This window comes from Franzmannia pantelleriensis (genome assembly GCF_900102875.1).
GTDB lineage: Bacteria > Pseudomonadota > Gammaproteobacteria > Pseudomonadales > Halomonadaceae > Franzmannia > Franzmannia pantelleriensis.
In genome coordinates this window covers 1-56,713 of the sequence record NZ_FNGH01000003.1, presented here as the reverse complement: position 1 = coordinate 56,713, position 56,713 = coordinate 1, and the positions used below count along the sequence as shown (strand labels likewise).

Annotated in this window: 53 protein-coding genes and 1 pseudogene; 16 read left to right on the top strand and 38 right to left on the bottom strand. The window is 64.5% G+C overall.

All coding sequences use genetic code 11. The features are described 5' to 3' along the window. The first annotated feature begins 13 nt into the window (after positions 1-13). Positions 14-925, top strand: coding sequence for a universal stress protein (locus tag BLT16_RS04520; RefSeq protein ID WP_089657344.1), 912 nt, complete (start codon positions 14-16; stop codon positions 923-925). 4 nt (positions 926-929) lie between these two features. Here BLT16_RS04520 and BLT16_RS04515 read toward each other — a convergent pair whose 3' ends face one another. The 4 genes from BLT16_RS04515 to copM form a co-directional block, all read right to left on the bottom strand. Beyond that, positions 930-1,646 (bottom strand): DUF3581 domain-containing protein, encoded by a 717-nt coding sequence (locus BLT16_RS04515; protein WP_089657343.1) that lies wholly within the window; start codon positions 1,644-1,646, stop codon positions 930-932. Between the two features lie 3,362 nt (positions 1,647-5,008). Beyond that, positions 5,009-6,274: a DUF3541 domain-containing protein gene (locus tag BLT16_RS04510; RefSeq protein ID WP_089657575.1), complete on the bottom strand. Its 1,266-nt coding sequence runs from the start codon at positions 6,272-6,274 to the stop codon at positions 5,009-5,011. Positions 6,275-6,340: 66 nt separating this feature from the next. Then, complete coding sequence (locus BLT16_RS04505) at positions 6,341-7,087, bottom strand: trimeric intracellular cation channel family protein (RefSeq protein ID WP_089657342.1); 747 nt, start codon at positions 7,085-7,087, stop codon at positions 6,341-6,343. A 120-nt stretch (positions 7,088-7,207) separates the two neighbouring features. Then, a complete protein-coding gene (copM, locus tag BLT16_RS04500) occupies positions 7,208-7,675 on the bottom strand; it encodes a CopM family metallochaperone (RefSeq protein ID WP_089657341.1) in 468 nt (155 codons plus the stop codon). Positions 7,676-7,844: 169 nt separating this feature from the next. Here copM and BLT16_RS04495 point away from each other — a divergent pair, with 169 nt between their 5' ends. Then, a complete protein-coding gene (locus tag BLT16_RS04495) occupies positions 7,845-8,060 on the top strand; it encodes a hypothetical protein (RefSeq protein WP_089657340.1) in 216 nt (71 codons plus the stop codon). Between the two features lie 11 nt (positions 8,061-8,071). On the opposite strand, the gene zapE is transcribed toward BLT16_RS04495, so the two are convergent. Beyond that, on the bottom strand, positions 8,072-9,208 hold the full coding sequence (gene zapE / locus BLT16_RS04490) for a cell division protein ZapE (protein ID WP_089657339.1): 1,137 nt from the start codon (positions 9,206-9,208) through the stop codon (positions 8,072-8,074). A 118-nt stretch (positions 9,209-9,326) separates the two neighbouring features. Here zapE and BLT16_RS04485 point away from each other — a divergent pair, with 118 nt between their 5' ends. Next, on the top strand, positions 9,327-9,785 hold the full coding sequence (locus BLT16_RS04485; RefSeq protein ID WP_089657338.1) for an NfeD family protein: 459 nt from the start codon (positions 9,327-9,329) through the stop codon (positions 9,783-9,785). Positions 9,786-9,787: 2 nt separating this feature from the next. Then, positions 9,788-10,837 (top strand): SPFH domain-containing protein, encoded by a 1,050-nt coding sequence (locus tag BLT16_RS04480; protein ID WP_089657337.1) that lies wholly within the window; start codon positions 9,788-9,790, stop codon positions 10,835-10,837. 61 nt (positions 10,838-10,898) lie between these two features. Here the strand turns inward: BLT16_RS04480 and BLT16_RS04475 are convergent, their stop codons facing one another. From BLT16_RS04475 to BLT16_RS04430, 10 genes are all read right to left on the bottom strand, one after another. Further along, the gene (locus BLT16_RS04475) at positions 10,899-12,422 is read right to left on the bottom strand and encodes a sodium:solute symporter family protein (RefSeq protein WP_089657336.1); all 1,524 of its coding nucleotides are present in this window, start codon (positions 12,420-12,422) and stop codon (positions 10,899-10,901) included. After that, a complete protein-coding gene (locus tag BLT16_RS04470; RefSeq protein ID WP_089657335.1) occupies positions 12,415-12,648 on the bottom strand; it encodes a hypothetical protein in 234 nt (77 codons plus the stop codon). The genes BLT16_RS04475 and BLT16_RS04470 overlap by 8 nt, the downstream gene beginning before the upstream one ends. Before the next feature lie 60 nt (positions 12,649-12,708). After that, a complete protein-coding gene (locus BLT16_RS04465) occupies positions 12,709-14,106 on the bottom strand; it encodes an amidase (RefSeq protein WP_089657334.1) in 1,398 nt (465 codons plus the stop codon). Between the two features lie 113 nt (positions 14,107-14,219). Further along, the gene (locus BLT16_RS04460; protein WP_245701452.1) at positions 14,220-15,131 is read right to left on the bottom strand and encodes a LysR family transcriptional regulator; all 912 of its coding nucleotides are present in this window, start codon (positions 15,129-15,131) and stop codon (positions 14,220-14,222) included. Between the two features lie 9 nt (positions 15,132-15,140). Beyond that, positions 15,141-15,626, bottom strand: coding sequence for a GNAT family N-acetyltransferase (locus BLT16_RS04455; RefSeq protein ID WP_089657333.1), 486 nt, complete (start codon positions 15,624-15,626; stop codon positions 15,141-15,143). A gap of 100 nt (positions 15,627-15,726) precedes the next feature. Then, positions 15,727-17,088, bottom strand: a complete 1,362-nt coding sequence (astB, locus tag BLT16_RS04450; protein WP_089657332.1) for an N-succinylarginine dihydrolase — start codon at positions 17,086-17,088, stop codon at positions 15,727-15,729. Then, positions 17,085-18,554: a succinylglutamate-semialdehyde dehydrogenase gene (gene astD, locus BLT16_RS04445; RefSeq protein ID WP_089657331.1), complete on the bottom strand. Its 1,470-nt coding sequence runs from the start codon at positions 18,552-18,554 to the stop codon at positions 17,085-17,087. Before astD ends, astB begins: the two co-directional genes overlap by 4 nt. A gap of 9 nt (positions 18,555-18,563) precedes the next feature. Then, entirely contained in the window at positions 18,564-19,580 is a 1,017-nt protein-coding gene (gene astA / locus BLT16_RS04440) for an arginine N-succinyltransferase (protein ID WP_089657330.1), read from the bottom strand. Beyond that, the gene (locus BLT16_RS04435) at positions 19,580-20,644 is read right to left on the bottom strand and encodes an arginine N-succinyltransferase (protein ID WP_089657329.1); all 1,065 of its coding nucleotides are present in this window, start codon (positions 20,642-20,644) and stop codon (positions 19,580-19,582) included. Before BLT16_RS04435 ends, astA begins: the two co-directional genes overlap by 1 nt. Positions 20,645-20,694: 50 nt before the next feature. After that, on the bottom strand, positions 20,695-21,909 hold the full coding sequence (locus tag BLT16_RS04430; RefSeq protein ID WP_089657328.1) for an aspartate aminotransferase family protein: 1,215 nt from the start codon (positions 21,907-21,909) through the stop codon (positions 20,695-20,697). Between the two features lie 139 nt (positions 21,910-22,048). On the opposite strand from BLT16_RS04430, the gene BLT16_RS04425 reads away from it, so the two are divergent. Continuing rightward, the gene (locus tag BLT16_RS04425) at positions 22,049-22,666 is read left to right on the top strand and encodes a class I SAM-dependent methyltransferase (protein ID WP_089657573.1); all 618 of its coding nucleotides are present in this window, start codon (positions 22,049-22,051) and stop codon (positions 22,664-22,666) included. Positions 22,667-22,687: 21 nt separating this feature from the next. On the opposite strand, the gene BLT16_RS04420 is transcribed toward BLT16_RS04425, so the two are convergent. The 4 genes from BLT16_RS04420 to fabV form a co-directional block, all read right to left on the bottom strand. After that, positions 22,688-23,548: an EamA family transporter gene (locus tag BLT16_RS04420; RefSeq protein ID WP_089657327.1), complete on the bottom strand. Its 861-nt coding sequence runs from the start codon at positions 23,546-23,548 to the stop codon at positions 22,688-22,690. 69 nt (positions 23,549-23,617) lie between these two features. Further along, the gene (locus BLT16_RS04415) at positions 23,618-24,595 is read right to left on the bottom strand and encodes a GlxA family transcriptional regulator (protein WP_176817157.1); all 978 of its coding nucleotides are present in this window, start codon (positions 24,593-24,595) and stop codon (positions 23,618-23,620) included. A gap of 158 nt (positions 24,596-24,753) precedes the next feature. Continuing rightward, positions 24,754-24,954 carry a hypothetical protein gene (locus BLT16_RS04410; protein WP_089657326.1) on the bottom strand — a complete coding sequence of 67 codons (201 nt, stop codon included), beginning with the start codon at positions 24,952-24,954 and terminating at the stop codon, positions 24,754-24,756. A 91-nt stretch (positions 24,955-25,045) separates the two neighbouring features. Continuing rightward, positions 25,046-26,257 (bottom strand): enoyl-ACP reductase FabV, encoded by a 1,212-nt coding sequence (fabV, locus tag BLT16_RS04405; RefSeq protein WP_089657325.1) that lies wholly within the window; start codon positions 26,255-26,257, stop codon positions 25,046-25,048. 134 nt (positions 26,258-26,391) lie between these two features. On the opposite strand from fabV, the gene BLT16_RS04400 reads away from it, so the two are divergent. Next, entirely contained in the window at positions 26,392-26,778 is a 387-nt protein-coding gene (locus BLT16_RS04400; RefSeq protein ID WP_089657324.1) for a DUF7079 family protein, read from the top strand. 2 nt (positions 26,779-26,780) lie between these two features. On the opposite strand, the gene BLT16_RS04395 is transcribed toward BLT16_RS04400, so the two are convergent. The 5 genes from BLT16_RS04395 to BLT16_RS04375 form a co-directional block, all read right to left on the bottom strand. Continuing rightward, positions 26,781-27,293 (bottom strand): glutathione peroxidase, encoded by a 513-nt coding sequence (locus BLT16_RS04395; protein WP_089657323.1) that lies wholly within the window; start codon positions 27,291-27,293, stop codon positions 26,781-26,783. 83 nt (positions 27,294-27,376) lie between these two features. Further along, positions 27,377-29,440, bottom strand: coding sequence for a transglutaminase TgpA family protein (locus BLT16_RS04390; RefSeq protein WP_089657322.1), 2,064 nt, complete (start codon positions 29,438-29,440; stop codon positions 27,377-27,379). Then, positions 29,437-30,387, bottom strand: coding sequence for a DUF58 domain-containing protein (locus tag BLT16_RS04385; protein WP_089657321.1), 951 nt, complete (start codon positions 30,385-30,387; stop codon positions 29,437-29,439). Before BLT16_RS04385 ends, BLT16_RS04390 begins: the two co-directional genes overlap by 4 nt. 3 nt (positions 30,388-30,390) lie before the next feature. Further along, a complete protein-coding gene (locus tag BLT16_RS04380; protein ID WP_089657320.1) occupies positions 30,391-31,323 on the bottom strand; it encodes an AAA family ATPase in 933 nt (310 codons plus the stop codon). Next, the gene (locus BLT16_RS04375) at positions 31,320-31,856 is read right to left on the bottom strand and encodes an NUDIX hydrolase (RefSeq protein ID WP_089657571.1); all 537 of its coding nucleotides are present in this window, start codon (positions 31,854-31,856) and stop codon (positions 31,320-31,322) included. The genes BLT16_RS04380 and BLT16_RS04375 overlap by 4 nt, the downstream gene beginning before the upstream one ends. Positions 31,857-31,988: 132 nt before the next feature. Here BLT16_RS04375 and BLT16_RS04370 point away from each other — a divergent pair, with 132 nt between their 5' ends. Together BLT16_RS04370 and BLT16_RS04365 are read left to right on the top strand one after the other, a co-directional pair. Continuing rightward, the gene (locus BLT16_RS04370; RefSeq protein ID WP_089657319.1) at positions 31,989-33,638 is read left to right on the top strand and encodes an isovaleryl-CoA dehydrogenase; all 1,650 of its coding nucleotides are present in this window, start codon (positions 31,989-31,991) and stop codon (positions 33,636-33,638) included. Positions 33,639-33,743: 105 nt separating this feature from the next. Further along, entirely contained in the window at positions 33,744-34,241 is a 498-nt protein-coding gene (locus tag BLT16_RS04365) for a copper chaperone PCu(A)C (RefSeq protein WP_089657318.1), read from the top strand. Between the two features lie 3 nt (positions 34,242-34,244). On the opposite strand, the gene BLT16_RS04360 is transcribed toward BLT16_RS04365, so the two are convergent. The 4 genes from BLT16_RS04360 to BLT16_RS04345 all read right to left on the bottom strand — a co-directional run bounded on the left by BLT16_RS04360 (position 34,245) and on the right by BLT16_RS04345 (position 36,571). Next, positions 34,245-34,853, bottom strand: coding sequence for a LysE family translocator (locus tag BLT16_RS04360; protein ID WP_089657317.1), 609 nt, complete (start codon positions 34,851-34,853; stop codon positions 34,245-34,247). Positions 34,854-34,899: 46 nt separating this feature from the next. Continuing rightward, the gene (gene rnk, locus BLT16_RS04355) at positions 34,900-35,313 is read right to left on the bottom strand and encodes a nucleoside diphosphate kinase regulator (protein ID WP_089657316.1); all 414 of its coding nucleotides are present in this window, start codon (positions 35,311-35,313) and stop codon (positions 34,900-34,902) included. A gap of 131 nt (positions 35,314-35,444) precedes the next feature. Beyond that, a complete protein-coding gene (locus BLT16_RS04350; RefSeq protein WP_089657315.1) occupies positions 35,445-35,945 on the bottom strand; it encodes a thioredoxin domain-containing protein in 501 nt (166 codons plus the stop codon). A gap of 86 nt (positions 35,946-36,031) precedes the next feature. Then, positions 36,032-36,571: a cytochrome b gene (locus BLT16_RS04345; protein WP_089657314.1), complete on the bottom strand. Its 540-nt coding sequence runs from the start codon at positions 36,569-36,571 to the stop codon at positions 36,032-36,034. A gap of 92 nt (positions 36,572-36,663) precedes the next feature. Between BLT16_RS04345 and BLT16_RS20515 the strand changes: the two are divergent. The 3 genes and pseudogenes from BLT16_RS20515 to BLT16_RS04335 all read left to right on the top strand — a co-directional run. Then, a pseudogene (locus BLT16_RS20515) lies at positions 36,664-36,891 on the top strand (DDE-type integrase/transposase/recombinase); the annotation flags it as partial. A gap of 196 nt (positions 36,892-37,087) precedes the next feature. Beyond that, on the top strand, positions 37,088-38,221 hold the full coding sequence (locus tag BLT16_RS04340) for a TauD/TfdA family dioxygenase (protein WP_281243291.1): 1,134 nt from the start codon (positions 37,088-37,090) through the stop codon (positions 38,219-38,221). Position 38,222: 1 nt separating this feature from the next. After that, positions 38,223-38,810, top strand: coding sequence for an HD domain-containing protein (locus BLT16_RS04335; RefSeq protein ID WP_089657312.1), 588 nt, complete (start codon positions 38,223-38,225; stop codon positions 38,808-38,810). Positions 38,811-38,956: 146 nt separating this feature from the next. Here the strand turns inward: BLT16_RS04335 and BLT16_RS04330 are convergent, their stop codons facing one another. The 9 genes from BLT16_RS04330 to BLT16_RS04290 form a co-directional block, all read right to left on the bottom strand. Further along, a complete protein-coding gene (locus BLT16_RS04330) occupies positions 38,957-39,856 on the bottom strand; it encodes a LysR substrate-binding domain-containing protein (protein ID WP_143025038.1) in 900 nt (299 codons plus the stop codon). 62 nt (positions 39,857-39,918) lie between these two features. Beyond that, the gene (locus BLT16_RS04325; protein WP_089657310.1) at positions 39,919-40,839 is read right to left on the bottom strand and encodes a GntR family transcriptional regulator; all 921 of its coding nucleotides are present in this window, start codon (positions 40,837-40,839) and stop codon (positions 39,919-39,921) included. A gap of 130 nt (positions 40,840-40,969) precedes the next feature. Continuing rightward, a complete protein-coding gene (locus BLT16_RS04320) occupies positions 40,970-42,493 on the bottom strand; it encodes a tripartite tricarboxylate transporter permease (protein ID WP_089657309.1) in 1,524 nt (507 codons plus the stop codon). A gap of 25 nt (positions 42,494-42,518) precedes the next feature. Further along, on the bottom strand, positions 42,519-43,052 hold the full coding sequence (locus BLT16_RS04315) for a tripartite tricarboxylate transporter TctB family protein (protein ID WP_089657308.1): 534 nt from the start codon (positions 43,050-43,052) through the stop codon (positions 42,519-42,521). A gap of 51 nt (positions 43,053-43,103) precedes the next feature. Then, positions 43,104-44,081, bottom strand: a complete 978-nt coding sequence (locus BLT16_RS04310) for a Bug family tripartite tricarboxylate transporter substrate binding protein (RefSeq protein ID WP_089657307.1) — start codon at positions 44,079-44,081, stop codon at positions 43,104-43,106. A gap of 86 nt (positions 44,082-44,167) precedes the next feature. Further along, positions 44,168-45,301, bottom strand: a complete 1,134-nt coding sequence (locus tag BLT16_RS04305; RefSeq protein WP_218124405.1) for an isocitrate/isopropylmalate dehydrogenase family protein — start codon at positions 45,299-45,301, stop codon at positions 44,168-44,170. Beyond that, positions 45,276-45,950 carry an aspartate/glutamate racemase family protein gene (locus tag BLT16_RS04300; protein WP_089657305.1) on the bottom strand — a complete coding sequence of 225 codons (675 nt, stop codon included), beginning with the start codon at positions 45,948-45,950 and terminating at the stop codon, positions 45,276-45,278. The genes BLT16_RS04305 and BLT16_RS04300 overlap by 26 nt, the downstream gene beginning before the upstream one ends. A gap of 359 nt (positions 45,951-46,309) precedes the next feature. After that, on the bottom strand, positions 46,310-48,940 hold the full coding sequence (gene acnA, locus BLT16_RS04295; RefSeq protein ID WP_089657304.1) for an aconitate hydratase AcnA: 2,631 nt from the start codon (positions 48,938-48,940) through the stop codon (positions 46,310-46,312). A 406-nt stretch (positions 48,941-49,346) separates the two neighbouring features. After that, on the bottom strand, positions 49,347-49,652 hold the full coding sequence (locus tag BLT16_RS04290; RefSeq protein WP_089657303.1) for an addiction module antidote protein: 306 nt from the start codon (positions 49,650-49,652) through the stop codon (positions 49,347-49,349). Between the two features lie 507 nt (positions 49,653-50,159). Between BLT16_RS04290 and BLT16_RS04280 the strand changes: the two genes are divergently transcribed. The 5 genes from BLT16_RS04280 to darG all read left to right on the top strand — a co-directional run bounded on the left by BLT16_RS04280 (position 50,160) and on the right by darG (position 55,965). Beyond that, positions 50,160-52,583, top strand: a complete 2,424-nt coding sequence (locus BLT16_RS04280) for a type I restriction-modification system subunit M (protein WP_089657302.1) — start codon at positions 50,160-50,162, stop codon at positions 52,581-52,583. Next, entirely contained in the window at positions 52,576-53,883 is a 1,308-nt protein-coding gene (locus BLT16_RS04275) for a restriction endonuclease subunit S (RefSeq protein WP_089657301.1), read from the top strand. Before BLT16_RS04280 ends, BLT16_RS04275 begins: the two co-directional genes overlap by 8 nt. Positions 53,884-53,940: 57 nt before the next feature. After that, complete coding sequence (locus BLT16_RS04270; RefSeq protein WP_218124404.1) at positions 53,941-54,129, top strand: DUF262 domain-containing protein; 189 nt, start codon at positions 53,941-53,943, stop codon at positions 54,127-54,129. Positions 54,130-54,217: 88 nt separating this feature from the next. Further along, positions 54,218-54,874, top strand: coding sequence for a type II toxin-antitoxin system toxin DNA ADP-ribosyl transferase DarT (gene darT, locus BLT16_RS04265; protein ID WP_089657300.1), 657 nt, complete (start codon positions 54,218-54,220; stop codon positions 54,872-54,874). Then, the gene (gene darG, locus BLT16_RS04260) at positions 54,871-55,965 is read left to right on the top strand and encodes a type II toxin-antitoxin system antitoxin DNA ADP-ribosyl glycohydrolase DarG (RefSeq protein ID WP_089657299.1); all 1,095 of its coding nucleotides are present in this window, start codon (positions 54,871-54,873) and stop codon (positions 55,963-55,965) included. The genes darT and darG overlap by 4 nt, the downstream gene beginning before the upstream one ends. 416 nt (positions 55,966-56,381) lie before the next feature. Here darG and BLT16_RS04255 read toward each other — a convergent pair. Then, positions 56,382-56,713: transposase (locus BLT16_RS04255; protein WP_143025036.1), on the bottom strand; the 332-nt coding region annotated here is incomplete at its 5' end.

Sequence of the window (56,713 nt, the reverse complement as noted above, 5' to 3'; positions counted from 1 at the left end):
GAGCGCTAGATAGATGAGCAGGCCAATCTCACAGGTCGTGGTGCCGGTGGACGGTTCGCGGGCCACCCTGGCAGCAGTACGCCACGCCGCCCAGCTGGCGCGGCTGTGGCAGGCGCCGCTGGAGTTGCTGCACGTACAGCCGCTGTACCCCGCCGAGCTCAGCGATATACCCGCCAACCGCCTCGATGAGGTCGACCACGATCATGAGGTGATTCAGGGCTCGGTCACCCGCGCCTTTTCCCAGGCGCGTCAGGCGCTGGGCGCCGACCCGGGTGTCGAAGTGGAGGAGGTCACCCTGCGCGAGCACGACTTCGTGCGCCACCTGGCCCGCGAGATCATCGACCATGCGAGTGAAATTCCCGACAGCATGCTGGTGATGGGCGCTCAGGGGCTCGACCGACTCGGCAAGCTGCTGCGCGGCAACCTCAGCAATGCCGTGATCCACAAGGCGCGCTGCCCGGTGTGCGTGGTTCACGACCAGATGTCGATCGACGACGCCGAGCATATCGACCGCATCCTGCTGCCGGTGGACGGCTCATCCCACAGCGCCGCCGCCGCCGAACTGGCCGCCGGCCTGGCGATCTCGGGCCAGCTACCGGTAGAACTAATGTACTGCGTGCCCCGTGACCCCGACGACCCGGCCACCCCGGCGCGCCAGCGCGACACCGAGCGGCGTGAGTGTGACTGGATCTTCTCGCATGCCAAGAAGCACCTGGCGGGGGTCGAGTCGCCGATCATCGAGCAGTGTCTGATCGGTCGCGCGCCGGCGGAAGCGATACTCGATCATGCCCGGCAAGCCGACGGCAAACCGATGTTGATCATGGGCCGACGCGGCATGAGCCAGTGGCGCGAGCAGCTACTCGGCGGGGTCAGTCACAAGGTGATCGACCGCTCGCCGTGCCCGATCATCGTGGTCACCCGCTGAGCCCTCAGGCGGTCGAGGACTCGTAGGCATGCTTGAGCCGATAGAACTCGTCGACGATGGCGTCCATGGCGCTGGCGTCATAGTCGCGCAGGCCGCTGACGACGAGCTTCTTGGAGCCGTGTCCAATGGGCTCACCGCCGCTGGTCATGTCGAACTCGAGCAGCGCATCGCCGCGCTTGCCGGCCACCTCGAGGGACGAGCCGGACAGTTCCAGGCCCGGCGCCACCGCATCCAGGCGGGTCAGCGAGAAGCCCATGCTGTCGTAGATCACCAGCGGCCGCTGGGGGTTGAACATCACCCCCTCGGCTTCCATCAGCGGCTTCAAATAGTGAGGAAAATTCTTGCCCGAGAAGGCCACATAGCGTCGCGCAAAGGCCTCGACCACCGACTCGTCGCGGGTTACCTCGCCGCGCCGTTCGACCTCGAGATAGACCTTGCCAGCTTGGTCGGTGACGCGAATGCGGCCATCATCATGCTCAAGGAAGTCCAGCGGCACGTCGGCGCTCACCATGCTCAGGAAACGAAAGTTCATGTGCTGCGACAGACCGAAACGCATCAGCACCAGCGAGAACAGCAGGTCGCCGGGGACGCAGAAGCGGCGCGCATCGGGATTGTGGATCGGGTTGTAGTCCCCCGCCACGCGCTTGGCGAAGTGACTAGCCTGATCCGCGGAGATGCCGATGCGGCCGTCCCTGACCGAATGAAAATCATCGAGAAACATGCGTTATGTGCCTGCGCATAAGGGTGTATCAAGGGATGATGCCATATTACACACGGCAAAGGAGGCCGCAGATTGACCCATAGTGTCATGCCTTGTCCACCTTACTCCCTGCGACAGCCCTGATGGCGTGGCGTTCGTCGGGTGTTCCGCGCCGCATCGCCAAGGCACTACTGCTGGTCCTGATGGGCCTGTGGCTGCTGTACCTGGCACTGGCCAACACCCTTATCAACAGCGAGCGGCTGCGTGCCGCCCTGCTCGATGAGCCGCTGGCGCGTACCGAACTCGATCTGCGCTGGGAGCGTGCCTGGAGCTGGTATCCCGGGCAGCTCAGCGCTGCCCGACTGGAGCTGGTGCAACAAGCGCCACGCTGGCTGGGACTCGACGTCGAGCAGGTCAACCTGCGGGTTGCGCTGTGGCCGCTACTCGGGGGGCGCATCGAGATCGACCATCTCGATGCCAGCCGCATCCACGAGGTTGCGGTGGGCCGGCTGCGAGTGGCCGGCAGCGGCCGGCTCAGGCTCAGTGAGCTTGCCTGGCAGCAGCGCGAGCTCTCCATCCAGAGCATGGCGCTCGACCTCGACAACGGCAGCATCACCCGCGATGCGGTCACCCTGGTCGAGGACATCCGGCTCGCTGCTCGCCTCCGTCTAGTACCCTTCGACTTTGCCGACCAGCGCGGTGGCGATATCGTCCACGCCGTCGACGGCGAGCTCGACCTGGCCGGCGCCAGCGACGCCTATGCGGTATTCAGCGACTACCTGCTGGGACTCGAGTGGCTGGAGGTCAGCGGCCACGGCGATCTCACCGGTCGGCTGCTGCTCGAGGCCGGCGAGCTGCTGCCCGGCAGCGAGCTGCAGCTCGACTCCCCCGACCTCGGGGTGACCCTAGACAGCACTCGCCTGACGCCTGGCGGCCAGCGCTACCAGCTGCTCGGTGACGGCCGCATCCGTGCCACCATCAGCGACGACCAGGGCGAACCGGAAACGCGACTGGACCTGACGCTGGACGACATGCACATGTGGCAGCAGGACGGCACCGAGGTGATGCGCGGCGACGGCTTTCGTATCGCCCTGGCCGGAGAGCGGCTGCGCCTCGACCAGCCCCCCGAGCGGTTGCACCGCGCCGGACTGCGCTGGGAGGACACCGAACTCACCAACATCGCCACGCTTGCGCCTTACCTGCCCGCTGCCATTCCCCTGCAGCTCGAGGGCGGCCGAGCACGCCTGCGCGGTTTTCTCGACTACCGCGACGATACCCTCGAGGGCACCTTCCGCCTCGATGGCGACGAAGTCGCCCTGCGCCTCGGCGACACGCCCATGCAGGGGCGCCTCGGCGTTACCCTGGCCCTGCCGCTGCTCGACCCGCGCAGCGGTCGACTCCACCTCTCCGGTACCCATCTGACGCTGGCAGCCACCGGCGACGACGCCGGCGAGCCGCTGACCACCTCACTGGTATTCCCCCGCGCCGAGCTGGCCAGCGCCTGGCCACTGCTGCCGCTGGAGCCGTTCCTCACCGACGACGAGCAGCCCGACACGCCCGTCGTAACCTCGCCGCTGCTGGCCAGCGCACCGTTTGACGCAGCGCTCAGTGTCTCCGGTGAGATCGACAATCTCAGCGTGCTCGACGGCCTGCTCGGCGAACTATTCGTCGACCAGTCGCTGGGCCTGCGCGGCGGCGGCCGCCTCAGTGCCGAATTCGATATCCAACAAGGCCGGCCGCTGCCCGGCAGCCGGCTGCAGATCGACTCGGAGGAGATCGGCGGGCAATTCCTCGGCCTCGACACCCTCGGCCAGGGCACCCTCACCGCCAGCCTCGTCGACGACACCCCACAGCGTGGCCTGCTGACCCTGGACCTGAGCGAGGTCGGTGTCCGCCGATTGAGCGACGGACGCCGACTGTTCGACGCGCCGCGCCTCTCGCTCAGCGCCACCGGCGAGCTGCCCGACAGCGGTCGACGCCTGGACAACCCCGAAGCGCAGCTAGCCTGGCAAGCCGCCGAGGTGCCCGACGTCACCGCGCTGAATCTCTATCTGCCCGAGTCGCCGGCCTGGCAGCTGGATGGCGGTACCGCCGGCACCAGCGGCGTGCTGGTGGTCGACAGCGATAGCGCCCGTGGCCGGATAACCCTCGACGGCTCGGCGATTCGTGGCCAGCTGCTGGGCCAACCCCTGAGCGGCGGCGCCGACCTCGAGCTGATCATCAACCAGGCGCGCTTCGACAGCGGACGGCTGGACATCAGCGGCTCCCGCCTGGCCCTGCAGGCCAGCGCCGAGGACGCTGAAACACGCAGCGTAGTGGTCGCCCGCGAAGCCGTACTCACCGGCGGCAGCGGCTGGCAGCAAGGCGGGGCACGTACGCCCAGCGGGCGGCTGCGCCTTGACGGGCTGCTTGCCGACATGGCGCTGTTCAATGCGCTGCTGAGCAGCGAGCACGGGCTGGCCGTGGACGGCAGCGCCCAGCTGCGAGCCGACATCGAGCTGGACGCCGGTCGGCTGGTACCTGGCAGTGAGCTGCGCCTGGATGCCACCCCGTTCTCGCTCGGTTTCCTCGACCTTGAGGCCCGCGGCGACGGCCAACTGGTGGCCACCGCCACCGGCAGCCGTGAAGCGCTGAGCGCGGCGCTGATGCTGCGCATGCCGCAGGTCGATCTGCGTCGCGACGACGCCGACGGCGCACTCATCGAGGGCCGCCATATGCAGCTTACCGCCGAGGCCCGGCAGCTTGACCTCGACGCCGGACTGCAGGCCCTGGATACGCATATCGCCCTACCGCATATCGAGGCGCCAGACCTGGCAGTATTCAACGCCTACCTGCCCGAGGACTCACCGCTGCGACTGCTTGGCGGGCACGTCACCCTGGCCAGCGACCTGCGCCTCGACGGCTACCAGGCCCACGGCATGCTACGCCTGGATGCTCCGGATGCACGCCTGGCCTTCAATGAGCACGAACTCAGCGGCAGCCTGATGATCGACGCACGCCTCAACGACGGCGACCTGCGCAATATGACCTTCGACAGCAGCGGGTCGCGGATATCGCTGAGCAACGTGCAGCTGGCCGAGGACAACGCCGCGATCAGCGACGGCTGGTGGGCCGACCTGGAGCTTGCCGAGGGGCGCCTGACCTGGCAACAACCACTGTCACTCGACAGCGAGCTGCGCCTGGCAATGCGCGACAGCGGACCGCTGGTGGAGCTGTTCGTCAGCGCCGCCCGCGAGCGTCGCTGGCTGCGCAACCTGCTTACCGTCCGCGATATCCGCGGCCAGGCACGGCTGGAGATGCAGCAGGATCGCCTGGATATCCGCCACCTCGTCCTCAGCGGCCAGGGGCGCGAGCTGCGCGCCAACCTGCGCCTTGGCGAAGCGTCACCCCGCGGCGTGTTCTACGCCCGCTACGGGGCTCTGTCGCTGGGCGTGGCGCTGGCCGACGGCCAGCGTCGCTGGCAGTGGCCCGGAGCGCGAGGCTGGTTCGAGCGCCAACCGGTGTTCAGCAGCGACCACGTCTCCAGCCGTCACTGGCTGGAGTCGCTGGAGGTCGATCCCCCCTGAGGGCGAGTCGGCGGCCAGCGGCGCCTGGCCCAGCGATTTGCGCAGGTCCGGCCCGGGGTGCAACTGCTCAGGCCAGCGCAGCAGCATGATCGCGAGTACGTTGCGGTGCTCGCCGCGCTCGAGATCGGTGCTGCCGTCGGTGGCGGGAATCATCCTCGCCTGCGGGTCGTAGGCGTCGACGATCGCCTCGCGCAGCTGCGTCACTGCCGGATGGTCCTGCTGGCCGGCGAGCAAGAAGCTGATGCCGACCTCGGCCATGATGTCCTCGGTGGTATCACGCAGGATGCGCGGCAGCTCGGCGGCAAACGCCTCGAGAATCCAGGCGTGCTCGGCGGCACTCACCTCGCGCTGATAGTAGCGGCTGTCGGCGATCACCAAGTGGGTCATGCCGTAGATGCGGTTGCGGTATTCGTCGACGTCCAGCGCCGCGACCCGCGCCGGCGAATAGTGCTGACGAAAGGCGCCGACCACCTCGTCGCGCAGATCGACGATCCCCAGTTGGTACAGGTAGTGGACGATATTGGCCACCTGGGCGGCATACACCGACAGCACCTGCGGATCGGTCAGGAACGCGGCGAAATCGACCTGGGCCAAATAGTCTAGCGCAGGTTCATGCCCTGCCAGCCGCGGTGCATCGAGCAGCCCGTAGTAGTCGAGCTGTATCAGCGTAAACAGCAGGCGGCGGGCATAGATCATATCGTCCCAGTCGGCGAACATCTGCCGCCGGGCGCGCTGCCTGGCAGTGCGAGTCGGGTAGGCATCGAGCAGCACCTGGCTGCGCCGTGCGGCATAGTCGTCGTGCAGTGCCAGGCCATCGAGTGATTCCCCGAGGCGCAGCATGAGACGCTTGGCATGACTCTCGCTGAGCGGCACGTAGCGCGCATCACCGCTGATGCGGTAGAGCCGCTGGGCGTAGTGGCGCTGCTTGTCCGGCGACAGGGTGAACAGCTCCGCCTCGTAGCGGGCCTGAATCGCCTCGGCGACATCCTCCCGGGTGGCAGTGGGTCCCGATGCCGCACAGCCCGTCAGCCAGATGATCGCCAGCCAGACCACCAGCCATCCGCGTGGATGCGCATGATGCATAGTGGGCACCTCCCTGTTAGCACCTAAGTGTCGGCCTCTCCCTCTGGCCGTCAGTATAGCCGCTGGCTAGTGCCGCCCGCGCCGCTTTCCAGGGCGGATCAGCTTGACTCGCGCCTTGGCTCTGCGCCGCGTGGTCGGTGGCGTCTCGCCGGATTCTGGCGTAAGTGACTGCTCGGGGACTGGAGAGGCCGGCTCGGTGACCACCCAAGCAAAGGTCGGTAGCGCTAGGCGCCAATGGATCGCCGCCAGACGCAGGCCGAGGGTTACCGCCAGACCCAGGCCAACGGCCAGGGCAGTAGGCACCTGCAGCGCGCTGAGCATCACGAATAGCGTACCGCCGGCGATCGACGCCGTGGCATAGACCTCCTGGCGCAGCACCATGGGCACGCGGCGCGCCAGCACGTCGCGGATCATGCCCCCGGCCACGCCGGTCATCAACCCCATCAGCACCGCCACCACCCCGGGACTACCCAGCTGCAGCGCCTTGTGGGCGCCGATCACCGTGAACAGCGCCAAGCCGAAGGCGTCGGTCACTGGCAGTACGGTGCGCGTCAGGCGGTGGATATAGTGAAACCCGAGAATCGACACCGCCACCGTGGCCAGGATCACCCACAGGTAGGTCGGATCGTTGACCCAGAATACCGGCCGCACCCCCAACACCAGGTCGCGCAGGGTACCGCCGCCGATACCGGTTACCGCCGCCAGCACCAGCATGCCGAAGGGGTCCATGCGCGAGCGGCAGGCGAGTATCACCCCCGACAGCGCAAAGACGATCACCCCGACCATATCCAGCCAATAGATCCACCCCGTCACGCCATGCTCTCCGTCTAATGTTTGGCGTCAGCATAACCGAGCTGGCGTGAGGTGACAGCCGCAAACCACGACGCCCGCAGCAGCGGGCGTCGTATCAGTCGGCAAAGCGCGGCGAAAGCGTCAGTGGCCGTGCTCCTCGAGCCAGGCTTCGAGGAAGGCGATCTCCTCCTCCTGGGCGTCGATGATCTCGCGGGCCAGCTGTTGCAGCGCCTCGTCCTCGCCGTGCTCGAGCACGATATTGGCCATGTCGATGGCGCCCTGGTGGTGGGGGATCATGCCGCGGGCGAAATCGACGTCGGCATCGCCGGTAAAGCCGACCATCATGCCCTCGTGCATGCGGTCGTTGGCCTCGCGATAGGCCTGCTCCGCCGGGTCGTCGGCGTGCTCCTGATCATCCATCTGGTGATCGTCGTGGGCGTGCTCATCGCCATGGCCATGGTCGTGCTCGTGGCTGCCGGCCTCGGCCAGCGGGCTCAGCGCCAGCACCGCGGCCACCCCCAGGCTGCCCAGCAGCAGGGCCAGCGGCCCGCGGGAGGTATCGGCATCATAGGCAGCGGTACGGGATTCGGTCTGGGTAGATCGCAACATGGCAGGCTCCTGGTTGCTGAAACGAAGGGGGCAAGGCGTCAATGTAAAAGCTGTGGGCTGCCCATAGGTCAAGCGACATGAACACGCGAGCGCAAGGCGACATCAGGCTTGAAATCCTCGCCCCCGCGGCCGCATGCTAGCGGCATCGCATCACACCCGGAGCCCGACCATGCGCCGCCTGACCTCTACCTTACCTCCCCTGTGCGGCCTGACATTGATCCTGGTCATGCTGGCCGGCTGCACCATGAACACCTTCCCCGACGGTAGCCGCGAAACCATGTGGGGCGTGCCCCAGGAAGACAGCCCCGGCGAGCAGCAGCGCCCGGGCACCTACCGCGACGAGACCGGCGAGATTCGCGGCCAGACCCAAGTGCCGGAGCGCTAAGACCTGGAGCGCTAGGCCTGAGCTTCCGAGCGCTGGGTAGCAGAGGCGCCGAAGCGGGCCAGCTGCATCTCCTTGAGACGGCTGACCACGCGGCGAAAGGCGAAGCTCAGCTCCCCTTGGGCATAGAGTGCGTCGATAGGCACCTGCGCCTCGATGTAGAGCGGCACCCCGCGGTCGTAGCACTCGTCGACCAGGGCGATAAAGCGCCGCGCGCCGTCGTCCTGTTGAGAGAAGCCCCGCCGCGCGCCGCCCCCGCCGGTGTCCGGCCCCAGGTCCTCGATCCTGGCCTCCTCGAGTGGCGCCCCGGCGTCGCCGCCCAGCGCCGGCACCTCACCGACCAGGATGTGCTGAAAGCGGTCGCATAGGCCAATGAAATCCAGCGCCCCGAGCGGCTGCTCGCAGAGTTGCGCATAGCGACACCAGAGCACAGCGTCGCAGCGCCCCTCGACATGGATGCTGCGTCCGCCCATGTCGAGCGGATCGCTGCTGCGCGACTGACCGTCGCTGAGCTCGTCAAAGGCTTGCGCCAGGCGCTGCGGCGCACGTACCCAGTAGCGCGGCGCGGCGCGCCCCGGATGCTCGCGGTGATCGCAGCCGCCGTCCATCGCCAACACCTGTAAATGACGCTGAATGGCATCGATCGCCGGCAGGAAACGCTCGCGGTTGTAGCCCTCGGCGTAAAGCTGGTCCGGCGGCTGGTTGGAGGTGGTCACCAGCACCACGCCCTGCTCGAACATCACCTGCATCAGCCGGCCGAGCAGCATGGCATCGGCGATATCGCTGACGAACAGCTCATCGAGGCACAGCACCGCAACCTCATCGCCCAGCTCCCGGGCCATGACCGTCAACGGGTCCGGCGTACCACTGAGCTGGAACTGGCGACGGTGCACCCAGCGCATGAAGTGGTGGAAATGCTGGCGGCGGGCGGGCACCGCCAGCGAGTCGTGAAAGCGATCCATCAGCCAGGTCTTGCCGCGCCCCACCGGCCCCCACAGATAGACGCCCTGGGGCCGTGAGCCGTCGTCATGCAGCGCCCGGTAGCAGGCCTCTAGGACGTCCGCGGCGTGCGCCTGGGCGGCGTCGGCGGCGAAGTCCAGGCGCACCAGGGCATCGTCGTAGGCCTGACGGGGTGAGAGACGCTGGGGCATCGCGGGGCTCCTCGGACGGGGACTCAGACCTTGCCACGTTCGCCGCAGGCAGACAAATGCCCCCGCCGCGCACCAATGCAGTACCATGGGGGCCGCTTCTGGCCTCAAGGAGACCCCAATGGACTGGAACCCGGCTCTGCTATGGTTGGCGCTCAGCCTGCTGCTGGCACTCGCCGAACTCACCTCCGGCGCCATGGTGCTGCTGGCCCTGGGCATCGCGGCGCTATTTGCCGCCTTGCTGGCCTGGCTCGGCATGCCGCTGGCCTGGCAGCTGATCGGCCTGGCGTTGGCCGCCGGCGTCATGGTGCCGGTAGCCATCAAGTTCATCCGCCCATGGTTCTCCCCCCGCGGCGTGGCCTACGGCACCACCGGCACCGGGGTCGAGAAAGGCCGCGTCTACCGCACCCTGATCCGTGATTACGACGGCGCCACTGGCATCAAGGTCAACGGCGACTTCTATCGCCTGCGCGTGCAGGAAACCGCCGCCACCGAGCTACCGCTGGGTACCGCCGTGATCTTCAAGGAATTCGATGGCACTACCGCCATCGTCACCATCGCACCACCCAAGGAGCACTAAGCATGGATCTCCCCGTAAGCCCGGGCCTGATATTGGCCCTGATCGTCGTCTTCATCGGCATCCTGATCGTCGTCAAGGGGCTGGTGATCGTTCGCCAGTCGGAAGTCATGGTGATCGAGCGCCTCGGCTCGTTTCATCGTGTGCTGGAGAGCGGCATCAACATCATCATCCCGTTCATCGACCAGCCGCGTGCCATCACCATGATCCGCTATCGCAAGATGGGCGATGACTACCACGCCATCACCACTGACGAGATTCGCATCGACCGTCGTGAAACGGTCATGGACTTTCCCGGCCAGCCGGTAGTGACCACTGATAACGTCACGGTGCGCATCAACGGCGCACTCTACTACCAGATCATCGATCCCAAACGGGCCGTCTATGAAGTCGAGAACATGAGCCAGGCGGTGGAGGTACTGGCCAAGACCACCCTGCGTTCGGTGGTCGGCAAGATGGAGCTCGACAAGCTGTTCGAGTCCCGCGCCGAGGTCAACAACGAGATCCAGACCGCCATGGAGGAGCCCGCCTCCAAGTGGGGCGTCAAGCTGTCGCGGGTCGAGGTGCAGGATATCGCCATGCCCGAGGAAGTGGAGTCCGCCATGCGCCTGCAGATGGCCGCCGAGCGTAAACGCCGCGCCACGGTGACAGAAGCCGAAGGCGAGAAGTCCGCGGCCATCGCCAAGGCCCAGGGCCAGCGCGAGTCGGCGATCCTCAACGCCGAGGGCGACAAGGAGTCAGCCATTCTGCGCGCCCAGGGTGAGCAGGAATCCATCAAGCTGGTCCTCAACGCCATCGGCGACACCGAGGAGAACAAGCAGACCGTGGTCGGCTACCTGCTCGGCCAGAGCTATATCAAGGCGCTGCCCACCATGGCCCAGGACGGTGAGCGGGTCTTCGTGCCCTACGAGTCCAGCGCCCTGCTCGGCTCGATGGGCATGTTCCGCGACCTGGCCGGCTCACCGGAAGACGCGGTGAGCAAGCACCTGCGCAGCAGCGGCCAGGCGGATGGGCTGCGCGGCGGCGTGGTCGGCGGTGCCGCCAGCGGCAGCTGAGCCTCGCAAAAGATAACACGACGCGGCCGGGCAGTTGCCCGGCCGCGCTGTCTCCAGTCCCTCAACCGCCGTGTGCGGCGGTGTCAGCAGCGACCGTCTTACCGCCACTGCCTAGCCGGGTCAGTCCGCGCGGCGCGGCGATGCGGAAGAAGCGCTCCACCACCTCCGAGTCGGCAGGGGCCGTGACCAGCGAGACCGCCACGAATACCGGCAGGTTGAGCATCAGCCCCCAGAAGCCGGCATGAACCCCCAGCGGATGCGGCCACAGGGTGGTGAAAGCCACGGTGACCAGGAAGCCGGCGACAATGCCCGCCATCACCCCCAAGCGCGAGGCCCGCGGCCAGAAGAACATGCCGATAAAGGCCGGCAACACCTGGGTGGCGAAGCCCAGCCCCACCAGCAGGATCATCACCAGGCTACCCGGCTCGGCGATCGCCAGCGGCGCGATCACCAGCGCCATCAGCGGCACGATCATCCAGCGCGCCAGCCGCCCGGTGAGCGCATCCGACAGCCCCAGCAGCGGCTGCAGCACGTCGCGACTCCAGGACAGCGCCACCGAGTGAATGAAGGGCTCGCTGGAGGACATCGAGGCCGCCAGGGTCCCTGCGCCGAGTAGCCCCACCAGCACCACCGGCAGGTGCTGCATGGCGTACTCCAGCACCACGGTATCGGCGCGTGCCAGGTCGGGCAGCGAGAAGATGCCGATGAAGCCCACCACTACCATCGGCAGGATCACCACGTAGTAGGTGGGTAGCCAGGTGGCGCTGCGGCGAATGGTGCGCGCCGAGGAGGCGCTCATCCACTGGGTCCACACCGGCGGCATGAACGAGAACATCGAGACGATGATCGAGGTGGTCCAGAAGCTGAAGGTCATGTCGCCGCCGGCCCCCGGCAGGGTCAAGAACTCGCCGTGCTCGGCCAGCAGCCGCTCGAACAGTGGGCCAAAGCGCAATCCGCCAGTGGCGTTGTGCAGCGCCCACATCCCCACCGCCCAGGCCACGATCAGCATCAGCACGCCCTGGAAGGCATTGGTACGGCCGATGGCGCGCTGACCGCTGACGAACAGATAGATGGCGATGCAGCCCAGCACCAGCGGTACCCCCAGCCATACCGGAATCATTCCGCCGCTCATCACGAACAGGATGTAGGCCGAGCCGACGGTCTGCAGTACCGCATAGGCGATCGAGCCGATCGACATGACCAGCGCCGCCAGGGCGCCCAGCGCCGGGCTCTGGTAGCGATCGGCGATGGCGCTGGCCTGGGTGACGTGGCCGAACTGCTCGCCGAACTGCCAGACCTTGGGGCCGAAATACCAGGCCACCAGTGCCAGATAGGCGAGATAGACCGCCACGTAGAACACCGCCACGCCCTTGGCGTAGGCCCAGCCCGGCGCGCCCATGAAGGTATAAGCGCTGACGCTGCCGGCAGCGATCAGCAGGTAGAGCGTCACCGGCCCCATGCTGCGTCCGGCCACGCCCCACTCCTCGAGGCTGTTCATGCGCCGCCCGCCACGCGCGCGCAACCCGATGACCATGGCGATGGCGACATAGGTCAGGGTGATCAGCAGCGGCCAGGGGCTAGTCATCCTCGCCCTCCTGCCATTCGATGACGCGATTGGCGATCAACATCACGGCGAAGCAGGCGAAGATCAGCACATAGCTCCACACCACCAGCAGCGGCAGGCCGAGGAATAGCACGGCGCGATTGACCAAGTCGATCACCGGCCAGATGCCCGCCACCACGACCGCCACGAAGGCGATCGTCAAGGCCCAACCGGTACGGCTGGTGGGCAGTACGACAAGACGCTGCATAACCACTCTCCTTATATTGTTGTAGAACGAACGCGGCAGAATGCGTTGGGGCGATGAGCATCAGCCGCCAGTGGGTAAGCTTGGCCAGCGCGGAGCGATCTCCCGTCGCTGTTCGAGGGCCTTGGCCAGCTTGAGCACCAGATGGTCGGCAAAACGTGGTCCGATCAGCTGCACCCCCAGCGGCATGCCGTCGTCGCTATAGCCGCCGTTGAGGGATATCGCCGGCTGCTCGCCCATGTTCCACGGCAGCGTATAGGCGATATGCTCGAAGGGGCGCTGTGGGTCGTTGGTGGGCGAGGCCCAGTCGGTCGGGAACGCCACATTGGGGGTGGTCGGCGAAATCACCGCGTCCACCTGCTCGAACGCCGCTTCGGTAGCGCGGCGCATGTTGAGGGTCTGCTGGAAACCGCGCACCGCCTCGACGCCGCTCAGGCGTGCGCCCTCCTCGGCCCAGTCGACGATCGCCGGTAGTACCCGCTCACGCTGCGCCGGCGTCAGTGTCTCCAGCTCGCTCCACTGCCGTGCCCGCCAGAAGCGGTCCAGGCCATCGAGCATTTCGCGAGTCAATACCGGCGCTATGGGTACCAGGGTCGCCCCCGCCGCTTCCAGGCAGCGCGCGGCCTGTTCCACGGCAAGCCGAATCGGCTCATCCAGGGGCAGGCCGCAGCCCGCCTCCAGCATGACGCCTAACCGCATTCCCTGGAGCTCCAGGCGCAGGTCCGTCCAGTCGATGGTCTCCGGTGGCAGGCGCATGGCATCGCGCCGGTCGGTGCGTGCCAGGCTGGTCATCAGCAGCGCCGCGTCGTCGACGCTGCGTGTCATGGGCCCGGCGCAGCGCCCCACATAGTAGGGGTCGATGGGAATCCGCCCCAGGGTCGGCTTGAAGCCCACCACGCCGCACCACGCCGCCGGCAGGCGCACCGAGCCGCCAATATCGGTACCCACGTGCAGCGGGCCATAGCCGGCCGCCGCTGCGGCGCCCGCCCCGGAACTCGAGCCCCCGGTGTTACATGCCAGGTTCCAGGGATTACGGGTCAGCCCATGGAAAGAGGAGAGCCCCGACGAGAGCATGCCGAAATCCGGGCAGGTGGTCTTGCCGAGCAGCAGCGCAGCATCCTCGGCCAAGCGCGCCGCTGGCGGCGCATCCTCCTCCGCCGGACGCTGATCGCCAAGCCCGGTGCCCAGCGGTACTGGCGTGCCGCGGGTGGCAATTAGCTCCTTGAGGGTCACCGGCACGCCATCCAAGGTGCCGCGGGGGTCGTTCCGCGCCCAGCGCTCGCTGGACTCACGCGCTTCGGCAAGAAAGGCCTCGGGACGGTAGGCATAGAGCGCCTTGAGATGAGGCTCCCAGTGCTCGATATGGGCGATCAATGACGCGGCGTAGTCGAGCGGCGACAGCGCCTTGTCGCGGTAGGCGGCGAGCAGTTGGGTAGCGGTCAAGTGATGAGGTACGTCCATGCTATCTCTCTGGCATTGTTATCGATGCCTTTAGCATGGCGCGGGGTAGTGCCCACTGCTATCACAATTGCGATGCCAGTGCGTCCACATTTTGTGTGCACCCCGTACGCCCACTACGCCGATGGCACGTTGAGGCAATTGATCTGTTCCGCCAGCAGTGACAGACACGCCTCGGTGGCGAAACTGCGCTGACGATGACGATAGAGGCACAGGTCGACCCGCGCACCCGGCAGCTCGCCATGCTGCAAGGGAATTCCCACCAGTTGCCCGGCCCGGCACTCCCGCGCCACCGCCATGGGTGGCAGGATCAGCACCGCCACGCCGGCCATGGCGAGTGCCTTCTGGGTCTCGAGGGAGGCGGCATGGAAGGTCGGCGTCAACCTCACGTCCTGCTGACGGGCCGCCGCGTCGAGGGCCTGGCGCACGCCATAGCGCGCATCGGGCAGCGCCAGCGGCTGCTCGACGAGATCGGCCAGACGCAGCGTGCTCGCCGCGGCCAGGGGGTGGTTCGGCGCCATCACCACGTGGTGTTCCAGGGTGACGCTGGCGAGAGGCAGGATGTCGTCATGGCGAGGCATGAAGAAGGCCAGGCCGATGTCGGCGTCGCCACGGCGCAGCGCTTCGACGATCTGGCCGGCGCTGGCGATGTGGATATCGAAGTCGAGCCGCGGATGCTGGCGACTGAGCTCTGCCAGCGCCGGCGTCAGCAGGCCCGCGACCACCCCCTCGGCCACCTGCAGACTGACCCGGCCGGTGCGCAGCCCCTTAAGGTCGTGAATATGCTCCTGGACCCGTTCGAGGTCGCGCAGCGTGCGTTGGGCCTGGGCGGCCAGCAACTCCCCCGCGGCGGTGAGGCTGATGCCGTTGGGACCGCGCTCGATCAGCGGGGCGCCGAGCTGGTGCTCGAGCAGGTCAATCTGCCGGCTGATCGCAGTCGGCGCGATATGCAGCTGCGCTGCCGCCTGCCGCAGTGAACGGCAGCGGGCCACGGTGTCGAAGTAGCGTAGCGCTCGCCAGTGCATCATCGTGCCCGCTCAGGCAGTGTCTGCATCGAATCGGCGGCGCATGATCGTCACCGCTTCGCCGCGATAGTCGCGCTCCTCAACCGCCTCCCAGCCCAGCCGGCCGTAGAGCGCCTGCTGATCCGGCGTGTAGAGATGAAAAACGGCGATGCCTGCCTCCCGCGCCTCGGCCTCGACCCGCTGCACCAGCGACGAGGCGATGCCACGGCCGCGCCACTCGGGTGGCACGAAGACCGAGGCCAGCCAGGGGGAAAGGTCGGGGCGGTCGCTCATATCGTCGACTACCAGGCTGGCCGTGCCCACCGGCACGTCGTCGCACATGGCGACGAATACCGAGGGCACGCCGCCGGCACCACACTCACCGCGCAGGCGTTCGATGGCGTCATTGAGGGTCATGCCGGGATTGAGATGCCCCCAGGCGGCATGGGTCCACTCCGCCACCATAGCAACATGGGGCGAATCGGCCCTCAGTCGTTCGATCGTCACTGCTTCCGCCATCTCGGTGCTCCCGGGGCCACCAATACATGAGTGCCTTACGGTAACCACAAAGGCCCCTGCCCGCCAGTCGGCGGGCAGGGGCTTCATGATCGATCGCGTATTACCCCAACTGAAACGGATACACCGAGCCGATCTGCAAGATCTGCGTCAGTTCGTCCAGCGCACTAAGGGTCTCCTCGGCGAGCTGTGGGTCGGCGAGGTCGTCCGGCGCCAGGCGGTCGCGGTAGTGGTGCTCGACCCAGGCGGTGAGTTCGGCGTAGAGCGCGTCGTCGAGCAGCACCCGGCCGGAGAGGGCTTGGCGCTCGGCGGCGCTGAGCGCCACCCGCAGGCGCAGGCAGGCGGGGCCGCCGCCGTTGCGCATGCTCTGCTTGACGTCCTTGACCAGCACCTCACCGATGGGATTGTGGCCCGCCAGCAGCAGGTCCTGGATGGTGCGCCACACCGCGTCGTTCTCCTGGCACTCGCCGGGCACCACCAGGGTCATCGAGCCGTCGGAATGCGAGAGCAGCTGCGAGTTGAACAGGTAGGAAGAAACCGCATCGTCCATGCTGACCGCCTCGACCGGCACCCGAACCGGAATCAGCGGCGTGGCCATTTTGGTGCGCAGCGCGTCGAGGGTCGCCTGTTCGTCGCGGAACGCCATCTCGTGATAGAGCAGCACGGGGCCGTTGCCCACCGCGATCACGTCATTGTGGAAGACGCCGGCGTCGATGGCCTCGGGGTGCTGCTGGGCGAACACCGTCTGGGCCTCGCTGAGGCCGTGCTGGCGGGCCACCGCCTGGCTGGCCTCGAGGGTCTGGCGCGCCGGGTAGCGCTTGGGCTCATGGGCGGGATCGCCGCCGAAGGCCTGGCGGCCATAGACGAACAGGTGCACGCCTGGCTCACCATGGGAGGCGCACAAACGGGTGTGATTGGCCGCGCCCTCGTCGGAAAACGCCGGGGTCGCCGGCAGCACCGAGTGGTGGGCAAAGTGGTGCGGATCATGGAAGATCGCCGCCAGCACGCGGCCGGTGGTCTCCGGCTCCAAGTAGCGGTGGAAGCTCGACTGCAGGTTGGCCGGGGTGAAGTGCGTCCGGCCGTCGGGGGCATCGACGCTCGGCGTTACGGTGCCAGCATTGGCGGTCCACATGCTCGACGCCGAACACACCGCGCGCAGCAGCTGCGGCGCCTCGCGGGCGGCGCGGGTCAGCACCTCGTGGGGCGTGCCGCTGAAGCCCAGCGCGCGCAGCGCGCCCAGGTCGGGGCGCTGCTGAGGGGGCAGCACGCCCTGGGCGAAGCCGGCATCGAGCAGCGACTTCATCTTGGCCAGCCCCTGCAGCGCCCCCTCACGGGGGTTGGAGACCAGCCCGCCGTGGCTCATCGAGGCCACGTTGCCCAGCGCCAGGCCGGAGTAGTTGTGGGTGGGGCCGACCAGGCCGTCGAAGTTGACCTCACGATAGCCCAGAGTCACGGACTCGCTCATAGCACCACCCCCGGCGGCAGCTGGTCGGGAAGGTGCAGATCCTCGCTCTCCATCGAGGCCACCGGATAGGCGCAGTAGTCGGCTGCATAGTAGGCGCTGGGGCGATGGTTGCCGCTATCGCCTACGCCGCCGAAAGGTGCGTCGCCGGAGGCACCGGTGGTCTGACGATTCCAGTTATTGATGCCGGCGCGGATGCGCAGCAGGAAGTCGTCCCAGTCGTCGCGGCTGCCGCCGATCAGCCCGGCGGATAGGCCGTAGCGAGTGTCATTGGCGATAGTGACCGCTTCGCCCCAGTCTTTATAACGGTATACCTTCAACAGCGGCCCGAAGTGCTCCTCGTCGGGCAGCGCGAGGCCGGTGACGTCGATCAGCGCCGGGCTCAGCAGGCTGGTATTGTCCTCGACGCGGCGCATGCGCGACAACACCGTGCCACCCAGCGCCTCCAGGTCATCCTGAGCCTTGAGCAGGCCGTCGGCGGCGGCGACGCTGACCAGCCCGCCGTAGAACGGCGCCGGTTCGCTGAACTGGCCGCCGACCCTGAGCTTGTCGATGGCCGAGACCAGCGCCTCGAGCAGCCGGTCGCCGACCTCGCCCTGAGGCACCATCAACCGACGCGCGCAGGTGCAGCGCTGGCCGCCGGAGAGAAACGCCGACTGCAGGATGGTCAGCACCGCGGCGTCCTGGTCGGGGACGTCCCTGACCACCAGCGGGTTATTGCCACCCAGCTCCAGCGCAAGAATCTTGTCCAACTGGCCGGCAAACTGCTGGTGCAGCAGGCCACCTACCTTCGCGCTGCCGGTAAACAGCAGGCCGTCGATGTCACGGCTGGCGGCCAGCGCCTGGCCCACCGGCGCGGCGCCCTGCACCAGGTTGATCACGCCCGCGGGGAGCCCCGCCTCGCACCAGCACTGCAGCACCAGGTCGGCGGTAAGCGGGGTCTGCTCGCTGGGCTTGAAGACCACCGTGTTACCGGCCAGCAGCGCCGGCACCATGTGGCCATTGGGCAGATGCCCGGGGAAGTTGTAGGGGCCGAACACCGCCATCACCCCATGCGGACGATGACGCAGTACCGCCCGGGCATCGCCCAGGTCACGCTGGCGCTCACCGGTACGCTCTTCATAGGCGCGGACCGACAGCCCTACCTTGCCGATCATGGCGCCGACCTCGGTGCGCGCCTCCCACAGCGGCTTGCCGGTCTCGCCGGCAATGGCGGTGGCCAGATCCTCGCGGTGGCTCTCGAGCACGCCGCGGAAGCGCTCGACCAGCGCCTGGCGCTCAGCGAAGGACGTGCGCGCCCAGCCGGGGAAGGCTTGCCTGGCCGCCGCCACGGCGGCCTCGACCTGGGCATCGCGGGCGCTGGCGCCCTGCCAGAGTTCCTGGTGTGACACCGGGTCGAGCTTGGCGAACCGCTCCGCGTCGCCGTCGACCCAGGCACCGCCGATCAGCAATTGCTGCTTGGCTTGCATGTTCATCTCCTAGGTTTCGAGTAGACGGAGGGAATCGCCCGCCCCGACTTCCAGTCGGCGCGCCTCCTCCTCGGTAAGAACGATCACCCCGTTCTCGTCGGGGCCGCGGCCCACCCAGGCGGCGCGGAAGTCGAGCATGTCGGTGGTCGAGACCAGCCAGGTGGGGCGTTCGCTGCCGGCGGCCTGCGAGGCGACCTCGACCTGGCACAATCGCGAGTCACGTATCGCGCGCACATCGTCGATATAGGCCTCCACGGTGGGCCCTCCGTCGAAGATGTCGATATAACCCTCCCAGCGCATGCCCTCCTTCTTGAGCATCTCCAGCGCCGGGCGGGTGTGCTCGTGGACCTGGCCGATGCAGGCACGCGCCTCCTCGGTCATGAAGGTGGTGTAGATCGGGAACTTGGGCATCAGCTCGCCGATGAAGCTCTTTTGCCCCAGCCCCGTCAGGCGGTCGGCCTCGTTGAAGTCCATGGGGAAGAAGTGGCTGCCGAGGCACTCCCAGAACGGGCTGATGCCGGCCTCGTTGAAGACCCCGCGCATCTCGGCCAGCACCTTGGCCGGGAAGCGATCGCGGAACTGCGCCATGAACAGCCAGCGCGCCTTGGAGAGCAACGCGCCGTTGCGGTGGCGACGGTACTCCGGGCGCAGGTAGAGCGAACACACCTCGGCGTCGCCGGTATGATCTGAGCTCAAGAACAGCGTATCGATGGTGCGGTGCAGGTCGAGCTGCACCGAGGAGTGCGCCAGGGTGCCCAGCCGGTAGTTGTAGAACGGCACCTCGCGGCCGACCTGGCCCTCGATGGCGCAGCAGCCCGCCAGCTCACCGCTGGCGTCGTCCTCGAGCACGAAGAAGTACAGCCGGTCATCTACCGGCGTGCGCTCCTCGAAGGCACGTGCTGCCAGTTCGATCTTGCTGGCCAGAAAGTCGCGGTTGTCGGGCAGCGAGGTGAATCCCACCCCGGTCTGCTGGGCCAGCGCCTGGAGGCCGTCGAGGTCGCCGCGGGCAATCGGACGAATGCGCATCACAGTTCTCCCTCGTCGAGTGCATCGATGGCGGCGGGCAACGCCAGGGGAGCGGCCAGTACCGCGCGCCCCTCCTCCACGCCGAGAATCTCGGCATGCTCCGGCGACAGCATCAGCTGTCCGGTGGGCGACAGCGCATAGCGCGCCACCACGCAGCGGAAGTCGCCAAGCTGCTGGTTGGCAATCATCGCCGGTTCGGCGTCGGGCAGGGTGTGCGCCGGCCGCACCCGCACCGGATGCCAGGCCGCGCGACGGAACGACTCGAGATGCGTGCGCTCGGCCTTGACCACCGGCCCGGCGTCGAAGATATCGACATGCCGCGAGCGTACGAAGCCCTCGGCCAGCATCTCCTCCAGCGCCGGCTCGTGGTCCGGATGCTCACGGCCGATGGCGGCCCGCGCCTGAGGCGTGAGCAGCGGCAGATAGAGCGGAAACTGCGGCATCACCTCGGCGATGAAGCTCTTCGAGCGCACCCCCGCGATGTGATTCATCTCCTGGTAGCCACGCACGAAGAAGTGGCGGCCGACGCTGTTCCAGAACGGCGACTCACCGTCGCCGTCGAGATAGCCGGGAAAGGCCACGGCGAGGATCTCGGCGAAGCGCTCCGGGTACTGGGCGATGAACATCAGCCGTGCGCGGCGCAGCAGGCTCATGGCGCTGGTGCCCTGATAGCGGGGGTCCAGCGACAGCGCGCACAGCAGGGTCGCCTCGGAAACCTCGTGGGACAGCGACAGGGTCTGCACCTCACGGCGCACGTTGAGCTGCTGCGAGGCGTGAATCAGGGTCTCCTGGCGATAGGTGTAGTAGGCCTCGTTGGCCCCGGCCTGAGCGCGGATGGTGGCAGTGCCTACCACTTCGCCGCGCTCGCGATCCTCGAGCACGAAGGTGTAGTGCTCATCGCCGGGAAACTCCACCTCGCGACTGAAGGCGCGCTGGGAGCGGGTGATGCGCTCCTCGAGGCGGTCGCGATGCGCCGGCAGGTTGGTCAGGCGCGGCGTGGCGCTGCCGGCCAGGCGCTCCAGGGCCGGCAGGTCCGCCGGACGAGCGGGACGAACGACCAGCATGGCGTGTCCTCCTGAACGGGGCATTGAAGCATCGCGGGTGGACACCTGGCTCACGCCTTGGCCACCAGCTTGGCGATAGCACGCTCGAGGCGGGCCATGCCCTCCTCGATATCGGCTTCGGGAATCACCAGCGACGGCGCCATGCGCAGCACATTGGGGCCGGCGATCAGCGCCATCAGGCCCTCGTCGATAGCCAGCGGCAGGATGTCCTTGGCCTGGCCCTCGTACTCAGGCGCCATCTGCGCGCCGATCAGCAGGCCCATGCCGCGGATCTCCTGGAATACGCCGTGCTTGCGGTTGATGGTCTCGAGGTGCTCGCGGAACAGCTCGTGGCGCTTCTTCACGCCCGCCAGCACCTCCGGGGTATCGATATGCTCGATGGCCGCCAGCGCTACCGCCGAGGCCAGTGCATTGCCGCCGTAGGTGGAGCCGTGGGTGCCGATGGCCAGCGACGTGGCAATCGCGTCGGTGGTCAGCATTGCGCCCACCGGGAAGCCGCCGCCCAGCGACTTGGCGCTGGTCAGGATGTCGGGCACCACGCCGTAGTTCTTGTAGGCATAGAGCTCACCGCTGCGGCCCACGCCGGTCTGGACTTCGTCGAACACCAGCAAGGCATCGTGGGCGTCGCAGAGATCGCGCAGGCCCTGCAGAAACTCGGGCGTGGCCGGCACGATACCGCCCTCGCCCTGCATCGGCTCGACCATGATCGCGCAGGTGTCGTCGCCGACCAGCGCGCGCACGCTGTCGAGATCATTGTAGGTGGCGTGCAGGATGCCGCCGGGCACCGGGCCGAAGCCCTGGGAGTACTTGGGCTGGCCACCCACGCTGACGGTGAAGAAGGTGCGCCCGTGGAAGGACTGCGAGAAGGAGATGATCTTGTCCTTGTGCTCGCCGTGATGCTCCACCGCCCAGCGCCGCGCCAGCTTGAGCGCCGCCTCGTTGGCCTCGCCGCCCGAGGAGCACATGAACACCTTGTCGGCGAAGGTCCGCTCGACCAGGGCACGGGCCAGCTTGAGTGCCGGCTCGTTGGTGTAGACGTTGGAAAGATGCCAGAGCTTGTCGGCCTGGGCCTTGAGGGCATTGACCAGTACCGGATGGCAATGCCCCAGCGAATTCACCGCGATGCCGCCAGCGAAGTCGATGTATTCACGGCCCTCCTGATCCCACAGGCGGCTGCCTTCGCCACGCACCGGGATCACCTGCTGCGGCGAGTAGTTGGGCGTCATGTACTGGTCGAAGTCGCTGCGGGTCGGGGTGTGGCTCATGAGGGTCTCCATCCACGGGGATCGATTGATGAAACGAGTATACGGCGCCGTCGTCACGGCGGGCTTTCAGCAATGGGACGGCGAATTATGAAAAGCGGTTAGACTAACGCTCAGAGTCCGCATGCGCGAGGGCGCCATCATGCTCAACACCACCGCCTGGAACCGGCTGCGCTACAGCCTCTATGCGCCGATCTACGATCTGGTCGCCGGGCGGGCCTTTCGCCGCGCCCGGCGCCAGTCGCTGGAACAGGTGACCTGGACGCCCGGCATGCGGGTGCTGCTGGTGGGCGCCGGCACCGGGCTCGACCTGCCCTTCCTGCCGCGCAACGTCGAGATCCACGCCACCGACCTGGCCCCGGCGATGGTCAAGCGCATCGCGCGGCGCGCCGAGGACCTACACCTCGACGTCGCCGCGTACAGCATGGACGCCGCCGACCTCGACTACCCCGACGGCCACTTCGACGTGGTGGTGATGCATCTGATCGTGGCGGTGATGCCGGACCCGGCACGCGGCCTGGCCGAGGCGCACCGCGTATTGGCCAACGACGGTCAGCTGTGCGTGATGGACAAGTTCCAGCCCGATGCACACCCTGCCGGCGTCGGCCGCCGAGCGCTGAACCTGCTGACCACGGCGCTGGCCACCGATATCACCCGCCAGGCGCGGCCGCTGCTGGAAGACGCCGGCTTCGTCATCGAGCACGACACGCCGGTGATGATGGGTGAGCTGTTTCGCGCCCTGTTGGCCAGCAAAGCCTAACGAGCCGCCTCGCTGCCCAGTTCAGGACGCTCTCTGCGGCGCGATGGTTAACCACACCCCGACGATGACCACCGCGCTGGCCAACACCTGCAGCGCCACGATCTGCTCGTCGAGCCACAGCCAGGCGCCGAGCATGGTGAATACCGGCAGCAGGTTGAGGTAGATCGCCGCTCGGGTCGGGCCGATGTCGGCCAGCGCGCTGTTGTAGAGCAGCAGCGCCACCACCGAGGGGAAAATGCCCAGGTAGGCCAGGCCCAGCAGCTGGTTGCCGCTCAACTGCGGCAGCTGCTGGGCGGCGCCTTCGAACAAGGCGATCGGCGCCAGCGCCAGGTTGGCGATCACCAGCATCACCAGCAGGCCACCGTAGCGCGGAAAGCGCGCCATATGCGTCTTGACCAGCAGTGAATAGCCTACCCACACCAGCACCGCCAGCAGCATGATGGCATCGCCGGGGTTGATCCCGCCGGCGAGGGCCGGCCCCTGCTGGCCGGCGGTGATCACCGTCACCGCACCGGCCAGCGACAGCGCCACCCCCAGCCACTGCACGACGCGGAAGCGCTCGCCGAGCAGTGCCACGCTGAACAGCAATGTCACTACCGGAATCATGCTCTCGAGAATCGCCACGTTGGTCGCGCTGGTGAAGTTGAGCGCGGCATAGATCAGCGCATTGAAGAACGCTACCCCGGTCAGCGCCAGCCCCACCAGCGGCCGCCAGTGCTCGCGAAACAACGGCCAGCCGCGGCGCGCCTGATGCCAGCCCAGCGGCAGCATGATCAGCAGCGCGATAAAGACCCGGCCCAGCGAGATGGTAAACGGCGGCAGGCCCGCCAGCGCCTTGCCGACCAGGATATTGCCGGCGAAGATTGCCGCCACCAGCAGCAAAAATAGATGGGGGCGTAGCGCGCGAATAGGCGCCTCCTTTAGCTTTCCCTGAAAACTGCCTGCGCTCGCTCAGACCAGGCGCTCCTCGCGCGGGGTCATGCCGAAGTGGTTGCGATAGGCGGTGGAGAAGTGCGCGCCGGACGAGAAGCCGGTCAGCAGCGCGATATCGCCCACCGCGCGGTCGGATTCGCGCAGCAGCTTGCGCGCCTCCTGCAGACGTAGGTCCAGATAGTAGCGGCTGGGCACCGCCTGCAGGTACTTCTTGAACAGCCGCTCGAGCTGGCGCCGCGATATGCCCAGGTGCTCGGCCAGCTCATGGGTGGTCAGCGGCTCCTCGATATTGGCCTCCATCAGCGTGACCGCCTCGACCAGGCTCTGCGGCGCATGCCCCAGCCGCGAGCGCAACGGCACGTGCTGGGGCTCATCGCCGGGGCGAATGCGCTCGCAGACGAAGTGCTCCGAGACCCGCTCGGCGAGTCGCTGGCCGTGGTGCTGGCCGATCAGCGTCATCATCATGTCCATCGCCGCGGTGCCGCCGCCGCAGGTCAGTCGGTCGCGGTCGATCTCGAACAGCTGCTGGGAGAGGTTGACCCGCGGGTAGTCGCGGGCGAAGGCGTCGAAGCGCTGCCATGGCAGGGTCGCACGGTAGCCGTCGAGCACCCCGGCCCGGGCCAGCACCTCGGTGCCACCGGCCACCCCGCCCAGCACCACGCCGCGACCGGCGAGGCGCTTGAGCCAGTCGCATACCTTCGCTGGCAGGCTCTGCGGCAGCGGACTGGGCGCGCACACCAGCAGCATATCGAGACCGCCGTCGTCCTCTCCCACCGCATGGCGCGGGGTCAGCCCGAGTTCACTGGCACTGCGGATCTCACGTGCCTCCAGACCGTAGGTCGACGGCACATAGAGGCGCGCACCGGCAAGCTGATTGGCCACCTGTAGCGGCTCCAGGGCGCAGGCCTGCGCCAGCAGCGAGAACCCCGGCAGCAGCAGGAAGGCGATCTGGCGGCTATTGCCCGGCTGGGCGCTGGCGGGTCTAGGTGCTGGCATCGCTATCGCCGTGATGGGCTGGGCCCCACATCTTACCCAATTGCCACGTCTCGGGCAGTGCCGCGCGGCCAATCGACCGACGCGCGATGCAAGCACGGGTCGCAGATACGCAAACGCCGGACCCACTGGGTCCGGCGTGATTGTCGCCAGGCGTGCGGTCAGCGGCCCAGGAAGTGGAACGCCAGGCCGGCGATCAGTACCAGCACCACCGCCACCGGCAGCAGCCTGTGCATACCCGTGGGCGGTTTCTTGGCCTCGGGCTGACGCTGCGGCTCGGCTTCGTCGTAGTCCTCGGGAATCCGCTGCCCCATCACGTGCTCTTTCTCTTCTTCCGGGGTCTTGCTTTCCTTGGTATCCATGGGACCTCCTCGCTGCCCAGGGAAAAAATCTCGCGCTACCCCTTGAGACTACCCCGCAACAGGGGCGTTCACCACTCGCTCACCGCTCGACTCACAGTTCGACCACATCGAAATCGGCCACCGGATCGGCATCGGCATCGTAGTCCACGTCGTCGCGCTCGAAGCCGAACAGCTTGAGGAACTCGTGCTTGTAGCCGGCGTAGTCGGTGATCTCGAACAGGTTGTCGCCGGTCACCTTGGGCCACAGGTCCTTGCAGGCCTGCTGCACGTCATCGCGCAGCTCCCAGTCGTCGAGGCGCAGGCGGCGGGCCTCGTCGGTGGAGAGCTCGCCCGCCAGGCCTTGAGAGGAGTAGAGGTGCTCACCGAACAGCCGGTTGAGCTGGTCGATGGTGCCCTCGTGCAGGCCCTGCTCCTTCATCACCCGATAGACCATGGCGATATACAGCGGCATCACCGGAATCGCCGCGCTGGCCTGGGTCACCACCGACTTGAGCACCGCCACATTGGCGCCGCCACCGCTGGCCTTGAGTTTGGCGTCGATCTCACCGGCGGCGCGATCGAGGTCCTCCTTGGCCTTGCCCAGCGCGCCGTGCCAGTAGATCGGCCAGGTGATCTCGGTGCCGATATAGCTGAACGCCACGCTGCGCGCGCCCGGCGCCAGCACCCCGGCCCGGTCGAGGGCGCTCATCCACAGCTCCCAGTCCTCGCCGCCCATCACCGTGATGGTGTCGTCGATCTCCTGCTGGGTGGCGGGCTCGACCTCGGCCTCGATGATGGCATCCTTGTTGGTGTCGATGGCGGTGGCGCGATAGGTCTCACCGATCGGCTTGAGCGCCGAGCGCTTGAGCTCACCGCTGTCGGGGAGCTTGCGCACCGGCGAGGCCAGCGAGTAGACCACCAGATCGACCTGGCCGAGGTCGGCCTTGATCATCTCGATGGCTTTTTCTCGCGCCTCATGGGAGAAGGCGTCGCCGTTGATCGACTTGCTGTAGAGCCCTTCGGCCTTGGCGAACTTGTCGAACGCCGCGCTGTTGTACCAGCCAGCAGTGCCGGTACGCTTCTCGCTGCCCGGCTTCTCGAAGAACACCCCCAGGGTATCGGCACCATAGCCGAAGGCGGCGGTGATCCGTGCCGCCAGCCCGTAGCCGCTGGAGGCGCCGATCACCAGCACCTTCTTCGGCCCGGCGCTCTTGTCTAGCCCGCGGGCGCGGGTGGCTTCGATCTGCTCGAGCACGTTCTTCTCGCAGCCGACCGGATGGGTGGTGGTACAGATGAAACCGCGAACCTTGGGTTTGATGATCACGTCAGACCTCGATACGACAGTGGACAGTTGGCGTCATTCTACCCACACAGCTAGGCGCTGTCCGCCCTTGAGGTACATCGCCGGGTGGGACAAGATTGTCGGCTAGGATGCGACGAACCCGGCAGGAGAGAACAATGGACGCCCAGACTCTGGTCGATGAACGCGGCGAGCTGTGGCTGGCACTGGCCCCGCTGTGGTTGGATCGCGAACCCCGCGAGCGAGACTATGCGCGCATGGTCGAGGTCATCCAGCGCCACGAGTTGACCCTCACCGAGCTCGAGTGGATCTTTCGCATCGAGCTGGCGCCGGTGCTGTCACGCACCCAGATGTCGGTGGCCAGCGAGTGGCGGCGCTTCGATGATCATCAGCTGATGAAGCGCCTGGTGGCCCACAACTTGCGGCTGCGCGGCTGGCGCCGCAAGAGCTGGGCGCTGTTCTCGGGATTGATCACCATGATGACCCGCCACCGCTGGAACGAGCTGATGACGCGGGTGATGATCGCCCGCGGCGAAGCGCCCTGACCCTACACCTCGTAGGGCTGGTCGAGGGCCTCCTCCAGCGCCACGCGCATCTGCCTCTCGCCGGCGCGCGGCCCGAAACGGTGCAGTACCCGGCCATCGCGCCCGACCAGAAACTTGGTGAAATTCCACTTGATCAGGGTGCTGCCCAGCACCCCGGGCGCCTGACGGCGCAGCGCCACGAACAGCGGATGGGCGCGCGGCCCGTTGACACGGACTTTCTCCATTACCGGAAAGGTCACCGCATACTCGCGCTCGCTGAAGCTGCAGAAGGCCTTGGCTGACTCCGGCGACTGACGGGCGAACTGATTGCAGGGAAATGCCAGCACCGTAAAGCCCTGGCGATGGTAGTGCCGATAAAGCGACTCCAGCTCCTTGAGCTGAGGTGTATAGCCGCAGCGGCTGGCGACGTTGACCACCAGCAGCACCTGGCCGCGCAGCGCGCGCAGGTTGAAGGGCTCGCCGCGATGGGTACGACAGTCCAGTTCATGCAAGGGGAGTGTGGGTCGAGATGCCATGGCCGCCGCTAGCGCTGGGTGAAAAACGCAAAACCGAGGCTTCCACGATGCCATGCCCGGCGTCGCGGCGCCAGTCCGGGCCATCACCTACGCCGCGGCCAACGTCGCTTGATCTCGGCCAGCTGGCGCACTAACCGGCGGCGGCGCAGGTGCCGCTCGGCGTCGGGGAGCGGCGCATACAGCAACCGCTCGAGGTCGTTGGCCATGCCCTCCAGCGCCGTTTGCGCCGCCCCGCCGCGGGGCGCGATGCGGCGCAGATGGGCCGCCGGCGACTCGCCGCCGAGGGGGCCGTGGCCGCGCTTGGCCAGCCAGGCCTGGAGCAGCCGTACCCGATGTCCCTCGGCGCCCGCGCGGCGCTGGCGCCAGCGGCGTATCGCCGACCACAGCAGCAGTAACCCGGTGGCGACCGCGACCAGGCGCAGCGCGTCGCCGAGGGTCAGCTGCCCCAGCCGCGACCATAGCGTAGCGAAGCGCTCGGTGAGCCCCGCCAGCAGCGCCTCGCGGCGCTCGCGCTGATAGCCGATGACGCCACGCTGCCAGCGATACTCGGCGCGTTCGACGTTGAGCCGCAGGCGGTTGGCCCAGCCCAGTTCGCGCAGTCGCAGCGGCGAGAAGGGCGCATCGGCCAGGAAGTCGTCGCTGCCGCCGAGAAACGCCTCGGCGCCCTGCTCGATGCGCTGCGGGGCGATCGCCGCGGTCGGGTCGAGACGCTCCCAGGCGCCATCCAGCCACACCTCGATCCAGGCATGGGCGTCGTAGTCGCGTATCGTGAAGTGGCCGTCGGGATGGCGCTCGCCGCCTTGAAAGCCCACCACCACCCGCGCCGGAATACCCACTATCCGCGCCATCACCGCCGCCGCCGAGGCGTAGTGGGTGCAGTAGCCGGCGCGGGTATCGAACAGGAAGTCGTCGATACGGTCACGCCCGGCCAGCGGCGGCGGGCTCAGGGTGTAGCGAAACGGCGACTCACCAAAGCGCGCCATGAGCGCCGCCAGATAGCGCCGCGGGTCGCCCTCGGCCGCGTGCCAAAGCCGCTCGGCAAGCTCGCGGCTGCGCGGGTTGGCGTCCTGCGGCAGCAGCCGATGCCAGGCCGGCCCGGCGGGGTCGGGATAGCTCGGCGCTGCGGCACTGCTGCCCACCTGTAGCAGGCCGCGTGAGGAGAGCGGCACCAGGCCTTCCAGGGTGCCGTCGGCCAGGTAGCGCTGGCGGGCGTCGCTGGCCAGCGGCGTGCCCAGGCTCGGTCGCCAGGGGCGGCTGTCCGGCTCCAGCAGCAGCTCGGCGATATAGCGCGGCGCGCCGGCATCGTACGGCGAGCGGCTGGCCTCCTGGACGAAACGCGATACCGGCTGGCCGGCGCTGGCCGCATGCTGCTCGGGCCCCATCCGCGTCCAGCGCTCGCCGTCGAACTGCGACAGGGTATAGACCCGCCAGTAGCGCTCGGCGGGCGGCGGCTCGGCACCGTCGAATCGCGCTCTGAAGGCCCGCGCGTCGCTGCGTGACAGCTGGGCGATGTCGCCCGGGGCGATCTCATCGCTGAGCCCGGTGGCGGCCTGATCGGCCTGGGGCAGGCTCCACAGTGGACCGATCCGCGGCACCACCAGGAACAACACCACCATCAGCGGCGCCGACAGCGCCAGCAGCCACAGCGCCTCGCGCCAGGCATCGCGCCCGGGCCGGCCGCCGGCCAGCACCACCAGCGTCTGCAGCAGCCAGGCCGCGGCCAGCAGCGCCGCGGCACTCATCAGCAGACTCTGATCATGGAGGAAAGCGGCGGTCAGGGTCACGAAGCCGATGATCACCACCACCCGGCCGTCGCGGCGGTCGTGGGTCTCGAGCAGTTTGAGCAGATAGATGCCCAGCAGCACGCCCATCAGCGCCTGCATGCCCATCAGCCCACCATATTGCAGCCATAACCCCGCCAGCACTCCGACCACCGCGGTCAGCCGCAGCACCACGCCGGCCCGCGGCAGCCGCCGACGCAGTTGCAGGAAGCGCCAGCCGGCGGCGGCCAGCGCCACCCCCAGCAGCCACGGCGGCATGAACGGCAGATGCAGTGCCAGCACCAGACACTGGCCGCTGAACAGTTGGATCAACAGCGGCGCCGACAGGCTGCGGCCGTCGGCGAGCAGCGCCGAGGGGGCGCTCATGAGCCGCTCCGCGGTGACGGCGCGGCCCAGCGCGCCAGCGCTTGTAGCGCGCGGCGCCGCTGGGCCGGTCCGTTGGCCGGCGCCAGCTCAACCCCCGGCAAGCGCAGCCCGTAAAGGTCACCGGCGCGGTGGTAGTCGAGCAGCTGCGCACACAGCCGCGACAGCCGCGCCTCGGGCTCGCCGCTGCAGGCATCGTAGTCGAGCCAGCGCTGGCGGCGCGGTGGCAGGCTGAACGCCTTGGTACTGAGTACGCCGGTACGGCTCCACTGTTTCCAGGCCAGTCGCGCCGGGCCATCGCCGGGTTCGAAACGGCGCAGGCCGGCGAAGTCCTGGGGCGCCAGTCCCTGACCACGGCGCCGCGCGTGGGCCTCGCCGGTCTCACCGGGTGCCGGATAGACCAGCAGCTCGACGCCACTGTCGACCCAGGCGACCAACCGCACCAACCCCAGCGGCCAGGCGCTCTCCAGGCGCAGCGGCGGCAGCCGCCATTGACCGCGATGCAGGCTGGGCACCGCCAGCGGCAGGATCAACTCGGAACCGCGTATCTCGCCCTCGGCGGCAGCGACCTGACCGGGGCCCGCCACCAGCACCACGCGCAGCGCGTGACGGTGGCGCGCAGCGCTCAGGCGAACGCTCAGATGCGCCAGGTCGCCGGCAAACACCTCGCCCGAGGCACTTGCCGTGAGGGACACGCCATGCAGGTTGCGCCAGCCGCGCCATAGCGATACCAGCGCCACGGCAAACAGCCAGAAGGCCAGGCCGTAGGCCAGGTTGTTCTGATAGTTGATGCCGAACAGCAGCAGTACCGGGATCAGCACCGCCCAGATCACCCCGAAACGGGTCGGCATCAGGAACAACCGCTGGGCACCGAGCGGCTGGCCGGCCGCGCTCAGCCGCCGCCGCTGCCACCAGTCATGCAGCCGCCGTATCGGAGACAGGCCGGCCATGGCCTAGACCGAGACCGGCACGCTGGCCAGCAGGTGGTGGGCCAGCGCCTCCCCCTCCTCGCGGCGCCCGTCGCTGAGCCGATGGCCAACCACCGGCACCCATACCGCCTGGACGTCTTCCGGCAGCACATGGTCGCGTCCTGCCAGCAGCGCCCAGCCGCGGGCGGCGTGCAGCAGTGCCAGCACCGCCCGGGTCGACAGCCCCCAGGGCAGCTCGGGATGAGTGCGACTGGCGGCGGCCAGCGCCTGCAGATAGTCGAGCAGCGCATCCGCCACATGCACCTCGGCGACCCGCGCCTGCCAGCCGCACAGGGTCTCGGCATCTAGCCACTGGGCCAGCTCCTCCAACTGGGCGCGGCCGGCTTCTCCGCGCAGGATCTCGCGTTCGGCGCGGGCGTCGGGGTAGCCCAGCGAAAGGCGCATCAGGAAGCGATCAAGCTGCGACTCCGGCAGCGCGAAGGTTCCGGCCTGTTCCTGGGGGTTCTGGGTGGCGATGACGAAGAACGGCTCGGGCAAACGGCGGGTCTCGCCCTCCACCGTGACCTGCCCCTCCTCCATCGCCTCGAGCAGCGCGCTCTGGGTCTTGGGGGTGGCGCGATTGATTTCGTCGGCCAGCACCAGCTGATGAAAGATCGGCCCCGGGTGGAAGTGAAAGCTGGCCTGACGCGGGTCGAACACCGAAACCCCCAGCACGTCGGCCGGCAGCAGGTCGCTGGTGAACTGCAGACGCTGCATGTCCAGCCCGGTCACCCGCGCCAGCGACTGGGCCAGGGTGGTCTTGCCCAGACCCGGCAGATCCTCGATCAGCAGATGGCCGCGACACAGCAGGCAGCACAGCGCCAACCGCACCTGCCGGGACTTGCCGCGCACCACCGCCTCGAGGGCCGCCAGCAGGTCGTCGAGGCGCGCCGCAGCCAGCGGCTCACGACGGTTCATGACGCCTCCGCCAGGAGGCCTGCATGCTGCAGATGTCGCACTGCAGTGCGGGTATCCGGGGTCACCTCGTCGAGGGACAGCGCCTCATCCAGCGGCAGCCAGAAGGCATCGGCAACTTCCTCGGCCTGCAGCGCGAGCGGTCCGTCATGCTGCACCAGATAGACGCTGCCGAAGATATGGTTGCCGTCGGCGGCGTAGCGGAAGGCCAGGCAGTAGCGCAGCGCCACGCCGCGAATGCCGAGCTCCTCGGCCAGCTCGCGACGCGCCGCCACGTGCACCGACTCGCCGGCGCCGACCACGCCTCCCGCGGCCAGGTCGAGGCCACCGGGGAACACTTCCTTGGTCAGGGTGCGGCGCTGGACGCAGAGCTCGCCGCTAGCATTCATCACCACCACATAGGTGGCGCGATGCCAGAAGTGAAAGCGCCGCATCAGCGCACGCGGCGCACTGCCGCAGGGGCGGTTGCAGGCATCGACCAGCTGGATGCGCTCATCGGCGATCATCGGCGCCGGCGCGGAAACCTCGGGGGGCATGATGGACTCCCATGGCTGAACAGTGCTCAGCGTAACCAGTCGCATCAGCCGCGGCCAGCGCAGCTCTCGACGTTGACCCCACGCTGAGGGCTGACCATGCTCGATCCATAGCAGCGCTGCAGGAGCCTCGCCATGCACGACCATGCCCCACGACAGCGGCTCGCCACCCATGAGGTGCTCAACCAGCCGCCTGCGGACAGCGACCTCGACCTGTTCGCCCTGGACCTTCCCCTACAGGAGGCGCTGGCCCGAGAAGCCCCGGAGTGGGTCGCCCGGCGCCTGGCGCCGTTGGGCAAGCAGGTCGGCAGCCGCCGCGTGCAGGCACTCGGTGAGCAGGCCAATCGCCATCCGCCGACGCTGCGGCTGTTCGACCGTCACGGCCGGCGGCTCGACGAGGTCAGCTACCACCCCGCCTACCATGAGCTGATGCACCTGGCCTGCGATCAGGGCTGGCACGCCGTGGCCTGGCAGGAGGAGGCCCGCGGCGGCCACCAGGCCCATGTCGCCGCCCTCTATCTCCTGACCCAGGCCGAGCCGGGGGTATGCTGCCCGGTCACCATGACCCACGCCGCCATGCCGGCCCTGCGTCATGCCCCCGCGGTGCTGGCCCAGTGGGCCCCGCGGCTGCTGGCCTGGGACTACGATCCCCGCGCCCTGCCGGCCAGCGACAAGCCGGCAGTGACCCTGGGCATGGCGATGACCGAGAAACAGGGCGGCAGCGACGTGCGCGCCAATACCACCCGCGCCGAGGCCAGCGAGGACGGCGTGCGCCTGCTCGGCCACAAGTGGTTCTGCAGTGCGCCGATGTCGGATGCCTTCCTGACCCTGGCCCAGACCGATGACGGCCTGGGCTGCTTTCTGGTGCCGCGCTTCACCCCCGACGGCGAGCGCAACGCCATCGAGCTGCAGCGCCTCAAGGAGAAGTGCGGCAACCACGCCAACGCCTCCGCCGAGGTCGAGTATTGTCACGCCTGGGCGCAGCCAATCGGCGACCCCGGGCGCGGCATCGCCACCATCCTCGAGATGGTTCAGCAGACTCGCCTCGACGCCGCCACCGCGCCGGTGGGCATGATGCGCCAGGCACTGCTGCTGGCCTGGCAGCACGCCCAGGCTCGCCACGCCTTCGGCCAGCGCCTTGCCGATCAGCCGCTGATGCGTGCGGTGATCGCCGACCTGGCGCTCGAGGTCGAGGCCGGCGTAGCACTGACGCTGCGCATCGCACGCGCCTTCGACAACCCGCATAGCGAACACGAGCAGGGCCTGGCGCGCATTGCCCCGGCGCTGGCCAAGTACTGGCACAACAAGCGCGGCCCGGGGTTCATGGCCGAGGCCATGGAGTGCCTGGGCGGCATTGGCTACGTCGAGGAGACACCGCTGGCCAGGCTGTACCGCGAGGCACCGGTCAACTCGATCTGGGAGGGGGCGGGTAACGTGATCTGCCTCGATGTGCTGCGCGTGCTGGGCAGGCACCCCGAGGCGGTAGATGCGCTGCGCCATGAGCTGGACGCGGCGCGCGGCCAGAATGCCCATTACGACCGCGCGCTGGGCGAGCTCGAGCGTACCTTGGGCATGCCCAGCGACGCGCTGGTGCCCCAGGCACGCTGGCTGACCCAGCGTCTCGCCCAGTGCCTGCAGGCGGCGCTGCTGCTGCGCCACACGCCCACCGCCGTTGCCGCGACCTTCTGCCGGGCGCGGCTGGGTGAGGTCAGTCCCGCCTACGGGGTGCTGCCGGCGGACGCCCCTCTGGCCGAGATACTGGCGCGGGTGACACCGGACGCCTGACGCCCCTATGCTGGCGGTTGCGACAAAACGCCGCTTGGCAGCCGGCCAGGCTGTCGTAAGCTTTGGGTGGCCCAAAGGTTCCACCCACCACCACAAGGATTACCGATGATCGCCCGCTCCGCCTCTCTCATCTCTGCCCTGCTGCTCGGCGGTGCGCTGCTGCCATCGCTGGCCAGTGCCCACGACTTCACCCTCGACGACATCCGCATCGCCCACCCCTTCGCCACCCCGACGCCGCCGGGGGCGCCCAACGGCGCCGCCTATCTCGACATCACTGCCGGCGACGAGCCCGCCGAGCTGGTCGGCGCCAGCAGCCCGATCAGCGCGGTGGTGGAGATTCACGACATGATCATGGACGACGGCAACATGCAGATGCGCAAGCTCGACGCCATCGACGTCGAGGCCGGCGAGACAGTGACCATGCGCCCCGGCGGCGGCTACCACCTGATGCTGTTGGGCCTGGAAGATACGCTCGTCGAAGGCGAGAGCTTCCCGCTCACCCTGGAGTTCGCCGAGCAGGGCGAGATCGAGGTCGAGGTATGGGTGCAGGAGGCCAACGAGGGCGGCGAGGCGGCCGACGGCCACCATCACCACGACCACTGAAGCTCAGCCGACCACCACTCTCAGCGCAATCGCGATCAGCAGTACGCCGGTGATGCGGTTGACCCAGTGCGCCCTGGCCTGGAGCCAGGGCAGCACCCGTGAGTGCGATAGCGCCACCGCTACGATCACGTACCAGCCACCGTCGATGATCATGGCGGTAAGCACGATCAGCGCCTTGGCCGCGACGCTCATCTCGGGGCTGACGAACTGGCTGAGCAGCGCCACGAAGAACAGGATCAGCTTGGGGTTGCCCAGCGCTACCAGCATGCCCTCTCGGGCCGCCTGGGGGCCGGTGGTGAGTACCGCATTCGGCTCGAAGGCCGCCGTCCGTCCGGCGCGCAACGCCTTGATGCCCAGCCAGGCCAGGTAGGCCGCCCCCGCCCAGGTGATGAACTGGAACAGCAGTGGCTGGCGGGCGATCAGCGCTCCCAGGCCCCATACGGTGAGTAGCGCGTACAGGCCCACGCCCAGCGCATGCGACAGCGCCGCGACCACCCCCGGCAGGCGCCCACCGCCCAGGGTATGGCGCAGCACCAGTGCCAGGCTGGGGCCCGGCGACATGGCACCCACAGCACAGATAGCCACCAGCGACAACCACAGCGACAACGGCATCGACTCTCCTCGATCAGGGGCCCGCGTAGCACGGCACATGCCGGGCTTAGCGGTGAAACTGGCCTTCGCGCTCGGGCTGCCAGAGGATCGCATCGATGCGCAGCCGGGTCTCGCTGCCATCGGGCAGCGGCCAGTCGATCACGTCGCCGACCCTAAGTCCCAGCAGCGCCGCGCCGATCGGCGCCATCACCGACAGGCCGTCGGCACTTTCGGCCAACGAGCGCGGATAGACCAGGGTACGCACCAGCTGGCGGCTACGCCCAAGATCAGTGAACTGCACCTGGCTGTTCATGCTGACCACGTCGGCGGGAATCTGCTCGGGATCGACCACCTCGCCACGCTCCAGCTCGGCCTCCAATGATTCAGCCACCGCCAAATCCTTGTCGCTGGCGGCGTCGATCAGCCGCTGCAGCCGCTCGGCATCCAACCGATTGATGATGATGGTGGGACGTGATGACATGGCGCCTCCTATCCGCAAACGCTAAAACAACGTATCCGCGGCCTGACAACGAAAAAAGCCCTTCACCCTGGATAGGGCAAAGGACTGTGGATCGATTCACTATAAGACTTTCACCAAGGCTTTGACAGCCCTCAGCGCCGACGTGGCCTCGGCAGGCTCTGCAACGCCATGAAGTCGGCCTCCAACTCGTCGGCGGCCACCACCCCGCGCTTGATCTCTACCACGTCACCGCTGGCGTCGAACAGTACCAGGGTGCTCTGCGACACGCCGTATTCATAAGCGAAGCGGCGACCGCTACTGCTGGCGATGTTGGCGCGCCGCAGGGTCAGCTCCTCGTCCAGGCGGCTGCGCGCCTCCTGGGCCTGTTCGAGCAGCTGCTCGCAGCTGCTGCAGCCCGGCTCATGCACCTGTACCACCACAGGCGCCCCGCCGCCGATCACGCTAAGATCACTTACCTCCCGCGCCTGGCGCGCCTCCATGGCGAACCACGCCGCCGGCACGGCGAGAATCGCCACTGCTATCAGCACGCCGCGCACCAGCCGCCTGGGGCTGAAGGAGCGCTTGCGCGGGGCAGGACGGGAGGATGGTTTGGACGGCGTGGGCTTGTGACGCTTGTTCTTGCTGCGTGGCATGCACGGGTTCCTCGTTGTAGCGATACCCCAAGACTACGCCAGCGCAAGGCCCTTGGCACCATCCCAACCTCAACAGACGCTCAGCGTTAGCGACTTCCCGCCATGCGCGTCAGCACATCGTGATGTGCGTAGCGGCGATGAATTGCCACCATCGCCACATGGCCGAGGATCAGCACCAGCAGCGTCCAGCCCAGCAGGCCGTGGAAGATACTGCCCAGCGCTACCATCCACTCGATCTCGGGGCCCTCGAAGCCCGGCATCAATGGAATACCGAAGGCCGACAGCGAGCGACCCGAGCCGTACTGGCGCAGCAGCGCCACCAGCGGTACCACCAGCATCAGCCCATACAGCACCAGATGACCGAGCTTGGCCATCACGCTCACCGATGGCGGACGCCGCGACAGATTGAGCAGCCCCCAGGCACCGCGCAACAGCAGTAGCGTGAACAGCAGCACCCCGACATCGCGATGCCACGCCCACATGAAATCGTCGAAGGCGGAATCCTCGAACAGCACCCGCGCTGCCACGCTGGTGAACTGCCAGGCAAACAGCAGCGCCATCGCCCAGTGAAAGGCACGGCTGATGCGGCCGTAGTGGGTAGTGGTATCGCGCAGCGGTAGTGCCATCGTCCTGCTCCCTGTCATGAATTCCGTAGGCCCTTATGAAAGCCTGATAAGACCTTGGTCGCAAGGAGTTGTGTTTCTTAGCATAGCGATTCAGTAACGGTCCTGCCGGCGCTCGAAGTATCGCAAAAATGGTCACTCAGGCTGGTCAGCCGCATCTGGATATACCGAACTTTCTCGATCGCAAGTTCGATGTAAAGGAGCCGAATCAGGTATGGAGCGGAGACATCACCTACCTTTGGACAGAGTCTCGCTGGGCTTATCTGGCGGTGGTCATCGACTTGTATGCGCGGAAGTCCGTAGGCTGGGCGTTTTCCTTGTCTCTCCTTGGCCCAAGCTCACATTGGCCTGGGAAATACGCCCCACTGCGACCCTCGAAGCGCATGCGATCATCTCAGGCAGGTATAAGAAAAATAAATGCCTAGATATAAGCGGGAGGCTCTACTCGGTTGGCCATTCACTCGTCACCCTGTCGGTGATCGCCATCGTGATAACCCAAGCCAACTGAGGAAGATCGACATGTCCACCCACCATGCGTTCGTCATTCATGAAGACCCTCCGTCAGTCGTCTTCCACGCTGGGGAGCAATCATGGGAGATGAGTCCACTCTGGCTGCGTGAACGTACCCAGGCGCCCGACCAGCTGGAGCCGATGACCCAGCAGCGCCTGTTCGACTCTCACGCCATCGATACGCGACTGACACTCGAGAGTGCCAGCCGGACCGACGAGCACCATGTCGAGTTGGTATTCAGTGATGGCCATCGTGAGACCTACGATCTCCGCGTGCTGGCCAATGAACTGGACGCTGCCAGCCGCTTCCCCGACGCTGAGCCTTGGAATGCGAGCCTCGATCAACGCCGCGTGCGCTTCGACTGGACCCAAGTGCTCGAAAACCCGGCCTACTTTCAGGCCTCACTGGACGCCTACTTGCGCTATGGCTATATCGTGCTTTATGGCGTGCCGACCGACCCTGAGCGCATCCTCCAGGTCGGCAGCCACTTCGGCTACGTCAAGGAAACCAATTTCGGCCGTTACTTCGAAGTCTATTCGCGGCCCAACGGCAACGACCTGGCGTATCGCAGCGTGGCGCTTGGCCCCCACACCGACAACCCATACCGCAATCCGGTACCGGGTATTCAACTCCTGCACTGCCTGGTCAACGAGACCAGCGGTGGACTATCGACGTTAGCCGACAGCCTGAAAGTGCTCGAGCAATTGCGCGAGGAAACCCCCGAGGGCTACGAGCTGCTCAAGACTACCTCGGTACGCTTTCGTTTCGTCGATGCCGGGACAGAGCTAGTCACTCATCGCACCATGATCCAGACCGATGACGATGGTCATCCGACCGGCGTGCACTACAGCCCTCGCCTGGATGCCCTGCCCCTGCTCTCCGATGCCCAGACCCGACTCTTCCATCGCGCACGCCAGCGGCTTGGCGAGCTATTGACGGACCCCGCCTACGAGGTGCGCTTTACCCTCGACGCAGGCGAGTTGATGTTGTTCGACAACAGTCGTGTCCTGCACGGACGTACCAGCTACGACACCAACGAGGGGCATCGCCACCTACAGGGCTGCTATCTCGACACCGATGGCCCGCGTGAGCGCTTCGCAAGCCTAATGAAAAATCGTGATTCGATCGAGGAGGTCGCTTGATATGGAACAGGTCGCGTTCCGCCAGATGAAGGATGGCACCCAGGAAGAGTATGTCTTTCTCGAGCGCCTGGAGGATGAATTCAACCAGGGGCTAGTCGACCGCCTGCTCCGTGCCCTGCGTCATCTGGATAACAGTCTGAGCGGTTACCAGGTGTCGCGGCTGGAGCACTCGCTGCAATCGGCCGCCCGCGCCGAGGCAGACGGCGCCGACGAGGACATGATCATTGGCGCCCTGCTACACGACCTCGGCGACGAACTGGCACCCTACAATCACTCCCAGCTGGCCGCGGCGATTATCCGTCCCTATGTGCGTGGCGAGGTCACCTGGGTAGTGCATCACCACGGCCTGTTCCAGAAATTCTATTATGCCCACCACTTTGGCGACGACCCGAACGAGCGCGATCGCTATCGGGATCATCCCTGGTACCAGAGCTGCGTGGACTTCTGCGAGCGCTATGATCAGGCCGCCTTCGACCCCGACTACCCCACGCCTCCGCTAGAGCACTTCGAACCGATGCTGCGGCGGGTGTTCTCGCGCACCCCTTTCGATCCAGCGGTCATCGGTGAGGAGCATCCGCTGGAGCGGTAATGGCACCGTTCAGCATGCACGGCGAGGGCTACTAACGGGACAACCTCGCCGTGGAGCGAATCTGGCAAAGAGGGACGTACCTAGCGGCCTTAAATGCCTGACACCGATGATGATCTGATCTGAGCTTAGATGAGCTGGCCCTGGCTCTATTGTTGGACGGCGTTGATCAGCCAGTCGCAAATCGGCTCGATGACCGTACTGCGGTGATGCTTGACGCTTAACCAGTAGCCGTAATCCTCACGGGTCACGCGGGGAGAAAGCGCTATCAACTGGCCGCTCGCCAGATAGTCCTCGACGAGAATCGACCAGCCCAGTGCCACGCCCTGGTGCCTTAGTGCGGCGTTCAGCAACAAGGCATAGTTCTGGTAGGCGAAAACATCCTCACCGGGCGTCAGGCTCAGTCCAGCATGTTGACACCACTGTGCCCAATCGAGCCAACGCGGATCTTTGATGTCTTGGTGTAGCAGCGCTAAGCGGGGGAGATCCGACGCTGTCAGTGCCTCCTTCACGCCATGCTCGTGTGCGTAGTCGGGGCTGCACACGGGAAACACGGCTTCACTGGCGACCAAGCGCCCCTCCTCCTTTGGCACGTAGGGACCGAAACGAATAGCGATGTCCGCAGCTTGCAGTTCCGGGTCGTCAGCACGATCAATGGGCATCAGCTTGAAGGTTAACTCCGGGAAGGCACGCTTGAGTGCTGGCAGTTGCGGCAGCAGCCACAGGTGTGTAAATCCCGAACCCGCGGCAATTACCACAGAGGGTGAGGGCCGTTTGCCGTGGTGGACAAGCCGCTCGCAGGCTTCTCGAATCGTCTTGAGACTAGGCGCCACCTCCCGATGAAAGCGTTCGCCCTGTACCGTAAGGACAAGACGTCCTCCCTGTCGATCGAACAGCGGCAATCCAAGGTTCTCTTCCAGCGACCGTATACGCTGCGAGATCGTCGGCTGGGTAGAACGCTCCTCGTCAGCAGCTGCCGTCATCGAGCCTAGGCGGGCCGTGGCCTCGAAGGCAATAAGCGACTTCATCGAAGGGGGGGTGTAGCTCACAAGCGCGACCTCTTTCCTGGGTTCGAGTAATATGACCTTACCCAGCTTTGGTGGACACCTATCTAAGCATCGAAAAGGTGCGAGACGATCTTCATTTTTTCTCTTCTCGCCCGCTCCAAGTGATTCTTTAGGAAGTCAGCGGCTTCTTCTCTCTTCCCCTCTTCAAGAAGATCAAGAATCCTCAGGTGCTCTCTCGACTCTGGCTTGGACGACTCTCTCCGGGAAAAGACGTTGTATTCCATTAATTTTCTCAGTCGATTGGCCCGCTGCAAGCCCTCCAAGAGAAAGACATTTCTGGCACAAGCCACAATAGATTCATGAAAGAATGACCCAACCAGGAACATATGCCGCTCGGTAATATCATAATCGTTCATAATAAGCGCATCAGACTGGAGCGTTCTTAGTTGACGAAATAATCGTCGATCAACCCTATAGCCTGGCTCTCTCAAGGCAGCAGGTTCAATCAAGATGCGATAGCGGTAACACTGATCGTAGGTTTCCCTGGAAGTCAGAAATTCGTTGAACTCCCATCCATATCCCATCAGCTTGGATACCCAGCCCTCTGACTCCATCGATAATAACGCCTGCTGTATGGAGAAACGGTTGACGTCATAAGTATTGGCGAGCTCTGTCTCCGATATGGTCTTCTCCAAGGCTCCCTTCAAGTAGTCCGTAGCAATCTTGAATGCCAGGGGAGAAATGGGCGAGCTCCTGTCGACGATCAAGTCACCCACTCTGTCATCGAGGCTGGAAAAATCGGAAGAAACCAGAAAATAGCCGCGATTTGGTTCTTTTCGTACTACTCCTTGCTCCTCGAGATAGAAAAGCGCGGCCCGGATAGGTGTTCTTGAGACCTTAAGGTTCTCAGCGAAGAACACCTCCGGAAGATGGCTGCCAGCAGGAATACCCTTTTCGCTGATGAGCGCCAGCATTCTACGCGCAACGTCTTCAGGGCTGGTCTTCTTTCGCTGAGCAGTCTGCATAACCGTTATCACTCAAGGATATATGGGACACATCGGTAAACCTTCCTCTTAAAAAGAGTAACATAGCCTACCTACCCTGACTATGCTCGACGAGTAGCCAAAATTTCCCGGGCAGCCTAGCCATCTCGCTTCAAAGCGCCTTCTTCTCATAGCGCTTGCCGAAAATCATCCTCAACACCACGGGCAAGACAATAACCGTGATCACGATCAGGCTTAGCAGTAGCGAAATTGGACGCTCGAAGAAAATGCTAGGACTTCCACCTGAAATGATCAACGACTGCAACAGGTTCTCCTCAGCCATTGAGCCCAGAACCAGTGCCAGTACCGTGGCAGCGGGCGAGTAGCCATAGAGCTTCATGCAGAACCCGAGCAGCCCTGCCACCAAGAGCATCCAGGTCTCAACCATACTGAAATGCAGAGTATAGGTACCGATGACACATAGTAGTACTACAATGGGTAGCACCATGACATAGGGAATATCGAGAAACTTCACGAACAGCGGGATGGCGGCGATACTCAGCAAGATAAGCACCATGTTGCCCAGGTACATGCTGGCGATCAGCCCCCACACGAAGCCAGGATCGTTGATGATCAACATTGGTCCGGGCTGCAGGCCCCACATCATGAAGGCACCGAGCAAAACCGCGGTTGCCCCAGAGCCAGGAATACCCAGAGAGAGGAGCGGCACCATAGCACCCGAGGAGGCGGCATTATTTGCGGCTTCAGGCGCCACCAGGCCGCGCATCTCTCCTTTACCAAACTTCTCGGGGTCCTTGGCTATCTTCTTTTCAATGGAATACCCAAGGATAGAGCCAATCGTGGCACCGGAACCCGGCAAGACTCCGGCAATGAAACCAATAATTGAACCACGAAGGACAGTATACTTTGACTCCGTGTAATCCTTCTTATCCGGCCAAAAATCACTCGACGTAAAGGACAGTTTGACACGCTTCACTTCTTTCTTGTGCTGGCCTATATAAACACAGTAAAGCAACTCACCAATACCAAACAGGCCGATGGCAACGGGGACGAAGTAAATTCCTCCAATTAGCTCGGAAGAGCCGAAGGTAAAGCGCTGTACCCCGCTCATGACATCCACCCCAACCATCGCAATCACAAAGCCTAGCAAGGCAGACACAATACCATTGAGCTTATTCTCCCCCATCATGGTAGTCAGCAAGAGAAGGCCGAAGAAAATAATCAGGAAGTATTCCGAAGGACCAAAAGAGGCTGCGAAGCCTGCCAGCGTTGGAGCCAATGCGCAGATCAGGATAACGCCGATGGTACCGCCCACGAAAGAAGCAATCGCCTGCATTACTAGGGCGGGACCGGCCCGCCCCTTCTGGGCCAGGGGATAACCATCCAACGTTGAAGCTACTGTCGCCGACTCACCTGGGGTATTGATAAGAATCGAGGTGATGGTGCCACCATACATCGACCCATAGTAGATACCCGCCAGCATGATGATGGCGGTGGTCGGCTCCAGCCCGAAAGTCATCGGAATCAGAACGGCAATACCCGCGGCGGGGCCAAAGCCAGGGAAGAGACCGACGATCATGCCTACGAAGGCACCGATCATCAAGAACAACAGATTCGTTGGTGTTATAGCAACTGACAGGCCGAAGCCAAGATTTGCTATCATATCAGCGAGCATGATAAGCCCCTCAGCAAGAAATAAATTAGATACCGAAGATTCCGATCGGCAGGGACGCATTCAGCCAAACATCGAACAACAAGTATAAAAACAGTGGCAGTAACAGGCTGTAGGAGATGTTTTTGGTCCACATTCTGGGATTCATTACCGACAACAGAAGCAGCATGAACACCACCATGGATAGCAACCCACCGAGGTGAGTCAACATCAGGATTAGGGCTGCAACCAGGCTCACCACAATCATGACATCCTTGGGATGGTGATTCTGCTGGACGTCTGCCTTTGTGTCACCTTTATCAGTATCCATCACCTCTTGCGATACACTGGTAGTGCCACTCAGTGCTGAAAGGCTAAAGATAGTAGCACCTGATTCGCGCATCACGAGAATATCTTTTACCAAATTAATTCCCGTTACAAGAATCAGTCCAACTCCGACTAAGCCGGGAAAGTAGCCCGGTCCGGGGCGTCCGGAGGGGGTCAGAAAGTTGAGGGTGTTCATGCCATAAAAAAAATAGGCAAAGGAAAAAACAAATAGTCCAAGTGAGAACCAGAATCTCATGTGGGAACTCCTGATCTAGAATAGGCGGGGTCAGAAGACCCCGCCTCTCACTCAATTTATGGCACCGATCTCACGAAGGATGCCTTCGTAGACGTCACTCGTTGACTCGAGATAACTTCCGAATTCATCTCCCCAGATGTAGTTTCCTGAGAGGCTGTTGGTCTCCAGGTAGGCATTCCATTCCGGAGTCTCGACGGCCTGTTGCAGCGCATCGACCCACCACGCCTGGACACCATCTGGCAGGTTGGCCGGCATCACCACGCCCCTGGGTAGCGAGAATGTGAAGTCGTAACCCAGCTCACTGAAGGTCGGGATGTCAGGATAGACGCTGCTACGCTCCTGGTCAGAGTAGGCCAGAGCACGGAAGTTGCCCGCCTCCATCTGGCCTGAGACTTCGGAGGGATTGGCTACGATGGCATGCACGCTACCGGAAGTCAGCGCCGTTACCATTTCGCCACCGGTACCCGCGGGGAGGTATTCGAATTCGATGCCAGCCTCCTCGGCGAAGAGGCTGGCCACTACCCGACTGGGACCCGCTGCGCCGGTACCGCCCACCAGGATACGCCCGGATGTAGCAGCCTCGACGAAGTCATCCACCGTCTGGTAGTCAGAATCGGTAGAAACCACCAGGAACATTGCATCGCTCGCCAAAAGTCCGATCGGGGTGAAGTCGCTGTAGTCCCAATCGGTGCTGGAGATCAGCGGGGTGGAGATGAAATTTCCGCTGGTGGAGGTCGCAAAGTAGGGATTGCCCTCTTGGCGGCTCACATGACCGAAACCGATGGCTCCACTGCCTCCGGCTCGGTTCTCGACGACGATATCCTGCCCAGGATAGAGATCATACTGGTTGATGATATCCACCAAGGTCCTCGACATCAGGTTATTACCACCACCTGGCCCAAAAGCAACGATATAGTTGAGAGTCTTTTCAGGATAACCCTCAAGCCCGTTGTCGGCCTGTACTACCGAAGCTGAGGCGGCGAAAGTCATGAGTGCGGCTAGCGTTACTACATTCTTTTGCATTTTCATAATCCAGTCTCAATTTGTTATTGCAATAATTAAAAAACAACTTAACGAATTGTCTAGCATCTCCTCCCGGTATTTAGGGTTACGAATTAACGAAGCGCGGCAGCCACCTCTTCACCGAAGCGCTGGCAGCCCAGACTCCCGCCCAGGTCGCAGGTGCGCTTCTGCGGATCCTTGAGTACCTCGTCGACCGCCTGGGTAATCGCCTGGGCAGCATGCTTGTAGTTTTCGCGGTCGTGGTGCTCGGCCAGCCAGTCGAGAAGCATGGCCACCGACAACATCATGGAGGTGGGGTTGGCCTTGTCCTGACCGGCAATATCGGGTGCCGAACCATGCTGGGCCTGGGCACAACAGAGACTGTCGCTGGCCATAACGGAGCCCGCGAGGCCCAGGCTACCGGACAACTCGCTGGCCAGGTCACTGAGGATGTCCCCGTAGAAGTTGCTGGTCACGATGACATCGAATTGTTCGGGCGTCCGGACCAGGTGGGCCGCTGCAGCATCGACGAGATAGTCGTTGAGCTCCACTTCAGGGAAATCTTTTGCCACCTCAGCGACGGCTTCCAGGAAGAGGCCATCGGTCATATGGAAGCTGTTGGACTTATGAATGGCCGTGACCTTCTTGTTGCGCTTCATCGCCAGCTTGAATGCCTGACGGGCAATCCGCTCGCTGCAGTGACGGGTAATCTTTCTGATGGACAGGGCCATATTTGGATCCGGCATGACCTCGGCCCAACCTCGAGCCATATTCCTGTCCGGGTAAAAGCCTTCCGTTGCCTCCCGCATGATGACCAAGTCCATGCGCTTTCCTGGCTTCATATTGGACTCGAGGAAATCTCGAGTGCGCGCCGGCCGCACGTTGGCATAGAGGTCGAGCCCCACCCGGAAACCAGCGGAAACATTTCGCCCACCTTTTTCCGGGCTCGGATAGTCCGCATGGGACTGGGTGCCCAGAATGACTCCGTCGAAGTGACTGGCCTTCTCGAGCAACTCATCCCTCAGGGTAATGCCATACTTCTCCAGGCTGGCGAAGCCGACCTCGTCATACTCCAGCTCGAGACCGAGCCCATACTTGTCATTTGCTGCCTGCAGCACACCAACCGAGGCGTCGATAATGTCAAGACCAATGCCATCACAGGGCAAAACCAAAAATTTCATAGTTTGATTCCTCTTCATTTCAAGAAAATCGATATCTGCGTTAACTGGATAACTGAACAGGGTCATATGGGCGATTTTTCAACACTTGCCTTTTCAGCATGGCGACAGCCGCCCCGGGACTGGTGAGTACCAGCGAATCCGTCACTCCCTGTGCTTTGTTTTTCGCACTCGATGTCGAGAAATGAGCCAGCATGATTGCGTCGAATCCGACCAGATCGGAAATCTTTTCGGCCACCAGTTGATCGTGTCTTTCCTGGTCACCCGACTGGAGGGCTTGCCTGGCCTCAGGTACACAGAAGATTGCCAGAACGGCATCGCTGTCCTGCCGCTGTTTGATCTCCAGAAACTCCCGCTCCATACCCGCGATGGCGGGCTCGAATGTCGCCACCATCGCGACCCGCCCTCCCTGCTCGATAGCTTGATGAAACATCGCCTCGTTGGGCTTCAGCACAGGAATGTCCGTGGCGCTGGCTGCTTTTTCCACGGCCTCGCCAAAGGCGGAGCAGGTGAAGAGGATGCCGCTTGCCCCTTGTTGTATGGCGTAGTGCGCCAGGGCTTGAATCCTCTCCGAGGTATTGCTTTGAGGATCGGTCCGATCGACTTCCAGCGAGTCATCGAGGAGGTTAAAGGCTTCAGCCTCCGGCCAGGCTCGGTGTATTTCCTGTTGCACTGGGCCCATTGCTGCCATGACCGCATGAATTAGGTAGATCCTCATGACACTCACCCAAATTGTTTTTGATGATATAAAAATACAATAAGAGACAAAAAACTTCGTCCGTGCCTGCTCTTGCATGACCCAACGGAGCCTGAGAGGGGGTGTTATTGTTTTTTAAACTTCATATGTACAATTTATCCGCCTCGGCACGGACCGTCAAGCGATCAAGACGCTCGAGTGCAGCGGCTAAACTTATCCTTTAGTCTAGCCACCAGCCCAACATCGCATCGAACGCCCTTTACTCCGACCACAGGACGAATGACGCTCTCTCGCGGTTAGACGATTCGCCAGGGAAAGGTGCCTGTGTCACCAGCCCGATGGTCCGACACAGTTGTTCGGTTGCACTCAGCCTGGACTCCTTATGCCCCTGCCTGATTCAGTGTCTGCATCAGTATCGAGGGGATGACGCCCCCCGCCTTGAGCAGCCCAATTTCGGCCTGGGTGTCGACTTGCGCCATGGCGAGGAATCGCTCTGCTTCACCGGAGGCACGCCACACCGTCACGGGGATCTCACCTCGCGGCACCAGCTGACTGGCGTCAGCCTCGATCTCAAGCCGATCACCCGTGCCGATGGCTAGGGTCTCCACATTCATCCCATCGGGCATCGTCAGCGGCAGGATGCCCATGCCGATCAAGTTCGAGCGATGGATGCGCTCAAAGCTCACTGCCAGCACGGCACGCACCCCCAGCAAGCGCTGCCCCTTGGCGGCCCAATCCCGTGACGACCCCATGCCATAGCGTTCACCTGCTACCACCACCACTGCGTCTCCTGCACGCCGGTAGCGTTCGGCCGCATCCACGATCGAGATCACTTCGCCACTGGGCAAATGCCGGGTATGTGCGACGGGAGCTTCCGGTGCCAGGCGATTGCTGAGGCTCTTGTTGTGGAAAGCGGCCCGGACCATGACCTCCCAGTTACCACGCCGCGAGGCGAAGACATTCAGGTCGTGACGCTGCTCTCCTCGCTCGACAAGGAAATCAGCTACCAGGCTGTCAGGAGGGATGGCGCTAGCTGGTGAGATATGGTCGGTGGTCACGTCGTCACCGAGCACCAGCAGCGGATAGGCCGTGTAATGACCGAGCTGACAGACCTCGGAGGCCGAGGCGAAGGGTGGGCGACGCAGCGCCGTCGAATCGTCGTCCCAAGGAAAGCAGGCGGTCTGCGGTGCATCCAGTGCCTCCCAGGCGGAGTTGCGGCTTGCGCGCCGAAAGTCAGTCCCGTAATCAGCGGCATCCAGGGCCTTGATGACGGCGGCGTCGATCTCGTGCCGAGCAGGCCAGAGATCGCTCAGACGGATATCACGGCCGTCCTTGCCAAGTCCCAGCGGCCATTGGCTCAGGTCACGCTCGGCATCGCCGGCCAGGGCGAAGGCCACCACCAGAGCCGGCGACATGATGAAACCGAGATCCAGTTCCGGATGCACGCGGCCGGGAAAATTGCGATTGCCCGATAGCATCGCCACTGCGCGACACTGCCTAGCCGCTTGCGCCTCAGTGATCACCTGAGTAAGCGGCCCAGCATTGCCGATACAGGTGGTGCAGCCGTAGCCGACAATATCGAAGCCAATCGCCGCCAAATCTTCCATCAGGCCGGCACGCCTTAGGTAAGAGGCGGCCGTCGGAGACCCCGGAGCCAGCGAGGTTTTCACCCATTTTGGGGGAATCAAGCCATGTTGCCTGGCATTTCGTGCCAGCAGGCCGGCGGTGATGATCAATCGTGGATCGCTGGTATTGGTACAGCTGGTAATGGCTGCGATGGCCACGGGATGGCGCGGCAAATCAGAGGCCTGCGACGGCATAAAACCCAGTCCGTCTAGCACTCGAGGCACCTCCGCGTAGCCGTGCAGATCCTGGGGGCGTGTGGGACCGGCCACCTGCATCCCGATAGTGCTTAGGTCGATCTCAACCGACTCGGTGTAGGTGGGCCAAGCCTGCGGATCGAACCACAGGCCCGCCGCCCGGCAGTAGGCCTCGACCCGCGCCACGGCCTCGGGTGACCGGCCGGTCTCGCGCAGATAGCGTAGTGTCTGGTCATCGACGGCGAAGTACCCCGTAGTGGCCCCGTATTCGGGCGCCATATTGGCGACAACGGAACGATCACCGGCGGTCAGCGAGCCAACACCAGACCCGAAGAACTCCACGAACTTGCCGGTGACATCCAGCTCCCGCAGGCGCTGGGTAACCACTAGCGCCAGATCTGTTGCCTGGGCCTCGGGGGATAGCGCCCCCACCAGCCTGACCCCGACCACCTCGGGAACACGCAGCATCGTCGGCAGCCCGAACATCACCGTCTCGGCCTCGAGCCCGCCCACTCCCCAGCCCAAGACACCGATCCCGTTAATCATCGGTGTATGGCTGTCGGTGCCGAGCATGGTGTCCGGCACCAGCCACTCCTCGCCCTCGCGCATCTCGGTGGTCACCACCGTGGCCAGTTGCTCCAGGTTGAGGGTATGCATGATGCCCGTGCCCGGGGGATGGATCCGTACCCCATCCAGGGCCCCGGCAGCCCAGCGCAGGAAGCGGTAGCGCTCGCGATTGCGGCGCATCTCGTGTTGCAGGTTGTCTTCCGCGGCCGCACTGGTCGCAAACACTTCCACGGCCAGGGAATGATCCACCGAGACGTCTACCGGTAGGCTCGGCGTCAATGCCTCGGGGTCACCGCCCGCTTCGGCCAGCGCATCGCGCATCGCAGCGATGTCCACCAAGGCTGGGGTACTGGTGGTGTCGTGCATCAGAATACGACATGGCTGACAGGCAATCTCGGCCTGGCTGGTGCCACTACCCAGCCAGCCGAAGATCGCCTCGACCGCACGATCGCGCTCCTCGCTTTGCCCGTTACGCACGATGTTCTCGAGCAGCAGGCGCAACACCATCGGCAATTCCAGCAGCCGCGGTCCGAAATGAGTCGGCAGGTCAACGAAAGCGTAGTCTCGCCCCTCAAGGGTGAGAAAGCCGGATGGGTAGTCGTTCAGGTCGCTGAAATCTCTCATGAAAGCACCGTGCGATGTCGAGGACAGCCATGACGTATTTATGAGGGTCCTGGCGGGCAATGCCAATTATTGCATTTTAACAGTCATAAATACAATAAACACGGCAGTTGCCTAGAGTGCAGCTCCCCATCACCGACCAATCGATACAAAAACCGCATGCCGCGGCTTTAGAAGTAGGGGGAAAGAAACGCAAACAGCCGCCCGTAAGCGACTGTTCTTCATCTGGCACCAGTGGCCTGACTTATACCGACAAGGGCTTGCATCCCGCGTATTTTGAATCCGCTGCGTATTTAATTAAATCAGCATCTTAGGAATGATTATTCGAAAAAACCCAATTCCCGTCCCAATACGCCGAATACGCTTGGGCGATACGGGATGCCACACGCTGCCACGCTTGCCGACCACCTCACGAAGCATGATGCGTCAGATCGTGGAAGTGGATGCCGGTCGCCTTGATGACGGCGGTCATGGTGCGCAGAGTGGGGTTACCCTTGGGTGACAAGGCTCGGTACAGGCTTTCGCGTGACAACTTGGCCCGCTCAGCAACCACAGCCATCCCCCCCTGTGCCTCCACCACATGCCGCAGGGACATCAGGAAGGCAGACTCTCCCCCCTCCTTGTCCAGCTCGTCAAAAGCGGTGCGCAGGTAGTCAATCGCCATGTCAGGGTCATCGCGCAGCATCTCGATGACAGCGGTGTCATGATTTTTCATGTCTGAGCTCTCCTTCGGTGGTCTGCCAGAAACGCCTTGGCCTGCTCAATATCAGCCTGCTGGCGCTTCTTGGTGCCCCCAATTCATCACCAGGCATCTGCCCGCCATGGCGTAATACACGCGGTAGCCTTGGCCGTAATCGATGCGTCACTCCAGCACTCCGTCACCCACCCCTTTGGCGTCACCGGCATTGCCAGCGGCCAGCCGGTTAAGGCGAGTCAACACGCGCATCGCGGCACGGCGATCCTGGGCCTAGGTGGCGTCCAGTCAAGACTGAAAGGTATCACCATTTCCACTTCGTCCACCTGTCCGGTTCCGGTGTCCGGTTTGTCCGGTTCCGGCAGTACTCCAAGGCTAGGACAGGAAGGAAGAGGCCTGGCGGGCCAGCAAAAGCACCAGCTTTCACTATTCGAGCGTGGCTTTCCTTCACCAAGTTTGATGTGATAGATGCCAATTATTCCGGCTGTCTGATACAGCCGGCTCATCGAACCCAGGGAACCGCAGTACATGATCCTCACCCTCAACCAGCTGGAACGGCACCTGTTCAAGGCCGCCGACATCCTGCGTGGGCGCATGGACGCCTCGGAGTTCAAGGAGTACATCTTCGGCATGCTCTTCCTGAAGCGCTGCTCGGATGTCTTCGAGCAGCGCCAGGAGGAGGTCCGCGAGCAGCTCAAGCAGGCCGGTGCGGGCGAGATCGATATCGCCCACCAGATCGAATTCCCCGACTGGTATCGCGCCACCTTTTACGTACCGCCGCAGTCGCGCTGGTCGCATCTGCTCAAGGAGGCCCACCAGGGCGTCGGCAACGCCCTGAACAAGGCGCTGGCCGGCCTGGAGGAGCACAACCCCAGCCTCGCCGGGGTGCTGGAGCATATCGACTTCACCCGCAAGGTGGGCTCCACCACTCTGCCGGACAAAAAGCTTCGGGATCTGATCGTCCACTTCAGCGAGTACCGCCTGCGCAACGAGGACTTCGAGTTCCCCGACCTGCTCGGTGCGGCCTACGAGTACCTGATCCGCGACTTCGCCGACTCCGCCGGTAAGAAGGGCGGTGAGTTCTACACCCCGCGCCCGGTAGTCCGCATGATGGTGCGGCTGATGGACCCCCAGGAGGGCCACAGCGTCTACGACCCCTGTATGGGCTCCGGCGGTATGCTGATCCTCTCCAAGGAGTATCTGGAGGAGCAGGGCGGCGACCCGCGCCGGCTCAACCTCTTCGGCCAGGAGGCCTCCGGCTCGGTGTGGGCCATCGCCAAGATGAACATGCTGCTGCACGGGGTGAGCAGCACCGACCTGCGCAACGACGACTCCCTCACCGACCCGCAGCACGTGGACGGCGGCGAGCTGGTGCGCTTCGACCGCATCCTCACCAACCCGCCGTTCTCCATCGGCTACACCCCGAGCCAGACCTTCCCCGAGCGCTTCCACTACGGCAGCGTGCCGGAGGGCGCCAAGAAGGCCGACCTGATGTTCTTGCAGCATATGGTCGCCTGCCTCAAGTCCGACGGCCGCCTGGCCACCGTCATGCCCCACGGCGTGCTGTTCCGCGGCGGCGACGAGAAGCGCATCCGCGCCGGCATGCTGGAGGACGACCTGGTGGAGGCGGTGATCGGCCTGGCCCCCAACCTCTTCTACGGCACCGGCATCCCGGCGAGCATCCTGGTGCTGCGTGCCAAGGGCGCCAAGCCCGAGGAGCGCCAGGGCAAGGTGCTGTTCATCAACGCCGACCGCGAGTTCTTTGAAGGCCGCGCCCAGAACCACCTGCTGCCGGAGCACATCGAAAAGATCGCCAGCACCTATGACGCCTTCGAGGACGTACCCGGCTTCGCCCGGGTGGTGCCCCTCGCGGAGCTGCGCGACAACGACTACAACCTCAACATCCGCCGCTACGCCGACAACACCCCGCCGCCGGAGCCCCAGGACGTGCGCGCCCACCTCAAGGGCGGCGTGCCGGTGGCCGAGATCGATGCCAGGCACCCGCTGTTCGACGCCCAGGGCCTCGACCCCATGTCACTCTTTGGCCCCAGGGCAAACGATCCCGACTACGTGGACTTCGCCCAGCACCTGAGCGAGAAGCGCGACCTCAAGCCCGCCATCGAGGCGGATGCCGGCCTGCAGCACAAGGAGGCCCGCGTAATGGCCGCCTTCGAGGCCTGGTGGGCCGAGCACGGCGCCAGCATCACCGGGCTGACCGGCAACGGCGGCCGCCTCACCCAACTGCGTGACGAGCTGCTGGGCAGCTTCACCGCAGCCCTGGAGCCCACCGCCATGCTCGACCGCTTCGCGGTGCGCGGCATCATCGCGGGCTTCTGGTTCGACAACAAGAACGAGTTCCGCACCCTACAGGCCCGCGGCTGCCTGGGAGTGGTGGACGCCTGGCGCACCAGCATCAATAGCCTGCTGGAAGACGAGCAGAGCAAGGCCAACCCGCTGGACCACCGCCTGGTCCACTTCCTACTGGAGGAGTACGTGGCCGAGCTGGAGGAGCTCGCCGCCCGCAAGGCGGAGCTGGACGCCCGGATCAAGGCCGCTGAGGCCAAGCCAGAGGGTGACGACGGTGACGAGGGGGAATCCAGCGACGGCGAGGACGACGATGCTCCCACCCCGGCAGAGATCAAGGCCTGGAAGAACCAGCGCACACAGGTGCGCAAGGCCCACAAGGCCAAGGTGGCCAGCTTCGAGACGCACCTGCACAAGGCCGTTGACGCCCTGGACGAACCCGCCGCCGCCGAGCTGGTGGGCGACATCCTGCATAACGACCTAAAGGGCATCCTCGAGCGCTATATCCGCCAGCAGCGCCAGCAGGTGATCGCCGCCTTCGAGACTTGGTGGGACAAGTACCGGGTGACCCTGGCCGATATCGAGGCTGAGCGGGATGCCGCCGCCAGGGAGCTGCAGCAGTATCTGGAGGGGCTGGGATATGTTTGAGCCTATATCCGAACTGGCTGAAATCAATCCGCCTCTCAGAGCTCCAGCTCCAGATCGTTCTGCTGGCCTGATCTCGTTCATCCCCATGGGGGATGTGAGTGAAAGCGGCCAGTGGTTGACTCACAAGACAAGGCCACTACATGAGGTGAAGTCTGGCTTCACTCCCTTCCAGGAAGGTGATGTTCTTTTCGCGAAGATCACCCCCTGTATGGAAAACAGCAAAGGCGCCCATGCAGTTGGTCTTGAAAACGGGATTGGATACGGCAGCACGGAGTTCCATGTCCTGCGTGCCAAGGCTGACAACTCGCCTCGTTATATCTTCCACCTCTCCCAAAGCTCGAGCCTTAGGCTGAAAGCAGAAGCCTCCATGATCGGGTCAGCCGGTCAGAAGCGAGTGCCCTCGGAGTTCTTTAAAAAACACCGTGTCTTTGCCCCCGGTGCGGCTGAACAATGCTTAATCGCTCGCATACTCGACACCCTCGACACCCAGATTCAGAAGACCGAGGCGCTGATCGCCAAGCTGGAGAAGGTCAAGGAGGGCCTGCTCCACGACCTGCTGACCCGTGGCATCGACGAGAAAGGCCGGCTGCGGCCCAGCCCCGAGCAGGCGCCGGAGCTCTACAAGGAGTCGCCGCTGGGGTTGATTCCGAGGGAGTGGAGCGTTAGCACCCTTGGTCAGCGCCTATCGCAATACGGTGGACTCATACAGACAGGGCCTTTCGGTTCACAACTGCATGCAGAAGAGTATGTTAGTGAGGGTGTTCCTGTCGTGATGCCGCAAGATATGCGCGACATTGAGGTGTCCAAAGAAAATATTGCTCAGATAACTGAAGAAAGAGCAGAAGACTTAGCTCGTCATAGAGTCGGCGAAGGCGACCTGCTTTTCTCTCGCCGAGGAGACCTCAGTCGATGCTCATTTATGTCCGCATCCAATAAGGGTTGGCTTTGCGGGACAGGCTGCTTGCTCCTTCGTCCTACGGAGCATATTGATGGCTTCTGGCTGGCTAATATCTACAAGCTGTCCACTATCCAGTCTCAGGTCTATGGAATGGCGGTTGGTTCGACAATGGTCAACCTGAACTCCACCATTTTGACGAACATTGTCATTCCGTTTCCGGTTTTTCAGGAGCAAAGCCAGATAGCTGAAGCTATCAGGTCATCGAAGAACAAAATATTTGAAGAGAAAAATATTCTCAGCAAGCTGCAGCTCCAGAAAACTGGCCTCATGGACGACCTCCTTACCGGCCGCGTCCGCGTCACCCCGCTGCTCGACCAGGCCCAGACCACCACCCCAGCATAGGTCGGGGCTCTTAAAACAACATCACAACACCAGGACCACATCGCACAGGGAGCCGCCATGACCACCTTCGACAGCTGTTTTGCAAAGTTCAGGCGCTCGCTGCCGCTCTTGCAGAAAGCCGAGCTCAAGGATATCACCACCGGCAAGACCCAGCTCCCCGACTTCCAGCGCGGCTGGGTGTGGGACGACGACCACGTGCAGAGCCTGCTGTCAGCATCGCCCGCTCCTTCCCGGTGGGGGCGGTGATGCTGATGGAGACCGGCGGTGAGGTGCGCTTCGAGACCCGCCCAGTGGAGGGCACCGACCCGGACAGCGTGACCAAGGAGCCAGAGACGTGGCGACCGATCTCTCTCGCAGCCTGAACCCCCGTAAGGGACTGATATTTCGTATCACGCACCGCGACAACCTGCCGTGGTTGTTGGTGAATGGCTTGTACTGTCCCTCGGCAGCGGAGCAGGACCCCGAGTTCCTTACCATCGGCAAGCGGGAGTTGATCGACAAGCGAGCAACGCGAGTGGTGCCCGTGCCGCCGGGTGGCGTGCTGAGCGACTACATCCCGTTCTACTTCACGCCGGCGTCGATGATGCTCTTCAACATCGTGACCGGCCATGGCGTTCAGCAACAGCGCCGGGAGGACATCATTGTGCTGGTGAGCTCGCTTCCCCGCCTGCAGCAGCTCGACCTGCCATTCCTATTCAGCGACCGGCATGCCTACCTGGCCAATGCCGAGTTCAGCAACCGGCTGGAAGATCTGGCCGACTTCGTGCCCTGGGCGCTGCTGCAGGCCAAGGATTTCAAGCGCGACCTCGAGAGCCCCGACAAGACGGACCGCTATCAGGCCGAGGCCTTGGTTCATCATCATCTGCCGGCCTCGGCATTGCTTGGCATTGGCACGTATACTGACGAAGTGCGAGTCGCCGTCAGAGCACAGGTGGCGGCACACCAGCTTCCGCTGAAGGTGGTTACACGACCCAACTGGTTCTTCCAATGATTGAGTATACCCGTGGCAATCTCCTCGAGGCCGACGTCGAGGCCCTGGTCAACACTGTCAACACCGTCGGAGTGATGGGCAAGGGCATTGCCCTGATGTTCAAGGAGGCGTTCCCCGAGAACTTCGCCGCCTACGTGGCCGCCTGCAAGCATCAGCAGGTGGTGACCGGCCGTATGTTCATCACCGAGCGGGATGCCCTGTTGGGGCCGCGCTGGATCATCAACTTCCCGACCAAGCAGCATTGGCGCGCCAAGACGCGAGTGGAGTGGATCGAGTCCGGTCTGGAGGATCTCAAGCGGGTAATCCGCGAAAAGGGCATTCGCTCCATCGCCCTGCCGCCGCTGGGCTGCGGCAACGGGGGGCTTGAATGGGACATGGTGCGCCCGCGAATCGAGGCCGCCTTAGCCGAGCTGGATAACGTCCGTGTGCTGGTTTTTGAACCCACCGTCGAGTATCAAAACGTCGCCAAGCGCAGCGGCGTTGAGAAGCTTACCCCCGCACGCGCCATGATCGCCGAACTGGTGCGCCGCTATTGGGTGCTGGGTATCGAGTGCTCACTGCTGGAGGTCCAGAAGCTGGCCTGGCTCATGGAGCGACGCATCATCGCTCATGGCCTTGAGAACCCACTCAAGCTCGAGTTTCAGCCTCATCGATACGGCCCATACTCCGATCGGCTTCGCCATCTGCTCAATGGCCTGGACGGCAGCTACCTGCATAGCGAGAAACGCATCAACGATGCCACACCTGAGGAAGTGGTATGGTTCGATGAACCGCGACGGGACCGGTTGCATGCCTACCTGCGCAGCGCCGAAGCACGCCCCTACGCCGAAGTACTCGAAGAAGTCGATACACTGATCGACGGCTTCCAGTCACCGCTGGGAATGGAGGTGTTGGCGACGCTGGACTGGCTCATCAGCCAGGAGCATGTCGAACCAACCGTCGAAGCCATCAAGGAGGGCCTGCGACACTGGCCTGATGACATTGCCGGCCAGCGTAAGCTGCGGCTGTTCTCGGATCGCCTCATTGCGCTGGCATTGGAGCGGCTGAGAGAAGGGTCACCAACAACGCAGGCAATATTCACCGCTCTATAAGCAGAGGCCCTCCTTACTGCTGTCGCTGCTCAAGACCCGGCTTTGCGCATGACTGGAGATAGCAAATGTCGCCCACACGTATCGAACGTGCACGCCTTTATGAACTGGTATGGTCGCGTCCGATGAGCCGTTTGGCGAAGGAGTATGGCCTTCCGAGCCAGAAACTGAAGGCGGTGTGCGATAAGGCAGGAATTCCTACCCCCGCACCGGGTCATTGGCAGCGTATCGCTGCTGGTAAAGCGGTATCCCAGCCACCCCTACCTGATGCGTCACCAGAGAACAGCTTATTAGTCATTACGCCGTATACCCCTCGCATAAGCGCGCCGGCACCATCCGGCATTGCGCCTAGCACAGATCACGAGCCAGAACCATCACCAGAGGCAAGGCCGAAACAGAAAAAGAGGTTCTTCGTCACTTCATATGGATTTGGTGTGATCCAGCATTCGCCCCACGGGGCTTCCGATCAGGTAGATCATGGCGATGAAGTTGGCCTCGTTCCGGTAGCCGCGTGCGCGTGACCGGGCCGCCTGGAATAGACCGTTCATGCCTTCCAGGCGTGCGTTGGTTAGACCGGACATCCAGCGCCTTACCACCTGCTCGGCATGCCGCTCCAGCGTCGTCAGAGCCTTCGCCATCGGCTTGAGCAGTGCCTGACCGGTAACGGCCTCACGCATGACGTTGAGGTAATTCGTGATGCGCCACCGGGCGGCACGTGGCGTCGGCGCCTGCTGAATCCAGCGCAGCTTTT

Excerpts from the sequence above, each read along its gene's own strand:
- BLT16_RS04520 (WP_089657344.1), top strand. The coding sequence starts at position 14 with ATGAGCAGGCCAATCTCACAGGTCGTGGTGCCGGTGGACGGTTCGCGG.
- BLT16_RS04515 (WP_089657343.1), bottom strand. The coding sequence starts at position 1,646 with ATGTTTCTCGATGATTTTCATTCGGTCAGGGACGGCCGCATCGGCATC.
- BLT16_RS04510 (WP_089657575.1), bottom strand. The coding sequence starts at position 6,274 with ATGCATCATGCGCATCCACGCGGATGGCTGGTGGTCTGGCTGGCGATC.
- copM (WP_089657341.1), bottom strand. The coding sequence starts at position 7,675 with ATGTTGCGATCTACCCAGACCGAATCCCGTACCGCTGCCTATGATGCC.
- BLT16_RS04495 (WP_089657340.1), top strand. The coding sequence starts at position 7,845 with ATGCGCCGCCTGACCTCTACCTTACCTCCCCTGTGCGGCCTGACATTG.
- zapE (WP_089657339.1), bottom strand. The coding sequence starts at position 9,208 with ATGCCCCAGCGTCTCTCACCCCGTCAGGCCTACGACGATGCCCTGGTG.
- BLT16_RS04485 (WP_089657338.1), top strand. The coding sequence starts at position 9,327 with ATGGACTGGAACCCGGCTCTGCTATGGTTGGCGCTCAGCCTGCTGCTG.
- BLT16_RS04480 (WP_089657337.1), top strand. The coding sequence starts at position 9,788 with ATGGATCTCCCCGTAAGCCCGGGCCTGATATTGGCCCTGATCGTCGTC.
- BLT16_RS04475 (WP_089657336.1), bottom strand. The coding sequence starts at position 12,422 with ATGACTAGCCCCTGGCCGCTGCTGATCACCCTGACCTATGTCGCCATC.
- BLT16_RS04470 (WP_089657335.1), bottom strand. The coding sequence starts at position 12,648 with ATGCAGCGTCTTGTCGTACTGCCCACCAGCCGTACCGGTTGGGCCTTG.
- BLT16_RS04465 (WP_089657334.1), bottom strand. The coding sequence starts at position 14,106 with ATGGACGTACCTCATCACTTGACCGCTACCCAACTGCTCGCCGCCTAC.
- BLT16_RS04460 (WP_245701452.1), bottom strand. The coding sequence starts at position 15,131 with ATGATGCACTGGCGAGCGCTACGCTACTTCGACACCGTGGCCCGCTGC.
- BLT16_RS04455 (WP_089657333.1), bottom strand. The coding sequence starts at position 15,626 with ATGGCGGAAGCAGTGACGATCGAACGACTGAGGGCCGATTCGCCCCAT.
- astB (WP_089657332.1), bottom strand. The coding sequence starts at position 17,088 with ATGAGCGAGTCCGTGACTCTGGGCTATCGTGAGGTCAACTTCGACGGC.
- astD (WP_089657331.1), bottom strand. The coding sequence starts at position 18,554 with ATGCAAGCCAAGCAGCAATTGCTGATCGGCGGTGCCTGGGTCGACGGC.
- astA (WP_089657330.1), bottom strand. The coding sequence starts at position 19,580 with ATGCGCATTCGTCCGATTGCCCGCGGCGACCTCGACGGCCTCCAGGCG.
- BLT16_RS04435 (WP_089657329.1), bottom strand. The coding sequence starts at position 20,644 with ATGCTGGTCGTTCGTCCCGCTCGTCCGGCGGACCTGCCGGCCCTGGAG.
- BLT16_RS04430 (WP_089657328.1), bottom strand. The coding sequence starts at position 21,909 with ATGAGCCACACCCCGACCCGCAGCGACTTCGACCAGTACATGACGCCC.
- BLT16_RS04425 (WP_089657573.1), top strand. The coding sequence starts at position 22,049 with ATGCTCAACACCACCGCCTGGAACCGGCTGCGCTACAGCCTCTATGCG.
- BLT16_RS04415 (WP_176817157.1), bottom strand. The coding sequence starts at position 24,595 with ATGCCAGCACCTAGACCCGCCAGCGCCCAGCCGGGCAATAGCCGCCAG.
- BLT16_RS04410 (WP_089657326.1), bottom strand. The coding sequence starts at position 24,954 with ATGGATACCAAGGAAAGCAAGACCCCGGAAGAAGAGAAAGAGCACGTG.
- BLT16_RS04400 (WP_089657324.1), top strand. The coding sequence starts at position 26,392 with ATGGACGCCCAGACTCTGGTCGATGAACGCGGCGAGCTGTGGCTGGCA.
- BLT16_RS04395 (WP_089657323.1), bottom strand. The coding sequence starts at position 27,293 with ATGGCATCTCGACCCACACTCCCCTTGCATGAACTGGACTGTCGTACC.
- BLT16_RS04390 (WP_089657322.1), bottom strand. The coding sequence starts at position 29,440 with ATGAGCGCCCCCTCGGCGCTGCTCGCCGACGGCCGCAGCCTGTCGGCG.
- BLT16_RS04385 (WP_089657321.1), bottom strand. The coding sequence starts at position 30,387 with ATGGCCGGCCTGTCTCCGATACGGCGGCTGCATGACTGGTGGCAGCGG.
- BLT16_RS04380 (WP_089657320.1), bottom strand. The coding sequence starts at position 31,323 with ATGAACCGTCGTGAGCCGCTGGCTGCGGCGCGCCTCGACGACCTGCTG.
- BLT16_RS04375 (WP_089657571.1), bottom strand. The coding sequence starts at position 31,856 with ATGCCCCCCGAGGTTTCCGCGCCGGCGCCGATGATCGCCGATGAGCGC.
- BLT16_RS04370 (WP_089657319.1), top strand. The coding sequence starts at position 31,989 with ATGCACGACCATGCCCCACGACAGCGGCTCGCCACCCATGAGGTGCTC.
- BLT16_RS04365 (WP_089657318.1), top strand. The coding sequence starts at position 33,744 with ATGATCGCCCGCTCCGCCTCTCTCATCTCTGCCCTGCTGCTCGGCGGT.
- BLT16_RS04360 (WP_089657317.1), bottom strand. The coding sequence starts at position 34,853 with ATGCCGTTGTCGCTGTGGTTGTCGCTGGTGGCTATCTGTGCTGTGGGT.
- rnk (WP_089657316.1), bottom strand. The coding sequence starts at position 35,313 with ATGTCATCACGTCCCACCATCATCATCAATCGGTTGGATGCCGAGCGG.
- BLT16_RS04350 (WP_089657315.1), bottom strand. The coding sequence starts at position 35,945 with ATGCCACGCAGCAAGAACAAGCGTCACAAGCCCACGCCGTCCAAACCA.
- BLT16_RS04345 (WP_089657314.1), bottom strand. The coding sequence starts at position 36,571 with ATGGCACTACCGCTGCGCGATACCACTACCCACTACGGCCGCATCAGC.
- BLT16_RS04340 (WP_281243291.1), top strand. The coding sequence starts at position 37,088 with ATGTCCACCCACCATGCGTTCGTCATTCATGAAGACCCTCCGTCAGTC.
- BLT16_RS04335 (WP_089657312.1), top strand. The coding sequence starts at position 38,223 with ATGGAACAGGTCGCGTTCCGCCAGATGAAGGATGGCACCCAGGAAGAG.
- BLT16_RS04325 (WP_089657310.1), bottom strand. The coding sequence starts at position 40,839 with ATGCAGACTGCTCAGCGAAAGAAGACCAGCCCTGAAGACGTTGCGCGT.
- BLT16_RS04320 (WP_089657309.1), bottom strand. The coding sequence starts at position 42,493 with ATGCTCGCTGATATGATAGCAAATCTTGGCTTCGGCCTGTCAGTTGCT.
- BLT16_RS04315 (WP_089657308.1), bottom strand. The coding sequence starts at position 43,052 with ATGAGATTCTGGTTCTCACTTGGACTATTTGTTTTTTCCTTTGCCTAT.
- BLT16_RS04310 (WP_089657307.1), bottom strand. The coding sequence starts at position 44,081 with ATGAAAATGCAAAAGAATGTAGTAACGCTAGCCGCACTCATGACTTTC.
- BLT16_RS04305 (WP_218124405.1), bottom strand. The coding sequence starts at position 45,301 with ATGACCCTGTTCAGTTATCCAGTTAACGCAGATATCGATTTTCTTGAA.
- BLT16_RS04300 (WP_089657305.1), bottom strand. The coding sequence starts at position 45,950 with ATGAGGATCTACCTAATTCATGCGGTCATGGCAGCAATGGGCCCAGTG.
- acnA (WP_089657304.1), bottom strand. The coding sequence starts at position 48,940 with ATGAGAGATTTCAGCGACCTGAACGACTACCCATCCGGCTTTCTCACC.
- BLT16_RS04290 (WP_089657303.1), bottom strand. The coding sequence starts at position 49,652 with ATGAAAAATCATGACACCGCTGTCATCGAGATGCTGCGCGATGACCCT.
- BLT16_RS04280 (WP_089657302.1), top strand. The coding sequence starts at position 50,160 with ATGATCCTCACCCTCAACCAGCTGGAACGGCACCTGTTCAAGGCCGCC.
- BLT16_RS04275 (WP_089657301.1), top strand. The coding sequence starts at position 52,576 with ATGTTTGAGCCTATATCCGAACTGGCTGAAATCAATCCGCCTCTCAGA.
- BLT16_RS04270 (WP_218124404.1), top strand. The coding sequence starts at position 53,941 with ATGACCACCTTCGACAGCTGTTTTGCAAAGTTCAGGCGCTCGCTGCCG.
- darG (WP_089657299.1), top strand. The coding sequence starts at position 54,871 with ATGATTGAGTATACCCGTGGCAATCTCCTCGAGGCCGACGTCGAGGCC.